At 52.0% G+C, this 57,671-nt stretch carries 49 protein-coding genes (1 of these 49 running past the window's edge); 34 read left to right on the plus strand and 15 right to left on the minus strand.

The window, feature by feature from the left end; translation table 11 throughout:
• Nucleotides 1–96 precede the first annotated feature (96 nt).
• The 4 genes from ACTOY7_RS13875 to ACTOY7_RS13890 all read right to left on the minus strand — a co-directional run bounded on the left by ACTOY7_RS13875 (nt 97) and on the right by ACTOY7_RS13890 (nt 2,928).
• A complete protein-coding gene (locus ACTOY7_RS13875; RefSeq protein WP_482670657.1) occupies nt 97–564 on the minus strand; it encodes a hypothetical protein in 468 nt (155 codons plus the stop codon).
• A 20-nt stretch (nt 565–584) separates the two neighbouring features.
• Complete coding sequence (locus ACTOY7_RS13880) at nt 585–875, minus strand: type II toxin-antitoxin system YafQ family toxin (RefSeq protein ID WP_160281216.1); 291 nt, start codon at nt 873–875, stop codon at nt 585–587.
• A complete protein-coding gene (locus ACTOY7_RS13885) occupies nt 872–1,150 on the minus strand; it encodes a type II toxin-antitoxin system RelB/DinJ family antitoxin (protein ID WP_160281215.1) in 279 nt (92 codons plus the stop codon). The genes ACTOY7_RS13880 and ACTOY7_RS13885 overlap by 4 nt, the downstream gene beginning before the upstream one ends.
• A 188-nt stretch (nt 1,151–1,338) precedes the next feature.
• Nucleotides 1,339–2,928, minus strand: coding sequence for a GH39 family glycosyl hydrolase (locus tag ACTOY7_RS13890; protein WP_482670658.1), 1,590 nt, complete (start codon nt 2,926–2,928; stop codon nt 1,339–1,341).
• A gap of 42 nt (nt 2,929–2,970) precedes the next feature.
• Between ACTOY7_RS13890 and ACTOY7_RS13895 the strand changes: the two genes are divergently transcribed.
• The gene (locus ACTOY7_RS13895) at nt 2,971–3,756 is read left to right on the plus strand and encodes a sugar phosphate isomerase/epimerase family protein (RefSeq protein WP_482670659.1); all 786 of its coding nucleotides are present in this window, start codon (nt 2,971–2,973) and stop codon (nt 3,754–3,756) included.
• A 159-nt stretch (nt 3,757–3,915) separates the two neighbouring features.
• Here the strand turns inward: ACTOY7_RS13895 and ACTOY7_RS13900 are convergent, their stop codons facing one another.
• Together ACTOY7_RS13900 and ACTOY7_RS13905 are read right to left on the minus strand one after the other, a co-directional pair.
• Complete coding sequence (locus tag ACTOY7_RS13900; protein ID WP_482670660.1) at nt 3,916–5,505, minus strand: AAA-like domain-containing protein; 1,590 nt, start codon at nt 5,503–5,505, stop codon at nt 3,916–3,918.
• 57 nt (nt 5,506–5,562) lie between these two features.
• Entirely contained in the window at nt 5,563–6,072 is a 510-nt protein-coding gene (locus ACTOY7_RS13905; RefSeq protein ID WP_160281212.1) for a maltose acetyltransferase domain-containing protein, read from the minus strand.
• A 253-nt stretch (nt 6,073–6,325) separates the two neighbouring features.
• Here ACTOY7_RS13905 and ACTOY7_RS13910 point away from each other — a divergent pair, with 253 nt between their 5' ends.
• The 3 genes from ACTOY7_RS13910 (at nt 6,326) to hypB (ending at nt 10,295) form a co-directional block, all read left to right on the plus strand.
• Nucleotides 6,326–9,034: an FAD-dependent oxidoreductase gene (locus ACTOY7_RS13910; protein WP_482670661.1), complete on the plus strand. Its 2,709-nt coding sequence runs from the start codon at nt 6,326–6,328 to the stop codon at nt 9,032–9,034.
• A 139-nt stretch (nt 9,035–9,173) separates the two neighbouring features.
• Complete coding sequence (locus ACTOY7_RS13915; RefSeq protein WP_160281210.1) at nt 9,174–9,530, plus strand: hydrogenase maturation nickel metallochaperone HypA; 357 nt, start codon at nt 9,174–9,176, stop codon at nt 9,528–9,530.
• A gap of 96 nt (nt 9,531–9,626) precedes the next feature.
• Nucleotides 9,627–10,295: a hydrogenase nickel incorporation protein HypB gene (gene hypB, locus ACTOY7_RS13920; RefSeq protein ID WP_160281209.1), complete on the plus strand. Its 669-nt coding sequence runs from the start codon at nt 9,627–9,629 to the stop codon at nt 10,293–10,295.
• A gap of 120 nt (nt 10,296–10,415) precedes the next feature.
• Here the strand turns inward: hypB and ACTOY7_RS13925 are convergent, their stop codons facing one another.
• Nucleotides 10,416–10,763: a hypothetical protein gene (locus tag ACTOY7_RS13925; RefSeq protein WP_160281208.1), complete on the minus strand. Its 348-nt coding sequence runs from the start codon at nt 10,761–10,763 to the stop codon at nt 10,416–10,418.
• 599 nt (nt 10,764–11,362) lie between these two features.
• Here ACTOY7_RS13925 and ACTOY7_RS13930 point away from each other — a divergent pair.
• The 9 genes from ACTOY7_RS13930 (at nt 11,363) to ACTOY7_RS13970 (ending at nt 22,304) form a co-directional block, all read left to right on the plus strand.
• On the plus strand, nt 11,363–12,334 hold the full coding sequence (locus ACTOY7_RS13930; protein ID WP_160281207.1) for a sugar phosphate isomerase/epimerase family protein: 972 nt from the start codon (nt 11,363–11,365) through the stop codon (nt 12,332–12,334).
• A 54-nt stretch (nt 12,335–12,388) separates the two neighbouring features.
• Nucleotides 12,389–13,042, plus strand: a complete 654-nt coding sequence (locus ACTOY7_RS13935; protein WP_394682853.1) for a trimeric intracellular cation channel family protein — start codon at nt 12,389–12,391, stop codon at nt 13,040–13,042.
• 67 nt (nt 13,043–13,109) lie between these two features.
• On the plus strand, nt 13,110–13,262 hold the full coding sequence (locus tag ACTOY7_RS13940; RefSeq protein ID WP_300885369.1) for a hypothetical protein: 153 nt from the start codon (nt 13,110–13,112) through the stop codon (nt 13,260–13,262).
• Nucleotides 13,263–13,368: 106 nt separating this feature from the next.
• Nucleotides 13,369–16,302, plus strand: coding sequence for an FAD-dependent oxidoreductase (locus tag ACTOY7_RS13945; protein ID WP_300885370.1), 2,934 nt, complete (start codon nt 13,369–13,371; stop codon nt 16,300–16,302).
• 127 nt (nt 16,303–16,429) lie between these two features.
• Nucleotides 16,430–16,780, plus strand: coding sequence for a hydrogenase maturation nickel metallochaperone HypA (locus ACTOY7_RS13950; RefSeq protein WP_160281205.1), 351 nt, complete (start codon nt 16,430–16,432; stop codon nt 16,778–16,780).
• A 246-nt stretch (nt 16,781–17,026) separates the two neighbouring features.
• Nucleotides 17,027–18,193 (plus strand): glycoside hydrolase family 5 protein, encoded by a 1,167-nt coding sequence (locus ACTOY7_RS13955; protein WP_160281204.1) that lies wholly within the window; start codon nt 17,027–17,029, stop codon nt 18,191–18,193.
• A gap of 115 nt (nt 18,194–18,308) precedes the next feature.
• Nucleotides 18,309–19,196 carry an AraC family transcriptional regulator gene (locus tag ACTOY7_RS13960; protein WP_300885372.1) on the plus strand — a complete coding sequence of 296 codons (888 nt, stop codon included), beginning with the start codon at nt 18,309–18,311 and terminating at the stop codon, nt 19,194–19,196.
• A 153-nt stretch (nt 19,197–19,349) separates the two neighbouring features.
• Nucleotides 19,350–20,501 (plus strand): MFS transporter, encoded by a 1,152-nt coding sequence (locus ACTOY7_RS13965; protein WP_482670662.1) that lies wholly within the window; start codon nt 19,350–19,352, stop codon nt 20,499–20,501.
• Between the two features lie 156 nt (nt 20,502–20,657).
• Nucleotides 20,658–22,304 carry a glycoside hydrolase family 43 protein gene (locus ACTOY7_RS13970; protein ID WP_482670663.1) on the plus strand — a complete coding sequence of 549 codons (1,647 nt, stop codon included), beginning with the start codon at nt 20,658–20,660 and terminating at the stop codon, nt 22,302–22,304.
• 571 nt (nt 22,305–22,875) lie between these two features.
• Here the strand turns inward: ACTOY7_RS13970 and ACTOY7_RS13975 are convergent.
• Together ACTOY7_RS13975 and ACTOY7_RS13980 are read right to left on the minus strand one after the other, a co-directional pair.
• Nucleotides 22,876–23,139, minus strand: a complete 264-nt coding sequence (locus ACTOY7_RS13975; RefSeq protein ID WP_160281200.1) for a TfoX/Sxy family DNA transformation protein — start codon at nt 23,137–23,139, stop codon at nt 22,876–22,878.
• The gene (locus tag ACTOY7_RS13980) at nt 23,132–23,554 is read right to left on the minus strand and encodes a MerR family transcriptional regulator (protein ID WP_160281199.1); all 423 of its coding nucleotides are present in this window, start codon (nt 23,552–23,554) and stop codon (nt 23,132–23,134) included. The genes ACTOY7_RS13975 and ACTOY7_RS13980 overlap by 8 nt, the downstream gene beginning before the upstream one ends.
• A gap of 416 nt (nt 23,555–23,970) precedes the next feature.
• On the opposite strand from ACTOY7_RS13980, the gene ACTOY7_RS13985 reads away from it, so the two are divergent.
• Both ACTOY7_RS13985 and ACTOY7_RS13990 read left to right on the plus strand, forming a co-directional pair.
• Nucleotides 23,971–25,092, plus strand: a complete 1,122-nt coding sequence (locus ACTOY7_RS13985; RefSeq protein WP_160281198.1) for an aldo/keto reductase — start codon at nt 23,971–23,973, stop codon at nt 25,090–25,092.
• A 186-nt stretch (nt 25,093–25,278) separates the two neighbouring features.
• A complete protein-coding gene (locus ACTOY7_RS13990; RefSeq protein ID WP_482670664.1) occupies nt 25,279–25,944 on the plus strand; it encodes a hypothetical protein in 666 nt (221 codons plus the stop codon).
• A gap of 152 nt (nt 25,945–26,096) precedes the next feature.
• On the opposite strand, the gene ACTOY7_RS13995 is transcribed toward ACTOY7_RS13990, so the two are convergent.
• The gene (locus tag ACTOY7_RS13995; RefSeq protein WP_300886500.1) at nt 26,097–27,644 is read right to left on the minus strand and encodes a PucR family transcriptional regulator; all 1,548 of its coding nucleotides are present in this window, start codon (nt 27,642–27,644) and stop codon (nt 26,097–26,099) included.
• Nucleotides 27,645–28,269: 625 nt separating this feature from the next.
• Here ACTOY7_RS13995 and ACTOY7_RS14000 point away from each other — a divergent pair.
• The 6 genes from ACTOY7_RS14000 to ACTOY7_RS14025 all read left to right on the plus strand — a co-directional run bounded on the left by ACTOY7_RS14000 (nt 28,270) and on the right by ACTOY7_RS14025 (nt 33,321).
• Nucleotides 28,270–29,580: a thiolase family protein gene (locus ACTOY7_RS14000; protein WP_482670665.1), complete on the plus strand. Its 1,311-nt coding sequence runs from the start codon at nt 28,270–28,272 to the stop codon at nt 29,578–29,580.
• 69 nt (nt 29,581–29,649) lie between these two features.
• The gene (locus ACTOY7_RS14005; RefSeq protein WP_160281195.1) at nt 29,650–30,060 is read left to right on the plus strand and encodes a Zn-ribbon domain-containing OB-fold protein; all 411 of its coding nucleotides are present in this window, start codon (nt 29,650–29,652) and stop codon (nt 30,058–30,060) included.
• 158 nt (nt 30,061–30,218) lie between these two features.
• On the plus strand, nt 30,219–30,458 hold the full coding sequence (locus tag ACTOY7_RS14010; protein WP_302135479.1) for an acyl carrier protein: 240 nt from the start codon (nt 30,219–30,221) through the stop codon (nt 30,456–30,458).
• Nucleotides 30,459–30,461: 3 nt separating this feature from the next.
• Nucleotides 30,462–31,463, plus strand: coding sequence for a phosphate acyltransferase (locus tag ACTOY7_RS14015; RefSeq protein WP_482670666.1), 1,002 nt, complete (start codon nt 30,462–30,464; stop codon nt 31,461–31,463).
• A 114-nt stretch (nt 31,464–31,577) separates the two neighbouring features.
• A complete protein-coding gene (buk, locus tag ACTOY7_RS14020; RefSeq protein ID WP_160281192.1) occupies nt 31,578–32,690 on the plus strand; it encodes a butyrate kinase in 1,113 nt (370 codons plus the stop codon).
• A 115-nt stretch (nt 32,691–32,805) separates the two neighbouring features.
• Nucleotides 32,806–33,321, plus strand: a complete 516-nt coding sequence (locus tag ACTOY7_RS14025) for a DUF1097 domain-containing protein (protein WP_160281191.1) — start codon at nt 32,806–32,808, stop codon at nt 33,319–33,321.
• Nucleotides 33,322–33,503: 182 nt separating this feature from the next.
• Here the strand turns inward: ACTOY7_RS14025 and ACTOY7_RS14030 are convergent, their stop codons facing one another.
• From ACTOY7_RS14030 to ACTOY7_RS14045, 4 genes are all read right to left on the minus strand, one after another.
• Nucleotides 33,504–34,511, minus strand: coding sequence for a flavodoxin family protein (locus ACTOY7_RS14030; RefSeq protein ID WP_160281190.1), 1,008 nt, complete (start codon nt 34,509–34,511; stop codon nt 33,504–33,506).
• Nucleotides 34,512–34,733: 222 nt separating this feature from the next.
• Nucleotides 34,734–36,116 carry an MFS transporter gene (locus ACTOY7_RS14035; RefSeq protein WP_482670667.1) on the minus strand — a complete coding sequence of 461 codons (1,383 nt, stop codon included), beginning with the start codon at nt 36,114–36,116 and terminating at the stop codon, nt 34,734–34,736.
• A gap of 410 nt (nt 36,117–36,526) precedes the next feature.
• Nucleotides 36,527–38,182, minus strand: coding sequence for a glycoside hydrolase family 13 protein (locus ACTOY7_RS14040; RefSeq protein ID WP_482670668.1), 1,656 nt, complete (start codon nt 38,180–38,182; stop codon nt 36,527–36,529).
• Between the two features lie 212 nt (nt 38,183–38,394).
• Nucleotides 38,395–39,936, minus strand: coding sequence for an ATP-binding cassette domain-containing protein (locus ACTOY7_RS14045; protein WP_482670669.1), 1,542 nt, complete (start codon nt 39,934–39,936; stop codon nt 38,395–38,397).
• Between the two features lie 805 nt (nt 39,937–40,741).
• Between ACTOY7_RS14045 and ACTOY7_RS14050 the strand changes: the two genes are divergently transcribed.
• The 11 genes from ACTOY7_RS14050 (at nt 40,742) to ACTOY7_RS14100 (ending at nt 55,723) form a co-directional block, all read left to right on the plus strand.
• Nucleotides 40,742–42,790, plus strand: a complete 2,049-nt coding sequence (locus ACTOY7_RS14050; protein WP_482670670.1) for a MerR family transcriptional regulator — start codon at nt 40,742–40,744, stop codon at nt 42,788–42,790.
• 67 nt (nt 42,791–42,857) lie between these two features.
• Entirely contained in the window at nt 42,858–43,520 is a 663-nt protein-coding gene (locus tag ACTOY7_RS14055; RefSeq protein ID WP_160281185.1) for an ABC transporter ATP-binding protein, read from the plus strand.
• Between the two features lies 1 nt (nt 43,521).
• Nucleotides 43,522–45,369, plus strand: coding sequence for an FtsX-like permease family protein (locus ACTOY7_RS14060; protein ID WP_482670671.1), 1,848 nt, complete (start codon nt 43,522–43,524; stop codon nt 45,367–45,369).
• Nucleotides 45,370–45,614: 245 nt separating this feature from the next.
• Complete coding sequence (locus ACTOY7_RS14065; RefSeq protein ID WP_300885868.1) at nt 45,615–48,257, plus strand: DEAD/DEAH box helicase; 2,643 nt, start codon at nt 45,615–45,617, stop codon at nt 48,255–48,257.
• Nucleotides 48,258–48,352: 95 nt separating this feature from the next.
• Nucleotides 48,353–49,081, plus strand: a complete 729-nt coding sequence (locus ACTOY7_RS14070) for an SWIM zinc finger family protein (protein WP_482670672.1) — start codon at nt 48,353–48,355, stop codon at nt 49,079–49,081.
• Nucleotides 49,082–49,096: 15 nt separating this feature from the next.
• Nucleotides 49,097–49,963 carry a LysR family transcriptional regulator gene (locus ACTOY7_RS14075; RefSeq protein ID WP_482670673.1) on the plus strand — a complete coding sequence of 289 codons (867 nt, stop codon included), beginning with the start codon at nt 49,097–49,099 and terminating at the stop codon, nt 49,961–49,963.
• Between the two features lie 124 nt (nt 49,964–50,087).
• Nucleotides 50,088–52,034, plus strand: coding sequence for an FAD-dependent oxidoreductase (locus ACTOY7_RS14080; protein ID WP_482670674.1), 1,947 nt, complete (start codon nt 50,088–50,090; stop codon nt 52,032–52,034).
• A gap of 143 nt (nt 52,035–52,177) precedes the next feature.
• A complete protein-coding gene (locus tag ACTOY7_RS14085; protein ID WP_482670675.1) occupies nt 52,178–53,266 on the plus strand; it encodes a hypothetical protein in 1,089 nt (362 codons plus the stop codon).
• A 39-nt stretch (nt 53,267–53,305) separates the two neighbouring features.
• A complete protein-coding gene (locus ACTOY7_RS14090) occupies nt 53,306–53,578 on the plus strand; it encodes a DUF3237 domain-containing protein (protein ID WP_394683346.1) in 273 nt (90 codons plus the stop codon).
• A gap of 406 nt (nt 53,579–53,984) precedes the next feature.
• A complete protein-coding gene (locus ACTOY7_RS14095; protein WP_160281177.1) occupies nt 53,985–54,962 on the plus strand; it encodes a RelA/SpoT-related domain-containing protein in 978 nt (325 codons plus the stop codon).
• A gap of 200 nt (nt 54,963–55,162) precedes the next feature.
• Nucleotides 55,163–55,723: a hypothetical protein gene (locus tag ACTOY7_RS14100; RefSeq protein WP_160281176.1), complete on the plus strand. Its 561-nt coding sequence runs from the start codon at nt 55,163–55,165 to the stop codon at nt 55,721–55,723.
• A 105-nt stretch (nt 55,724–55,828) separates the two neighbouring features.
• Here the strand turns inward: ACTOY7_RS14100 and ACTOY7_RS14105 are convergent, their stop codons facing one another.
• Nucleotides 55,829–56,818 (minus strand): helix-turn-helix transcriptional regulator, encoded by a 990-nt coding sequence (locus ACTOY7_RS14105; protein ID WP_482670676.1) that lies wholly within the window; start codon nt 56,816–56,818, stop codon nt 55,829–55,831.
• A 72-nt stretch (nt 56,819–56,890) separates the two neighbouring features.
• On the opposite strand from ACTOY7_RS14105, the gene ACTOY7_RS14110 reads away from it, so the two are divergent.
• Nucleotides 56,891–57,481, plus strand: coding sequence for an alpha-L-rhamnosidase-related protein (locus ACTOY7_RS14110; RefSeq protein ID WP_160281174.1), 591 nt, complete (start codon nt 56,891–56,893; stop codon nt 57,479–57,481).
• Nucleotides 57,474–57,671, plus strand: partial view of a carboxylesterase/lipase family protein gene (locus tag ACTOY7_RS14115; protein ID WP_482670677.1) — the 5' end (the start) only. 1,107 nt of this gene lie beyond the right edge of the window; only the first 198 of its 1,305 coding nucleotides appear in the window; the start codon lies at nt 57,474–57,476; its stop codon lies beyond the right edge, outside the window. Before ACTOY7_RS14110 ends, ACTOY7_RS14115 begins: the two co-directional genes overlap by 8 nt.

The following is a 57,671-nucleotide window of genomic DNA, read 5'->3' on the forward strand; positions in this document are numbered from 1 at the left end:
TTATCCGTAAGTAACATGAACACATCCTCCAATATTTTTCTTTATTGTACTTGAAATTTGGAGGAAATGCAAAAAAACTTTTCCGGTTTATCCGGGTTAGGAATTATATCTTATGAAACGGCCGGATGGCCATTTCACATGAATCTCATCCAGGGAATAGGACTGGATCCAAACGGCAGGAATCTGATAGAGATGTTCGGTTTCATCCTGAAAAATGATACGGCACGTGAGGTGTTTGGGAAAGCGTTCGGTCTTATCCGGATAGATAACGGCGGAATGAGGAAAGCGCATGATAAGGATACCGGTTTCCGTATCCTCCGCGAGGGTATGCTGTATGGCGAAATGAAGATCATACGCGATCATGCGTATGACCATTTCCAGATCGTTCCGCATCTGGCATTCCAGGTGATAATAGTCTGTACCATTTACCAAAAGCGCAATGTCGGACAGGCGGGAGCTCGGCGGTGCATCCGGGTTCTCCCGATAGGTGGAGGATTCCGTGGCAAGCAGGGTGATGGGGGTTAAGGGGCTGTTATGTCCGAGATTTTTTGATCTCTGATGCAACAGCCCCGTGGCAGATAAAATCATTTTCCAAACAGATTGCTGTGTGATCCCGCGCGTGATAAGGTCAGTACCAGGACATCATCGTCAATGCGGTAGATAAGCAGCCAATCAGGCAGCACATGACATTCACGGTGTCCGGCCCAGTTCCCGGACAAGGCGTGGTCTTTGTTTTTCTCCGGGAGGGGCATTCCCATGGCAAGGTTGGCGATTACGCTCTCCAACAGCCCGATATCCAGGCCGCGCCTCATTGCCAGCTTGTAATCTTTTTTGAATTGTGTAGTAGGCTTGACTGTATATTTTGTGTTTCTCATGCTTTCAGGTCTGTGAACAGTTCATCCAGATCGGTATACCCTTTTACGGACGGATCTTTTGCAATCCTTTCTGCCTCCAGCATGGCGGCAACCGTTTCGCTGTTGGGCTGGTTGAGGGAAATGTCAAAAGGAATCCGTCCCTCACGAAGAGATTGGCGGACAAAAATGTTGAATGCCGTTGTCAGGTTCATGCCGAGTTCCCCGAACAGCCTCTCAGCCTGCGCTTTCAGGTCTGAATCCATGCGGATACTGATGTTTGTAGTAGAGCCAGCCATATAACCATCTCCTTTCCTGCTGATGATTACAGTATATGCTATCTGCACGAAAAAAGCAATGCTTTGCACGAAGAATTGACAGTAAATTTATTTCCTATGTTACAGGTCACACCTTGACCAGGCGTGCCCTGTAACTCAGGCCGTCATTTTAAATTGCCTACGGCAATGGACGGCCTGAATACCAGCTCTTATGTGCATCCTCCCGACCAATCAGCGTGGTGATTGGTCGGGGTGTGACATGTAAATTTCCTATGCCCAGCCCTGCCGAATTCAGCGGTGACATGAAGATGTACCGCCCCGGTTCCTTTGAACCGGTTCCGGTACTGAGCGCCCACGGATTTGCCCATGATTTCCGAGGTGTCGGCACCGCGGAGATGGCCTGGTCGCTGCGCCTGGGACTGCACTGCCAGGAGATCATCCAGGGGATCGGCGAGAGCGCCCGGACCGGGAGGTATTACCAGATGACGACCACCTGCGAGAGGCCAAAGCCTTTGCCGAAGGGCTGCAGGGGGCTGGCGGGATTTTCCGTTGAGGATATCATTGGTATAGTTGTGACGGGAAAACAGATCGGACCCCAGCCAGTATCCCAGAAGGGAGATACCGCCGAGATTGTCGATGATATTTTTCATCACATAAGCGCCCTGCCAGATACTGTCGTTCATCGGATTCCGATTGGAAACAGAGCCGTTCCATTCCGATACATGGATCTCCTTGACGTGAAATCCGATTCGGGCCAGCTTGTCCGTAATTGTCTCCACGGTCTTTTTCAGATAGCCGGTATCCTGAGACCGCCTCCGGTCAATGGCCCGTCCCGCGCTGCCCGTGTAATAAGGATAGGAATAAATGCTCAGGAAGTCGGGATTCACGATCCGCTGCTTCCAATGGGAGAGGAATTCCGCAAAAATGGGTTCGTCAAAGGTCATATGGATGCTCCCTCCGCCGATCCGGATATTGGGTGAGATTTCCTTTATAGCGTCATAACAGGCTTCAAATGCCGTAAAATAATCCTGGTAATCATGTTTTTTCAGAAGCCGGGGATCCTTCCACAGCTCGAAATACCACAGCTCGATCTCGGCGATGCCGTATCGGTTTGCGTAATGGGAGATCATGGAGTGAAAAAAATATTTGGCCTCCGCATAGGTTTTGAACAGGATTTCTTTGTGCTCGGCAACCAGATATTGATCCAGACGTTCGACCAGCATTTCCGGTTTAAACCCGATCTCGATATAAGGATGGATGCCGTGATGGATCAGAAAATCCATGACCCGGTCCATTTTTTCAAAATAATAGTCCCCGTTCCCGCCGATATTCAGCTCCAGCTCTTCGGAATAAATGTCCCTGAGGCGGATGTATTCGAAGTCCAGTTCATGTTTTAAAAGCAGGATATGGGACTGGATATCAGACTGGAACAGGTCGCTCATCCGGTTGATATTGATCATCCGCTTCCAGTATTTGGAATAGATCTTCTGGTTATGGGCATCGGCGATGAGATACTGCCGTGAGAGCGCCTGTTCAGGGGCGGAGGCGCTCCGGTTTTTCAGATAGTCCTCGGCCTTTTTCGCAATCTTGGCGCCCAGTGCCCCGGCCTGGCCTGCCTGCTTCTTTTCCTTTTCCCTTGCCCGAAATTCCGAGGGTGTCATATCATAAAGGAAGATCACCCGGTTCATATCCAGGTAATGCTGCAGCCGGATAAAATTGAGATGCAGGCAGACATAGAACACCGGAGCGTCCGACAAAAGCGCGTGCCGGGTATAGAAAAAAGCAATATTTTGTTTCAAACCAAAAAAGAATGTGTTAGAAAAAAAGGAGGAGAATCAAAGATGTATCAGGAAATGCATGAAGGCCCAAAACGGGGTGTTTCAATCTACAGTTATTCAGGGGAGTACGGGTGGTCCATGGATCTGGAGGACTGCTTTGCGGACATGTGCGACATGGGGGCGCATGGTCTGGAAATATTGGGAAATGCGCATATCGACGGTTATCCGAACCCGTCGGAGGCCTGGCTCGACCGCTGGTTTTATCTGCTGGACAAATACGAGATCATTCCGGTGGAATACGGACACTGGATCGACAGCCGCCCCTATGCCCATGATTATATGAAAAACGGGCGGGAGATCATCCGCAGGGCACTGCCCATGGCGGAGGAATACAATGTGCGCATGTGCCCGGAGCTGCATATCCCGACCAGGCTGAAAAGCGACTATGTGGATGAGTACATGGATTTTATCCTGCAGACCAATACAAAATATTTTGGATTCAATGTGGACTTCGGTGATGAGAATTTTGAAGAGACGACCATTCCATACAGGGAGATCATCCGGACTCTGAAAGACAACCACTGGGACGGTTACATGCTTTCCGAATATGAAGGACCCCATAAGGACGAGCCGGGTTTCGTTTCGGATCAGCTGCGCCGCCAGCATATCATGATGTGGAAGTCCGGTTCTGCAATATGGCGTCATACCTTCCGCCCCAGCTCCAGGAGCACATGGATCCGGACGAGGATCTTCCGGAGAGCGAGATCGTGTCAATCCCCGGAATCATCGAAGGGCAGGGGCGGTATCGGCGGCGTCTCCTGTTGGTATAGTGCGGGGACAAGGAGTTGATGAAAATAGGGTATGTCAGATCAAGGGTGTAAGTAAATTGTCTGAATACTTCCTTTAAACGGCTTGGCTATTCAAGACAAAACGCCGGAAACCAGCCAAGGCAGAAGATCCAGCCTTGACGGGTTTCCGGCGTTTGATAAAATTCATTATGGCAGTTCCTCAGACAACAGCTTCAATCAATACTTTATCGCCCAGAATGACCTTCCGGATGCCAACTTGCTTTTTCTTATTGAAATTAAAACTCACCATATATCCACGTTTTAGATGATAGGATTCCAGATAATCGGCCAGCTGCTCTTCGCCGCGTTCATTATATTCATTTCCGTGCCAAATTTTGAGTTCAACAATTTCCTGCCTGCCGCGAAAATCAATGATCAGATCCGTGCGCCGCTTTGTCCTTGTCCGCGACTCGATATAATAATTCCCAGTCCCGTTGATGATCGGCTTCACGTAAAGCAGGAAAAGGCACCGGCCGTTGTCCTCCAGAAACTTTTCGTTATGCTCCGCAAAAAGTTCCGTGTAATGACTGACAAATTTCTGGATTACCAAATCCATATCCAGTTGTCCATTTTCAATAAACTGATTCTTCTCATCCGCCGCAATCTGTGAGAGCTCCATATGGCGGGCGCTTTCCGCGAGAAACCCATTGTAAAGCCGCGTCTCAAAAATACGGTTGGAGACAGCCGCGGTTCCATGATCCAAAGTAATAAAGCCAAAGGTTACTGCCATCCGGATTCCGATATCTCCGGGTACATATTCAATCATTTTTCCTTTTAGCAGCAGATCCTCCAACATCTGTTTTAGTTCAGGATACTCGATCAGCTTATTGTCAAGAGATTCAAACAATGTGTTTTCTTCCATCAGCAGAATCCGGACTGCGGCAAGGAAGCCTTCTTTCGTCCAGGCAGCCTTTTTATCTGGAAATGCCTGGCTCCCGGCAATCTTTTCATCGATCAGCTTACAGAGTCTTGATACCAGGAAAGGATAGCCGGATGTATAATCATAAAGCAGTTCCGATATCTTGTGAACCGCCATCCCCGTATGATGGTCCGCCTCGTAATCCTCCAACATTCCGGCAATACCCTCTTTCTGTAAACTCATGTCCAAATCAAAATCTGCCGCAATATTCCACGGGCTATTCGTCTTATGCTCATCTCCTGTTCTGATTTTTGCCTTTAAGCTTTTGACATCATAGACACTGGCAAGAATTACGGAATGGAAAGTCGGTATCTCGTCACGATCAATATAATTCACTCTCAATAATGCCAGAAAATCCAGGAAAACCTGATTATTACTCGCATGATCAACCTCATCGATCATAAGGACGACTTTCTTTTCCGATACCCGGCACCATTGATTCAGACAGCCAAATAAAAGAGCCAGAACGGCATTTTTTATAGTTCCATCTGCAAATGCTTTCAGCTCGGCCTTTATTTCCTGCGGAACCTCCGACTTCCGGTCAGCCACTGCAACGATTTCACGTGCAAATGCCATAACAAATGATGCTTCATCTCGAAAATCAGAGGAACTTAACCTTTGGAAATCCAGACTCATCACCACATATTCTTTTGACAGAAATTTCGCTAACGCTTTCAAGGTTGTCGTCTTTCCATATTGTCTTGCCCGGTTCATCGTAAAATAATCGCCCCGGTCAATATATTCCTTAATTTTTAGAAGAAGTCCGTTGATATCTACCATATAATGAAGATTTGGCTTACAATCCGCACTGATATTAAATATTCTGCTCATCACATATTCTCCATATGAATCATGTATTCCTATTCGTTCGAGTGTAGTAGCCCTATTTTAACACAGATTCTTCTGGCGGACAATTAGTATTTGGACCACCCGCCGGCAGCTTCCGGCGCTGATCACAACATTGCTTCCGATCCAGACAAAATCTTCCATGACCACCTTTTTGCAATACATTTCTCCATGCGCGCGTGCCAGATAATGCAAGGGGTGATTGGTCGCGCTGATCGTTACATTCGGTGCGATCAGTACCCCATTGCCGATCAGCATCTCATGATCGTCAACCAACGTAAGATTCGAATTAATATAAGTGTCCTTCCCAATGGAAACCGTATTGCCCATGGCAAGTGTGAGCGGAGGCTTGATCCACACATTGCTGCCACAGGATGCAAACAGATCCTGCAAAATAGCGGCTCTTTTTTCTGCTTCATCGGGCCGTGTCCAGTTAAAATTCTGGCAAAGCCCTCTGGTATAGACCTGCCGTTTCATATTCTCCCTTGTATCCGTCCAAAGTAAACCCTCTGCCCTCCGCTTAGCCATGCATGTTATTTTAGTATGCTCCATATGCTCTTCCTTTTTCATATATGTAACCAATTTGCGCGGCAAATGAATTGCCTACTTACAACTCCTTATCCCATGATACCATAGTCTGTATTTTTAGGAATATCTTTCGCTCTGGTCAGACCAAAAAAGAGAAACACATTTTTTCCAGTTTACCTTCCCCTGACTCTGTGCTATAATCAACACAAGAGATTCAATCGTAAACAATAGCGTTACAGCATCCGGCCGTCCTGGTCGGAGCAGAGAGGAAGGGCATATGGAGAAACAAAAGTTAAGACCGAAGATCGTGAAATTATGTAAGGTAGTCGGCGGCCTGACCGGCGTGGTCAATAAGATCGACGAGAACGCGCCGGAGTATTACGCGCTGGCCTCCATCCTGACGGATGAGGAAGCGGACGTGGCGATCGCCGCCGGTCTGCGCAAGGAGCGTTCCCTGGATTACCTGGTGAAAAAGACGGGCATGCCGGAAAAGAGGGTCAAAGAGCTGGCGGACCACCTGGCATGGATCGGGGTGTTCCGTTTGACGACCAACCCGGAGACAAAGCAGGATCAGTATTTTATGCAGATCTTCGCGCCCGGCATTATGGAAATGCTGGTCAACAACCAGGAGCTTTTAAAGACCCACCCGGAGGTGGGGAGGGCATTCGAGGAATATACCCGGATCCGAATGGCCGACATGTCTCCCATGATGCCAAACGGCTATGGGCTGATGCGGGTCGTCCCTGTGGAAAGCGCGATCCAGGATATTCCCAAGGCACACGATTATGACAAGCTGAGCTATTACATCAACAAATACGAAAAATTTTCCGTATCCCCGTGCTCCTGCCGGGCATCCAGGCGCACCCTGAACGACGGCTGCGGGCATCTGGAGGAGGACATGTGCATCCAGATGGGAAAGGGCGCGGAGCACTATATCCGGACCGGACGGGCGCGGGAAATCTCCCGGGATGAGGTGTATGAGATCCTGAAACGGGCGGAGGACAACGGGCTGATGCATGACATGCCGAATATCGAGGAGGCCGGGGAGAGCGCGGCCATCTGCAACTGCTGCGCCTGTTCCTGCTTTGGGCTGCGGATCGGTCTGATGTACGGCGCAAGGGACATGATCCGCTCCAACTACGTGGCAAAGATCGACGAGGCGAAGTGCGTAGCCTGCGGCCAGTGCGTGGAAAATTGTCCGGGCAACGCGCTGAAGCTGGGCCAGAAGCTGTGTACCACCAAGCCCATTGTTCCGCCGGAGTACCGGAAGATGCGGGACAGTGTATGGACGAAAAAGGACTGGAACCCGGATTACCGTGAGAACCGGGAGGACGTGGTCCAGACCGGAACCGCGCCCTGCAAGACCGCCTGTCCGGCGCATATCGCGGTGCAGGGATATCTGCGGCTGGCGGCAGAGGGAAGATATCGGGACGCGTTGGCGCTCATCAAGAAGGAAAATCCGTTCCCGGCAGTCTGCGGACGGATCTGCAATCACCGCTGTGAGGACGAGTGCACGAGAGGAAATGTGGACGAGGCGGTAGCCATTGATGAGGTGAAGCGGTTCATCGCGGATCATGACCTGAAGGCGGAGACACGCTATATCCCGCCTATGGTGAACCAGATCGGAAAGCCCTATTCCCAGAAGATCGCGGTCATCGGGGCAGGCCCGGCAGGATTAAGCTGCGCCTTTTATCTGGCGGAAAAAGGCTATTCTCCGGTGGTATTTGACAAGGCTAAGCGTCCCGGCGGTATGCTGATGAACGGCATTCCTTCTTTCCGCCTGGAAAAGGACGTGGTGGAAGCGGAGATCGAGATCCTGAAGGAAATGGGCGTGGAATTTCGGTGCGGCGTGGAGGTCGGGAAGGACGTCACCATCAGCGGCCTCCGGGAAGAGGGATTCCAGGGCTTTTACCTTGCCATCGGCGCTCAGGGCGGACGGAAGGTCTATGTGCCCGGAGAGGATGCCCGGGGCGTGGTATCCGGTATCCAGTTTATCAAGGAAGTGAACCTGGGAAGCGAGACGAAGCTGTACGGAAAGACGGTGGTCGTGGGCGGCGGAAATGTGGCGGTGGACGTAGCAAGGACAGCCCTCCGTGTCGGTTCCGGAAATGTGGAGATGTACTGTCTGGAATCCCCCGAAGAAATGCCGGCGGCTTCCGATGAAGTGGAAGAGGCTGAAAAGGAAGGCATCACCGTGCGCCATTCATGGGGCCCAAAGGAGATCCTTGTAAAAGACGGAAAAGCGGCAGGTATCGTATTCAAGAAATGTACCTCAGTATTCGACGAAAACCACAGATTTGCTCCCCGGTATGATGAAGAAGACACGATCACGGTGGAATGTGAACATGTGCTGCTGTCCATTGGGCAGTCCATCGAGTGGGGAGCGCTTCTGGACGGAACCAGGGTGGAGCTGAACAAAAACGGCACTGTGAAGGCGGATCCGCTGACGTATCAGACCGGAGAGCCGGATATCTTTGCCGGCGGCGATGTGTACTCCGGACCGAAATTTGCCATTGACGCCATTGCGGCCGGGAAAGAGGCGGCGATCTCCCTTCACCGGTATGTACAGCCGGGACAGACTCTGACCATGGGGCGGGACCGCAGGAACTATCATGCGCTGGACAAGAGGCAGGCATTGGTTCCCATGGACTGTTTCGATGCGGACAGGCGCCAGATTCCGGGCTACAATGCGGCAAAGGCTAAGTCCTTCGGAGATACCAGGACCACATTTACGGAAGAGCAGGTGAAAAAAGAAACCGCAAGGTGCCTGGGCTGCGGGGCGACCAAGGTGGATGAATACCTGTGCGTAGGCTGCGGATTATGTACGACCAAGTGCGAATTTGACGCGATTCGGCTGGAGCTGCGGACAGACATGAAGCCTGTCCAGGCCGGAACCTTCGAGACCATGCCTATCAAGGTGGCCGGACACGTGGTGAAGAAGGTGGGCAAGATCGCGGTGAAGAACGGGAAGAAGCTGCGGAAATAATCCGCCGCATAGTATCACATGATGTACATAGCCGCGTGAGGAATGATGCCGCTTCGCGGCTGCGGCAGGCGTAATACTCACGGTAGATTTCATTGGCCGTGAACAGAACATCATGTGATTTCAGGAAAGGAGGGCCCGCATGCACGAACTGGGACTTTGCGATGCCATGCTGAAAATGATGGATCAGATATTGGAAAATGATGGCTCAGCTGCCTGCAGGGTCCGCCGGGTTGTACTGGAGATCGGTGAGCTTTCCGGTGTGGTTCCGCATTTTATGGAAGAAAGCTGGAAGGCGGTCACCGACCGAACCCATTATGCCGATGCCCTGCTGGAGATCAGCACGGTGCCGGGCTATGCCGACTGTCTGGACTGCGGAGCTCATCTCAGGCCCGCGCAGAGCGGTTTCAAATGCCCGGAATGCGGCGGGGGAAAATTAAAGCCCGTATCCGGGATCGACATGACGGTCCGGAGCATTGAGGTGTGGGACGAAGAATAATGGTACAGGTCACATCTTGAACACTTGCGCCGTGGCCTGATCTGTGCGGACATCCCACACAGCGAAATCATTTATCATATAGGAGTAGTAGAAAAAATGGAAAAATACAGGGTAATCGAGATCAAGCAAAGCATCTTTGCGGATAATGACAGGCAGGCGGATCTGCTTCGGGAAAAACTGAAGGAAAAGGGGGTATTCCTGCTCAACCTGATGTCCAGCCCGGGGGCCGGGAAGACGACCACCTTGAGCCGGACCATTGAGATGCTCAAAAGTGAAATGCAGATCGGAGTCATGGAGGCGGATATCGATTCCGATGTGGATGCGGCGACCATCGAGAATTACGGCGCCAGAGTCATCCAGCTCCATACCGGGGGCATGTGCCATCTGGATGCCGGGATGACCGGACAGGGGATTGAGGAATTCGGCGTGGACGGGCTGGATCTTCTCGTCCTGGAAAATGTGGGGAACCTGGTATGCCCGGCGGAATTTGACACCGGAGCCGTAAAAAATGCCATGATCCTTTCCGTCCCGGAGGGCCATGATAAGCCCCTCAAATATCCGCTCATGTTCCAGGTGTGCGATGTGGTGCTGGTGAACAAGATTGATGTGCTGCCCTATTTTGATTTCGATATGGAGAAATGTGTGGAATATGTACACATGCGAAATCCGGAAGCAAAGGTGATCCCCATCTGCGCGAAGACAGGAGAAGGGATGGACGCCTGGGCGGACTGGCTGCGGGGGCAGGTGGAGGAATGGAAGAAATGACTGACGGCTGTTCACGGCGCCTTGAAAGAGTTACAGGCAGGACTTGGATCCTGCCTGTATTGTGTATGGACTGTTGAAATAAAAATGTACAAAGGCTGCGGCAATGGAACGGAGTAAGGATCACTCTGCTGTCAGACCGAAATTTTTTAAGATGCGGTAGCTGTCGAGAAGTCCGGCCATATACGCAAGGGTAGTATGTTCCAGGTCCCGCTCATCTTTTCGGGCCAGGACGGTATCTACAAGGTCCCGCTGGGATTCTGTAAAGTCGGTCTTTTGGTAGCGCCTGTATGCCTGAAGGTAATTCAGCTGGCAGAGCTGGTATTCCCTGTCTTCGGAAAGAAGATTGTGCAGCGTGGTGCTTTTCAGGCTGTCCATGCATAATTTCAGGGTTTCTTTTATTTCTTCAATGGTGCTATCTTCTGTAATGATGGAAATGAGCTCCTGTGCGATTTGGTCTTTTTTAAGCATTTGTTCGCTTCCTTTCTGCTGTAGGCAAAGTAAAAAGAGACTGAATTAAAGTGACAGTATCCAATTCCGAGGCAAACAGGCAGAAAGCATGGACTGCTTCCTATGTATATGAGTAAAAGAGGGACAGCAGTGCTTCAACAGGCAGCTATCCCTCTCTTTAGAAGTATCATAATGCGATTGTACTTGTAGTGGCGGAAAATAATAAGAACCCAATTTTCTGAGCAAGCACTTACCTAAAGAGTGATCAAGGGGTAAATATAACTGCTTCTGTTTGGATGTATATTGACGGCCGTTCCGTCTTTTATCAACCTGTTCCCATAAGACTATTCTATCATGGGCATATGAAAAATAAAATCGAAATCTTTCAACAAATCTTTCCATATTTCGCCAAAATTCGCCAAATCGTGCAGCAAGTGCGCGACACCCTGTGAACAGTAACGCGCCCTGACCGGGTGTACACAGCATCAATAAATACCATTGAAACATCAACCCAAAGTTGCTATACTAACAGAAGGACTGAAGATCGGGATCTGCAGTAAAAGTATCAGCAGATACGATTTCCCCGACTTCAAAATCAGTAGAGAAAGGAATGTGAAGCAATGAAATTAGGCGTATTTAATCCAGTATTAAAAAATAAAACCTTTGAGGAGGCCTGCGCTTACCTGGAGGGCCTGGGCGTACAGATGATGGAGATCGGATGCGGAGGTTTCCCGGGCAAGGAGCACTGCAACCCGAAGGTGCTGCTTGGCGATGACGAAAAACGGAAAGAATTTCTGGACGTGCTGGCCCGGCATCATCTGGAGATCAGCGGTCTGAGCTGCCACGGCAACCCGGTTCATCCGGATCCGGAGAAAGCAAAGCAGTTCGACGATGACCTGACCGACGCGATCCTGCTCTGTGAAAAGCTGGGCGTATCAATCCTGAATACCTTTTCCGGTTGCCCCGGGGCGGACGACGGATCGAAGATGCCCAACTGGGTCACCTGTTCCTGGCCGGATGATTTCGGTGAGATCCTTGCGTGGCAGTGGGAGAAGGTTCTGATCCCATACTGGAAGCAAAAGGCGGCATTCGCGAAGGAGCACGGCGTGGACAAGATCGCGCTGGAATTGCATCCGGGCTTCTGTGTATACAACACAAGCTCGCTGCTCCGTCTCCGCCGTGAGGTGGGACCGGAGATCGGGGCGAACCTGGATCCCAGCCACCTGATCTGGCAGCAGATGGATCCGGCGGAGGTTATCCGGGTGCTGGGAGAAGAGAACGCAATCTTCCATTTCCATGCAAAGGACACTCAGATCAATCCCTACAACTGCCGGATTAACGGTGTTTTGGACACCGGGAATTATCATGATCTGCAGAAGCGCTCCTGGACCTTCCGTTCCATCGGCTATGGAAATGATCTGGGATATTGGAAAAATATCATCTCACAGCTGCGTCTCACGGGCTATGACCATGTGATCAGCATTGAACACGAGGACGGGCTGATGAGCCAGAACGAGGGGCTGACCAAGACAGTGGATGCGTTAAAGCAGATCATCATCTTTGACAAGCCGGGAGAAATGTACTGGGCGTAGGGACTGTAAAAGAGTTTCAAATCTATTCTGCAAAGCAGAAAATGGAGGTTTTGGGTGGACGATATTCAGACATTGATCGTATTTTGCATGGAGCTGATCGGAACCGTTGCATTTGCGGCATCTGGAGCCATGGTGGGGATCAACTGCGGGATGGATATTTTCGGAGTATGCGTGCTGGGCGTGGTCACGGCCGTAGGCGGAGGAATGACACGGGATATGATCCTGGGAAATGTGCCGGGGGCGCTGATCCGGCCGGTCTATGTGCTGGTCGCGGTCTTTACGGCCCTGGCGGTATTTCTGGCGCTTTACTTTAAGAGAAATGTGCTCCAGGGAAAGCCGGGAGAACTGTATGACAGGGCCATGCTGGTGATGGACTCTGTAGGGCTTGGGATATTTACCGTGGTGGGCGTGACCACCGGGATCAGCCAGGGCTATCTGGAAAATACATTCCTTCTGACATTTCTGGGGACTCTGACAGGAGTTGGCGGCGGACTTCTGCGCGACATAATGGCGGGCATGCCGCCTTATATCTTTGTAAAGCATATCTATGCCTGCGCGTCTGTGGCAGGTGCCCTGAGCTGTGTCTGGATCTACCGCGGCTTCGGACAGATTCCGGCCATGGTCGTATCCTCCGCGCTGGTGGTGGTGATCCGTTTTTTGGCGGCGCATTACCGCTGGAATCTGCCGAGGATGAAGCGGGAAGAGTGAATGATGCCGCTTTGCGGCTGCGATCTTCATGACCCTGCCGGATTTCCCGTACAGGGAGCTGGAAGGGATGGTGAAAAAATCCGAACAGATCACAAAAGCGATCGACCACATTTTTAAGAATCTGACGAAGGACTGCAAAGCCTGCAGTCTGAAACAGATCTGCGATGAAGTAGAAGGGATGAAGGAGCTGCGCTTTGGAACCGGAAATATCCGAAGCTGAAAGCCGCGGCGCCTGAGTGACAGGATGTGCCTGCAGGGTGCGGCCCAACGGAGATTCCCACCGGGGCGCGTGAAGGCTGTGAAAAGGAAAGAAAGGAGACGAAACGATGCCGGAAATGAGTAAAGCGGTCATCCCGCCGCATATGGGGGATAAGAGACCCAGTGAAAAGATCTTAAAGCTGGGGAAAAAGATTACGGACGTGGCAGCGCATAAGCTGAAGGGGGTCACGGTAAACGACCCGGAGTATTGGGGGCTGGCCGAGATCGTGACCGAGGAGATGGCAGATATTGCGCTGAAGATGAAGGTGCGCCGTCACTACAAGATCGAAGAGCTCTGGAAAATGAACAAGATTGAGGAGCATCAGAAGGCCCATTTCCAGAAGGTGCTGGATGAGATGAGCTACATCGGGCTTCTGGAATATGATTACGGCAACAATTATGACCACAACGGGGCCATACCGGGACCCACGGACCGCAGGTACTGCCTGCCCATGTTCGTGCCCGGCTCCGCGGAGCTCTTTAACATGGAAGAGACGCCGGAGGGGAACAAGCGTCTGAAAGAGCATCCGGCGCTGGCCAGCTTTTTCGAGCGTATGACCTTCATTCCGCTGGACGGTATTACCCACATGGTCCCGCCGGGAGGGGCCGGAATCGGGATGCATGTGATCCCGGTGGAAAAAGCGATCTCCATGGAAAACGGGACCATCGACCTGGAACACATTTCCTACTGGCTGAAAAAGTATGAGGGGCATATCGGCGTGGGCCAGTGCTCCTGCCGTGTCAGCCGGGAGGTGCTGGGGGAAGGCTGTGGGGATGATGAGATGAACTGGTGCATCGGCGTGGGGGATTTTGCGGACTACTGCCGGGAGACGGGAAAGGGCCATGACATCACCTACGAGGAGGCCATGGAGATCTTCCGGAAAGCGGAGGACAACGGATTTGTCCATCAGATCACGAATATTGACGGGGAGAATAAAATCTTTGGAATCTGCAACTGCAATGTGAATGTCTGCAACGCGCTTCGGACGTCCCAGCTTTTTAATACGCCCAACATGAGCCGCAGCGCGTTTACCGCCAGGGTGGAACGGGATAAATGCGTTGCCTGCGGAAAGTGCGTGGAATACTGTCCGGCAGGTGCGGTGAAGCTTGGGCAGAAACTTTGCGCGAAGGACGGGCGGGAGGTACAGTACCCGAAGCATGAGCTTCCCGACCGGCTGGTCTGGGGCCGGGACAAATACGACGAAGATTACCGGGACAACAACCGGATCAACTGCTACGAGACCGGCACATCGCCCTGCAAGGCGGCCTGTCCGGCCCACATCGCGGTCCAGGGCTATATCCGCAAGGCGAAGGAAGGAAAGTACCGGGAGGCGCTGGCGCTGATCAAGAAGGACAATCCATTCCCGGCAGTCTGCGGACGGGTCTGCAATCGGCGCTGCGAGATGGCCTGTACCCGGGGGAACGTGGATGAGGCAGTGGCGATCGATGATATCAAAAAATTTATTGCCGAGCAGGATCTTCATGAAGAGACCCGATATGTTCCGCCGGTGGTCATCGCGTCCAACCGCCTGACCCGGTGGGATCAGAAGATCGCGGTGATCGGGGCCGGGCCGGCAGGTCTGTCCTGCGCGTACTATCTGGCGGTGAAGGGCTATCGGCCGGTAGTATTTGAGAAGCATGCGCGCCCCGGCGGGATGATGACCTATGGGATCCCATCCTACAAGCTGGAGAAGGATGTGATCGAGGCGGAGATCCAGGTGCTCCGGGAGCTTGGCGTGGAGATCCGGTGCGGCGTGGAGGTCGGCCGTGATGTCACCATCGGGGAACTCCGGGAGCAGGGGTATCAGGCATTTTATCTGGCCATCGGATGCCAGGGCGGCAAGATTCCGGACATTCCGGGCAAAGACGCCAGGGGCATAGACATTGCCGTACGCTTCCTGCGCCATGCATCGGAGAACCACGGGCAGAAGCTCAACGGGCGCGTTGTCGTGGTGGGCGGCGGAAATGTGGCGGTGGACTGCGCAAGGACGGCTTCCCGCCTGGGTGGAAAGAATGTAGCCATGTTCTGCCTGGAATCCAGAGAGACCATGCCCGCTTCGGAGGAAGAGATCCGGGAGACGCTGGAGGAGGAAATCGCGATTCACAACGGCTGGGGTCCGAAGGAAATTCTCAAGGATGAAAATGGAAAGGCATGGGCCGTTGTATTTCAGAAATGTACGTCCGTATTTGACAAGGACGGAAGGTTCGATCCCCAGTATGCGGAGGACGAGTTGATGACCGTGGAGTGCGAGCATGTGATCTTTGCCGTGGGGCAGAGCATTGAATGGGGAAATCTGCTGGAAGGATCCCGGGTAGAGTTCTGGCACGGCAACTATCCGGTGGCGGATGCCCTCACTTATCAGACGAAGGAGCCGGATATCTTCGTAGGCGGAGACGTCTACAGCGGACCGAAGTTTGTGATCGATGCCATTGAGGCCGGCAAGAACGCGGCGGAATCCCTTCACCGTTACGTCCATCCGGGAACAAGCCTGACCATCGGCCGTAACCGGAGAAATTTCCGGGAGCTGGATAAGGACAACATCAGGCTGGACGGATATGATACCATCGGCCGCCAGGAGGCAGGCATGGACACCCAGATCGACCACAGGCATTCCTTCCGGGACGCAAGGAAGCTGCTGACAGAGGAGCAGGTGCATCTGGAAGCGGGCCGGTGTCTAAGCTGCGGCGCCTCGGTTGTGGATGAGAACAAATGTATCGGCTGCGGGATCTGTACGACCAAGTGTGAGTTCGATGCCATCAAGCTGCGCCGGGATCATCCGGAATGCTCCAAAATGTGCAGGTCTGAGGATAAGTTTAAAGAGATCGGGGCTTATGCCGCGGGGAAAGCATTGAAGTCTGTGTTTGCGAAAAAACCAGAGGGTAAGGGACCGGCGGCGAAGACATCGGCCGGGGCAAAGAAGCCGATCGTGAGAAAGCCGTCCGAGGTAACGGTAAAGAAAGTGAAGCGGGCCAGAACTTCCGGTAAAAACGGCAGAAAATAGAGAGAAAATTATATCAGTGCCGCGGCTTTCATTCAGGAACCGCGGGAAAATAAGATGTGCAGATCGCGCGGGATATTTTCCCGCGGTTCCTGAGTGACAGACGCGGCGCGGGAAGTGGGGAGAAGGAATGCATGAATTAGGGATCGTCTTTCACATTGTAAAAACTGTAGAGGAGATTGCTGCCGAAAACCAGGCGGACAGGGTGGGGAAGGTGGTGCTGCAGATCGGCGAGGTGTCCACCATCATCCCCTCCTACCTGGAGGACTGCTGGAAATGGAAATGCTCCAAGAGCCCTGTGATGGCAGGCTGCGAGCTGGTGATCGAGACGATCCCGGCCATTACCTTCTGCGAGGACTGCCGGGAAACCTACGCCACAGTGGAGCATGGGAAGACCTGCCCGTATTGCGGCGGCGGGAATACCTATCTGATACAGGGGAACGAGCATCAGATCAAGGAAATCGAAGTGGCAGAGATGTGAAACCATTGTTTTGGCTTCCCAGGCTCATCTTTTCCAACCGTACAGTTGGAATCTTTTTCATATCTGCGGCAGCAAATTCACTCCATGTTTTGTAAGGCGGAAAAGTCGGAATCGACCTGTTTTTCCGCGCAAAAGTATATAGCGGACATAGAAAAAAACTGTTAATATGTCCTTATATCATGAATGGCTTTTCTTAAGGAACAGCAGTTTTGTAAAGCCTGTAAAAAAGAAAGAGAGGAATGCGGCATGTATGTAAAAGGAGTGAATCTGGGAAACTGGCTGGTGCTGGAAAAGTGGATGAGCCCGGCTCTGTTTGAGGGGACGACGGCGGAGGATGAATACAATCTCCCGCGCCAATTGTCCCGGGAGGTCTATGAGGCAAGGATTCAGATCCATCGTTCGGAGTACATCACGGAACGGGATTTTGTGTCCATCAAAGCCATGGGGATGGAGGCCGTGCGTATCCCGGTCCCGTATTTCATTTTCGGGGACAGAGAACCGTTTATCGGCTGTATCCGGGAGCTGGATCAGGCATTTAATTGGGCGGAAAGGTACGGGCTGGAGATCCTGATCGATCTGCACACGGCGCCTCTGGGGCAGAACGGGTTTGACAACGGGGGGATCTGCGGCGTATGCAGATGGTCCCAGGAGCCAGAGGAGGTGGAGTTTGTCTTCTCTGTCCTGGAAAGGCTGGCGAAGCGTTACGGAACCAGGAAGGGGCTCTGGGGCATTGAGGTGCTGAATGAACCGATTACGGAAAATGCCTGGAAGCTGATGGATGTGCCCAGCCGTTACCCGGCGGCGGATCCGGAGATGGCAAAAGGGTCCGGACCCAACAGCCTGGAGTTTTTGAAGGAGTTTTACTGCAGGGCTTACGACCGGATCCGGCAATATTTACCAGAGGAAAAATATGTGGTGATCCACGATGGCTTCGAACTTCTGGCATGGAAGGATTTTATGCGGGAGGAAAAGTACGTCAATGTAGTATTGGATACCCATCAGTATCTGATGATGGCGGAGGCGGCAGGATGTGCCCAGGAGATGGAGGCATACAAGGATTATATTGAAGAGCATTTTAAAAAGGACATCCGGGAAATGCGGCAGTACTTTCCGGTGATCTGCGGGGAATGGTGTCTGTTCAACTCCCTGGCCTGCGGCTGCGATACGAAGGGCGGTCAGAGCGTGTTAAACGGTGTGGAAGGAAGCTGTGAGGAGAGAGTAGACGCAGAAGAGAAGAAACGGATCTACCGCGCTGTGGCCGAGGCGCAGCTGGACGCATGGAAAGAGGGAAGCGGATATTTTTACTGGAGCTATAAGCTGTTGACGGATACGGTCAATGACAGAGGCTGGATCGGCTGGGACAGCTGGGATCTGGGGAGATGCGTGGATTTTGGGTGGTTTGAAGGAAAGTAAAATGCAGTCGTTTTGACGGAAGGCGCGGTTTTTTCTGATACACTTTGAATCAGAGGAGTCCTGTGCCTTCTGTCTTGACGCAGGCAGTGTATCGTATGAACAGGAGGAAAACCATATGCGTCATGAGATCGTATCGGTGAATCCGGATATCGAAGCGAGGTTTTATCTTTCCATCGATCTGGGGAGCTACGTGCCGCCTCACTGGCATGACAGCCTGGAGCTGGTCTATATGATCGAGGGGAGCATGGCGGTGACCTTCGAGAACCGCCGGGAGGTGCTTCGCGCGGGAGAATTTAATATTGTCAATTCCAGGGTGATCCATTCCGTACTGAGTGAAAAAAATAAAGCGCTGGTGCTGCAGATCCCCAAGGAAATTTTGAGAAAATTCATTCCGAATATCGAATTGTATACATTTTTTGTGGATAAGGATCCGGCGGGCGAGGTGGAACGGACCAGGCTGGAGAAGGTGAAGAAGATCTTCATGGATATGCACGCGGTCTATGATATCCGGCCGGAGGGGTATCTCCTTCGGTTTAACAGCCTGTTGTATGAGCTGTTATTTACCCTGGTCCATTCCTATTCCCATAAGCTGGTGCGGAAGGAATTTGACAGAAATGAAGGCCAGCTGGAAAAGGTCAACCCGATTATGACCTATTTAAAGGAGCATTATCGGGAAAAATGTATCGTCTCGGAGCTGGCGGAGCATTTCGGGTATCATGAGGATTATCTGGCGAGGATCTTCAAAAAGCAGCTGGGAATGACGATCATGGAATATGTCTATGCGATCCGCGTTTCCAAAGTGTATATTGATCTGGTGAATACGGAGCGGACGGTGAATGAGATATTCGAGGATCATGGCTGTACCAACTATAAGGTCGCAATGCGGTATTTTAAAGAAACCTACGGCTGTACGCCCCGGGAGAAACGGGAGGCGGTGCGCAGCATGAGCTGGAAAGAAATGCAGATGCTGCCCTCGCCCTTCTACGAGCCTTTCGGAGAGTAGGAATGCTGCCGGTCATTGAATGTAATACATGAGAGCAATGCGCCCCTGTATCGCTGTCTGCGGACAGATAGGTCGGAATTGACCTGCTTTTTCTTCGTAAATGTATCTAACAAAAACGCGGAAATCTTGTTAGGATATCTATACAAAATAAAGTTGAGTGATACATGTTTCGGAAAAGCGCGTCCCTGGCTGCTTCGGATGTGTATCCCCTTTGCGGTATCCGGTGTCCTCTTGTTCTCTGTTCCGGCGGGAATGTCCGAGACGGCAAAGCTGGTCTACGTGTTTGTGACCTATAACCTGACATCCACGGTGATCTACACGGCCATCAACGTGCCGTACTCTTCGCTGAATGCATTGATGACACAGGATCCTTACGAGCGCTCTGTGCTCAGCATTTTCCGAAATGTACTGGCCACCTGCGGGACGCTTCTGATCAATCTGGTCACCCTGCCGCTGGTCAGGGCCTTCGGCGACAACGCGTCTGCGTGGACGAAGGCATTTGTGGTGCTTGGGCTTCTGGCGGTGGCGGCATTTCTGATCAACTTCGCGGGAACGAAGGAGCGGGTAAAACCGGCATCCGCAGGAGAAGGTGAGGCACAAAACGTCCCGGTAAAGGAAGGGATCCTGGCACTGTTCCAAAATAAATACTGGATCATGATGACCGGCGTCCTGGCATTGTTCTTCCTGTACTACGCCATCAACGGTGGAACTACGGTCTACTATGCGAAAGAAGTTCTGGGGGATGCGGATCTGGTCAGCACGATCAACGGCATTTACAACGCGATCCAGATCATCGGCATGTTCCTGATCGCAAAGCTGGTGAAAAAATACGGCAAGCGCAATGTATTTTCCATAGGACTGATCCTGGCGGCAGTGGGGATGCTGATCCTGGAATTCGGCGGCGGCTCCATGCCGGTCATTGTAGTGACCAGTCTGATTCGGGGCGTCGGAAATGCATGCGGCGGCGCGACGATGTGGGCTATGGTTTCCGATACCATCGATTACGGCGAGTGGAAGACCGGATACCGCACGGAGGGGCTTGTAAACAGTGCCTGCAGCTTCGGCTATAAGATTGGAAACGGCGTCGGCTCCGCGCTGCTGGGATTGATCCTGGAGATCGGCGGATATGTGGGGACAGCTTCGGTCCAGACGGCTTCCGCAGTCACCGCGATCCGTGTCTGCTTTGTGTGGATCCCAATCGGAGTATTTGCGGCCTGCTTTCTGATCCTTCGGTTCTATCATCTGGATGACGAATTTGAGGGGATCATTGATGACCTGAAGAAGCGGGCGGCCGATTCGAAATAAAGAAGGAACTGTGAACAGGCAACCAGTGTTCCGGACAGCAGATCCTCAACGGGACATCAGCTTATGATCAGGGAAGCTTCATCTGCTGTTCGGAAACTTTACATTTTCCAGGGCTGCTGGCTTGAGCGGCCACAATGAAAAAAGGAGTATCCTGCTATGATTCAAAATCCAATTTTTAAGGGGTTCAACCCGGATCCCTGTATCTGCAGAAAAAATGATGATTACTACGCGGCGGTGTCCTCTTTTGAGTGGTTTCCCGGGATCCCGGTGTATCACTCAAGGGATTTAAAAAACTGGGAGCTGTATACCCATGTGCTGACTGACGATAAGGAGGTAGAGCTTCGTAAACTCCCCAGCGCGAAAGGAATCTGGGCGCCCTGCCTGACGTACTGTGAAGCGGAAGATTTATTTTATGTGGTATATGGCGTGATGAATTCCATGAACGCCCGGTATTTCGACGTGGACAATTTTTTGATCACGGCGAAGGATATCCGGGGACCGTGGAGCAGACCGGTGTATCTGAATTCCGCAGGCTTCGATGCGTCCCTGTTCCACGATGACGATGGGAGAAAATATGTGGTATCGCTGGAGTGGGAGACCAGGGAAGGCTATGAGAAGCCGGGCGAGATCTGCATGGTGGAATACGACCCCGAAAAACAGGAGGTCATGGGCCATGTGAAACGGATCTGGCGCGGGGGCACGGACCGGGGCTGTATCGAGGCTCCCCATCTGACAAAGCGGGGGGAATACTATTATATCATGTGCGCGGAGGGCGGCACAGGCTACAACCATTGCGTCACCATGGGCCGCTCCAAAAATGTCTGGGGGCCCTATGAAAAGGATCCCATGAATCCGATCGTCACCAGCCAGCCGGCGGAGTCCTATGAGAGGCATGATCCGGATCATCTGAAGCCGAAATATTACAATCCGGATTCCATCCTCCAGAAGTCCGGCCACGGAAGCTATGTGGACCTGCCGAACGGGGAGACCTATCTGCTGCATCTCTGCGCCAGGCCGTTTGCGCCGGAGCTGAGCTGCACGCTGGGGCGGGAGACGAGTATCCAGAAAATGAAATGGACTGAGGACGGGTGGCTCCGCATGGCGGACGGGAGCAATCTGGCGAAAATAGACGTGGAAGAGCCGGCGCTTCCGGAAACTTTGATGCCTCAGATTCCGGACTTTGATGATTTTGATTCGGAGGAACTGGGACTTTGCTACTATGCGCCCAGGATCATGCCGGAGAGCTTTGTGGACTTGAAAGCCCGGCCGGGATATCTTCGGATGCGGGGACAGGAATCCAGAACCTCCCTGAACCGGGTCAGCATCCTGGCGCGGAAGCTGACCAGCGTCTATGCTACGGTCACTACGAAGATGGAATTTCAGCCGGAGGTCTATCAGCACAGCGCGGGCCTGATCCTTTACTATGACAATATGAATTATGTCAACCTGCGGAAATATTACAGCCAGACGCTGGGCGGAAGCGCTTTGTCCATCGTCCATCTGGAAAACGGCGAGAAGAACGAGATGGTGGATACCAGGATCGGCGTCCGGGATGTGCCGGTGTATCTTCGGATGAAGATAGAGGGGCGGAGGTTCCATTTCGAATGGGGCTATGACGGGGAAACGTATACCCCCATCGGCGGGGAGTTTGAGACCGCAAGATTCTCGGATGAATATTGCAGGTTCGGGGAATTTACCGGGACCTTCGTGGGAATGACCTGCGCGGACCGGGCCAGGCATCGGCATTACGCGGACTTTGATTTCTTTGAGTATATTGCGGATGAGACAAGAGATGTAGATTGAACGTAGAGGGGCTGCCGGAAAATGACGGTATGCCTGCAATATATGATTGCGAGTTGCTGTGTTTTACAACAATATATTGCAGACATACAGCATTCTCCGACAGCTCCCTTACAGTAAGATGTTACGGTTTTACAGAGTAAAGCACACAGAGTCCCATATGTACGATCATTGCGGCTATCCAGCCACCGGAATATGATATTCCCCCCCTCCGTCAGATACCTCTGTTCAAGCTCCTCTTTTAATATCATCATAGCCTTTTGCTCCTCTGCAGTCAGATCCCCTTTTTTTAATAATCTGGAAAATCCAAGGATCGAAACCATGGGGGGCTTAAACTCATGTGAAAAATTATTGATAAAATCAGAGCGCAGCATTTCGATTCCTGCAAGCTCTTCCGTCATCTGATTAAAGCAGCGGGACAATTCCCGAAATTCCTTCGGATGCTCCAGGTAGATTTTGGTCTGAAAATTCCCTTCGGATACAGAACGGTTCAGGATGAGTTGGAGAGGAAGCTGGAGGAGGTTACGAATCAGCTTGAGCATATCCTTTATTGAAAGTGCGGCAGGCAGATTCGTTATGATGCATTTTTCAAAAAATCACTGAATTCCTTCAATTCTTTTTTCTTCTCCTCCGAAAGCTGATTGAATTCAATATTTTGAATTGCACCCTCCAACGTATACAGGTGTACCAGGCAGACCTGGGGATAAGCCTCTTTCAGTTTTATAAAGGCCTGTCTGGAGCCGGTTTTTGCAAGCTTTTCGGAGGAATCAATGCCGACAGATGTCAGCTTTTTTGCCATTTCTTTTCCGATATTTTTCATAGACATTAATTCAGACATGTTTTTTCTCCTTATTGGTCCAGTTTCCGGGATTCGTATCATCCGGCACCAGCCCCGCCAGAATATCTTCATAATGCTTTACTTTACGGTCCATAAATTCTGCGGTTGCTTTCGCCTCCTCCGCTTTTTTGTGAGCCTGTCCGCACTGACGGAGGATGATCTGGTATCTTGCGCGCAGATTTTCCTCCGACTCCTCCAGACTGCATAACCGGCAGTATTCTTTGATGTCTTTGAGAGGAGTGCCGCAGCTTTTCAGATAAGTGATCCCCTGCATCCAGCTGACCGATTCGTCATCAAATACGCGGCGGTTCTGTTCATCCCTCCGGCAGGGCAGCAGGTTGATATCCGTATAATAGCGCACGGTGTGCTTTGTAGTGCCAAACATTTCCGCAAACTGTTTCATGGTGTAGTTCATAAAATCTTCTCCTGGTGCAATTTATTGTTACTATTCACAGTCATTTCACTCACATGCGCAAAAACAGCCGGCAAAGCCGTCTGCCGATGCTTCGCATCTTGATTTTTTGCTTATGTGGGTGAAGTGACTGATTCCAGTCAGATAAAAACTGTCAATCAGCTTCTTACAAGCTTCGCTTGACGAATCTGACTGCCATTTTTTATCCGGCTGTGAATAGTAACAATTTATTCTGCAAACTTGAAAAAAGGTATTGACTTCGAGTCACACGAAGCTGATATACTCATTATAATGCGAAGAAATGCTTCGCACAAGATTTATTTTCAGGTTCTGAACAGCAGCAATATGAAAAAACAGCTGTTCAGAGCAGGTACTCAAAACAGATAAAATATCAATCACAAGAAATGGAGAGATCAGACATGGGATATTTAGGAGAAGAGATCAGAAAGTTAGGATTTGGCCTGATGCGCCTGCCGCAGAAAGACGGCGTGATCGACGTGGAACAGGTCAAGGAAATGACAGACTTATTTATGGAGGCCGGATTTACATATTTTGACACGGCCTGGGCTTATGCGGGAAGCGAGGATGCCATCCGCCAGGCGCTGGTGGAGCGCTATCCACGGGACAGCTATCAGCTTGCCACAAAGAATGCGGCCTGGATCGACTGCAAGACAAAGGAGGAAGCGTATGCACAGTTTGACACCTCACTGGCGCAGACGGGAGCAGGATATTTTGATTTTTATCTGCTCCATAATCTGGGGGAAGCAAGATCCAGATATTTTGACGAATACGACATGTGGAACTGGGTAATGGAGAAAAAGAAAACGGGACTGATCAAGCACGTGGGATTTTCCTTCCATTCCACCCCGGAAGAACTGGAAGAGATTTTGAATGCGCATCCGGAGATGGAATTTGTCCAGCTCCAGATCAACTATGCGGACTGGGATAACCCGGCAGTGCAGTCAAGACGCTGCTACGAGGTGGCAAGAAAGCACGGGAAACCGGTTGTCATCATGGAACCGGTGAAGGGCGGCATGCTGGCGACCCCTCCCGAGTCCGTGCAGAACATCCTGAAATCAGCCGAGCCGGAAAGCTCCGTGGCGTCCTGGGCGGTCCGTTTTGCGGCGGATCTGGAAGGCGTGATCACCGTGCTGTCCGGAATGAGCAATGTGGAACAGATGAAGGATAACCTTTCCTATATGAAGACATTTGGCGGACTGACGGACAGCCAGAAGGAGACATTGAAGGAGGCCCAGGAAGAGCTGAAACGGATTCCGCTGATCCCCTGTACGACCTGTAATTACTGTGCGAAGGTGTGCCCCATGAATATCGGCATCTCTGGATCCTTCACGGCCATGAATTATCTGACTCTCTACGGCGATACCGCCCTGGCAAAGAATCAGGAGGGATGGCTTGTAGGCGGACATGGGCTGAAACGGGCGGACGAATGCATCAAGTGCGGAAAATGCGAGGAAGCCTGTCCCCAGCATATCGCCATCCGGGAGAACCTGGTAAAGGTGAGCGAAGCCCTGATCAAATGATCGTGCGGCTGAAACAGCCGGTCGGCGAACCTGCCCCTGATCCACAGTCAGATATAAACTAATTGAAGCAGAAAAACACTGCATTCACGCATAAGCTATTGTAATGGATCAAGATATGGGCTAGAATAAAATTAACAAATATCGTGAATCATTGCCGTTTATGTGAACGGCGGAAAGGAGGCCCATATGTTGAAGCAGAAAAGATACAGGAACTTGTTTGTGATCTCGTTGATCGGTCTTATGCTCATATCCTGCACAAGAGGATCGCCCTCTGACTCTGAGGCAGAAGAGATCATTCATGACTTCTGGGAGGGAGATTATGAGTACACCGTGTATAGTAAACACGGCGAAGGTTCGGAGCGGTTTCATGAAGAAGTGAAAGGAAAACTGATCTCCGACCCCTATCAGCAGTATGAGCAGGCGGTGGATGCGTCGGAGACGCAGGGAATCGTGGAGCAGTACTGGTATATGCAGGGCGAAAATGTGGTGTACAATATGAAAATGTCCGTATCCAACCGTCCGGACTACTGGACGACGTTTGAATCCGGAGCAAAAGGAAGCGACATGTACATCAAAGAGGATCTGGCATTTACCTTTGACCGGGAAGAAACGGTTTCCGGCCGGAAGGTCTGTGTATACCGCACGCAGTTCGAAGAGGAACATGTTGCGGATTATTCCCAACTGCCGGAGGAGGATGGAAAAGTTCCGGAAAAGTTTACGCTTCCCTTTACGATGGTCATGGAATACTACATTGATTTTACGGAAAAAGAGGTTGTCCGGATCCGGCTTGACGGCACCGATTCCGCCAGGGCAGCAGAGATTGCGAACCTGATGTATTCCGGAATGACCTAGGAAGAAGCAGAAGAGGAATTCCGGGAGAACGGATCAGAAGAAACTTATGAAGTCATATACGATATCAAAAATTTCAACGGGGCGGTTGAGATTGATCCTCCCGAGGATTTGAAAGAATTGTGATATCGGTATAGATGATCCGCCCTCTTTTTTTACATCATCCCCAAATACTTCAAGATCATCATGGACAGATTCATATTCATAAATTCCTCCCCCACCGCAAGCTCACACCCCATCAATTCCCGGATCTTCCCCAGCCGGTACAGCAGCGTATTCTTATGGATATGCAGGTTCTTCGCCACCAGGGCGGACTGGCCCGGCTGGTGCAGATATTCCTTCAAGGTAGCGATCAGCTCCGTCCCCTTTTCCTGGTCATACAGGTAAAGCCGCATCAATCCCGGATGTACCAGAAACCGGATATTGACCCCGTTTCGCTCCGCGGTCTCCAGCATTTTATACACATAATAATCACTGTAATAATACACCGGCGAAGGGTCTTTCAGCTTTAGACCCAGCTTCACCGCATCCACAGCCTGCTGATAGAAGGAAGGCATATCTTCCAGCTGCCGGAAAAAATTGCTGATCCCGGCCTTGAGCTGATTGGCCGAAAGATAATCCGCAAGCTGGCACATTTCGTATTCACTGAGATTCTGAAATAACTCCCTGCTGATAAAAAATACGATCGTATCCTCATAGATCACATAGATACTCCCCGAAAAAATCTGGATCAGCCGTTCCAGGATTACATTAAGCTGCAGATCGGAGGTGCTGTGTCCGGCAGGCGGGATGGCGACGATATAAAAAGCTTCTCTCAGATTGTAGCCCAAAAGCCGCAGCCGTTCCCGGATCCTGGACGCGTCCTGGCCCGGATTTTTCAGCAGGTCGGACAGGAAGTAGGAATACATCACGCCTTTATTTCTCGTATAGGCAGAATCCTTCTGCAGCTCCATGGAAACCAGGTTGGAAAACCGATGGAAGAAATCCGCGTCAAATTCCCGGAAGGGGTGTTCGGATTCCAGCATCATGATATGCCCCACCTCAATCCCCTGAATGCGGACCGCATCCACCAGCATGCCTTTCTGCACCAGTTCATTCACATAATAATATGCCGTATCTGCCTTGCGGACCTTTTCGTCCAGGCGGTTGGCGCGGATGGAGGCGATCCCCTGTTCGCTGATGTAACCGGACTGGCTCTCCGCGTTGAAAAATGCGTTGTCCGGGATCAGGCCGGCGGAGATGGCCAGATATTTATGCTGGAGGTCCACCACATAGATAGGATTGCCCAGGATCCGGGCGGCCGTGTCCACCAGATACTGCAGCCCATTTCCCGAAAACAGGGCATTGACCAGGAGATGCATCCCGGCGGTGATCTCCTGGAGCTGGGACAGATTTTCCAGGCAGTCGTTGAACAGCGCGGCTTCCGAGACGGACGGGCCGAAATAGGCCACGGTAAAGGCACTGCTGTCATAGCGGGAAAAATCTGCCCACTCCCCGCAGCAGAAAAAGGTAAATTCCGATGGAAGCTCCGGATCCGGCAGGCGGGAGGCAGAACCCAGATAAAGCGCGGCCGGGTCAAAAACAGTCTGGGCAGGATCCCAGAGCCGGGCAAACAGCAGATCCCGGGAGGCATCCTCCCTTCCAAATACCTGCGGCTTATAGCCTTTTTTTCTTAATTTTGAGAATAGTACGGAATATTCCATAGGCCCTCCTTCGTGTATGTATGTAGAAAAGCTGCCACCTGTACGGTTGGATGATCTAAAGATCATCCAACCTACGCATCCATTCGCAAAATCCGTGCTATCGCGCTCTTGCGTCTGCTAATGCAGCCGCATATTGCTCATTTATGCGTAGGTTGCTAATCCAAAATATCGGTTTTATTGCAATAAATTGCATAAAACTGATATTTCGGATTGCAACCGTACAGGTGGAAAAGCTGCCAGTGACAGGTTTTCTGTATTGTGCGTTCGTACAAAAAGAGTATCCCGCAAAACAGTAACATTGGGTACAAATACGATGAATTCAATACATTTATTATATATAATAAATGTACAATCGTAAAGAGAAAAACCTCTTTCGACAGGAAAAATTTCCACCTGTACGGTTGGATGATCTAAAGATCATCCAACCTGCGCATCCATTCGCAAAATCCGTGCTATCGCACTTTTGCGTCTGCTGACGCAGCCGCATTTTGCTCATTCATGCGTAGGTTGCTGATTCGAAATATTGGTTTTATTGCAATAAATTGCATAAAACCGATATTTCGAATCGCAACCGTACAGTTAGAAAACTTTTGGTGATCAAAAACACAGGGAAAGGAAGTTGATTATGACAACATTAGGAAAGTATGGAAGAAGCGTGTCGATCATTGGCGTCGGCTGTACCCCGTTTATGTACACGGTGGACAATCCCGAGACAGACGGGCTGACCGAAGGAGAAATGTTCGGTTACGCGGCGCTCAAAGCCATGGAAGACGCCGGGGTGAACCCGCAGGATGTAGACTTTTATTTTCACGGACAGGCCAGCCCCTTAAACGGCTCCAATTACCTGACCCCCAACATCCAGATCGGAAACTGGTTCGGGATGAAGGGAAAGGGCTCCATCCACCATTCGGAAGCATGCTGCACCGGCTATCTGGCGATCGAGCAGGCGGTCAACGCGGTTGCCTCCGGAAAATACAACTGCGTGCTGACCGGAGCCGTAGAGTTCGGCGACAGTACACCGTCTCCGGCGGACAGTGTGGAAACTCCGAAGCATCCCTACAAGAGGGATAAGATGACCATGGACAAATTTCTGAAAACCACCTCATGGCTGTACGACCGTACTTACACGCGGGGCCTGATGGCTGGGCAGGAGCTGATCTACGACGACGCGGCGGAATGGTATGTCAGGACCAGAGGGATCACGGCTGAGCAGATGAACAATACCCTGAACTGGATGTGCATTAACAACCGGAGAAATGCATCCGTGAATCCATTGGCGATCGAGAGAAAGACTTATGAATCTCTGGCAGAAGAGGCAGGCATGACTCTGGAGGAATACATGAATTCCCCGTACAATCCGCGCATGGGAGACTTCTTGCGTGCCGGCGGTGTAGAGCTGAAATGCGATGGCGCGGCGGCGGCCATCGTATGCGCCACCGAAATGATTCCGGAGATCGCGAAGAACTTAAAGCATAAGCCCATCGAAGTGATCGGTATCGGAAGCGTGGCCTGCGAAGCGACCACTCCTCATTTTGAGGTGCGCGCTACGGAAGAAGCAGTGCGGCAGGTATACGAGCTGACCGGATTGACCGGAGAAGACCTGGACCTGTTCTATGCCAATGATTTTATCATCACCTCCCACCTGGTATCTGCGGAGATCGCGGGATACCTTCCCTACGGCGAGGGCTGGAAATATATCTGCGACGGGCGGACCGCGTGGGACGGCGACAGGCCCATCAATACCAACGGCGGACGGACCTCCTTCGGGCACGCCCACGCGGCTTCCGGGCTTGCGGATGTATACGAGGCATGCAAGCAGATGTGGGGAGAGTGCGGAGACCATCAGGTGAAAAAGCTGCCCAAGACAACCATGCTCCGGGGATATGGCGGAGCGCAGAACGTTGCGGCGGTTGTAATTCGGACATTGGAGAAATAAAAGAGTGAGTGACTGGGGACACCCGGAGCGGGTGTGAACAGAAACCGTGATAATGCGAGGAGGCATAGCATGAGTATCAAATTAGAAAAAGTAGTGCAGAAATTTTATGAGGGCCTGGAAGAGGGCAAATTTCTCGGGAGGAAATGTCCGAAATGCGGAAATGTAGAATTTCCGCCGGTATATGCCTGCAATGCATGCGGCAGTTATGAGACGGAATGGTATGAGATCAGCGGAAAGGCAAAGCTGCATTCCATCGTCCTTCCGGCGGCCCTGTCATCAAAACCGGAATATAAGAAACTGGGAAAATACGCATACGGCGAGGTGGAGCTGGAAGAAGGGACACGGCTCAATGCGGTAGTCCGCGGCATCAGCAAGAAAAACAGAGCGGAAATGTCCGCGAAGCTTCCGCTGAACTGCCACGCATCCATCTTCGAGCGGGAAGGCGGATTCAAGACGGTTGTTTTTGACCTGGATGAATGATGGGAAAAGTTGAGGATGATACGGAACGCCGGACCGCACAGCCGCATGAGGAATTATGACGCTTTGCGGGTGCGGCCGGAGCGATATTCACGGCAGATTTCATCGGCCGTGGGTATGAAAACAAATAAATGCATTATAAAAAAAAGGAGACGAAAATCATGGAAAGAAAAGAATTAGAAGCACAGGTGATCAATATGGTAGCAACCTCTTACAAGCAGGATGCGGCATCCCTTTCCACAGAGACATTATTCAAGGAGGATTTGGGCGGGGCATCCATCCAGATGGTGGCTCTTGTATCCGAAATTGAAAACGAGCTGGATGTGGAGCTGATGCTTGCGGATGCCAGCGGCTGCGCGACCATCGGGGACCTGGTGGATCTGATTGAAGGAGAAATGTAAAAAATGAGTGTATTGGATCAGATTTATTTGAGAGCAAAAGAAAATCCAAGAAAAGTCGCATTTCCGGAAGCCATGAATGAAAAGATGATGCAGGCAGCGTACGAGACCGGGAAGGAGGGCTATATCATCCCGGTGCTGGTAGGCAGCGGCAGTGAGATCCGGGAGGCGGTCAGAGAAAGAGGCTATGAGGAAAGCGTATTTACCATTGTGGATATCAGCGAGGAAGAGTATAAGAAGACACTGATCGACAAATATGTGGCGCTTCCCCAGACCATTTTGAAGGAAAAGGCGCTGAACCGGAGAATGCAGAATCCGCTGTACTACGCCATGGTCATGCAGGCGGTGGAGGAAGCGGACGTGACCTTTGCGGGCATCGACAATACTACGGGGGATGTACTGCTGGCGGGGCAGATGATCATCGGATTGAAGGAAGGTATCAGCACCGTTTCCAGTATCGGCCTGTGTGATATTCCGGGCTTTTCGGGAAGCGAAGGGTCTCTCCTTGCTATCGGGGACAGCGCGGTCTGCACCAATCCGGACGCAAACCAGCTGGCGGATATCGCGATCTCTGCCTGCGATACGGTGAGGGCGCTTCTGGAATGGGAACCGCGCTGCGCCATGGTCAGCTATTCCACCCTGGGAAGCGGTCAGGGAGAGCTGATCGACAAGGTGGTGGAGGCGGTAAGGCTTGCCAATGAAAAGCGGCCGGACCTTGCCATCGACGGGGAATTTCAGTTCGACGCTGCCATTTCCCCGGCCGTAGCAGAGAAAAAGGTGAAGCGGGAGAGCAAGGTGGCAGGAAAAGCAAATGTCGTCATCTGGCCGGATCTGAATGTGGGAAATGTAGGAGTCAAGCTGATCCAGCAGTTCGGACATGCGGATGCCTACGGCCCCATGCTGCAGGGCTTCAACAAGGTGGTATGTGACTGCTCCAGAGGGGCGCCGGTATCCGAGATCAAGGGAAATATCGTGATCAGCGCGGTACGCGCGGCCGGGAGCAACTGATAGATGGAGACAAGCGGGGCACAGGTGTCCGGGAATAATTGAGAGATTGAGATCTTCTTGACACATGCAGCCCCAAGCAATTGAAAATGAACGACAGAAAGCAATGGTGTAAACATGAGTGAATATAAAATTTTAGCCATTAATCCCGGCTCCACGTCCACGAAGATCGCGTTATTCCAGGGAGAGGAATGCCTGTATTCCAAAAATGTATCTCACGACGCGGCGGAGCTGGACAAGTTTCGGAATCTGACGGAGCAGCTTCCCTACCGCCGGGATATGATCCTGAGCCTTTTGAAAGAGGCCGGGATCACACTGGACGATGTAGACGTATTCGTCGGACGCGGGGGCGGACTGCTGGCCATGGAAGGTGGCACCTACGAAGTGACGGAGCTTTTGCTGGATCATGCCAGGAACTTTGCCAACGGGGTCATCCATCCCGCCAGCTTGGGCTCCCAGCTTGCCAATGAATTTGCCGAAAAATACGGAGCGAAGGCTATGGTAGTCAACCCGCCGGATGTGGATGAGCTGCAGGACCTGGCCCGGATGACGGGCATCAAAGGGGTGAACCGGATCATCCACCTGCACGCGCTGAACTTAAAGGAAACCGCCATCCGTCACAGCAAGGCGGTGCTCCATAAAAAATACGAGGAATGCAATTATGTAGTCTGCCACATCGGCGGGGGAATCTCCGTTTCCGCCCACCGGCAGGGCAGAATGGTAGACGGCTATGACATCGTAGGCGGCGAAGGCCCTATGGCGCCGACCCGCTGCGGAAGCGTAGCAGTGGCCGACCTGCTGGCCTATATCCGGGAACAGGATCTGGACATCGCAGACGTGAAAAAGCTGTGTACCAGAAACGGCGGCTTTATCAGCCACACCGGAATCTCTGATGCGCTGGAGCTGACCGAGCGGGCAAAGAACGGAGACCGGTATGCGGAAATGCTCTGGAATACGATGATCTACCAGATCGAGAAATGCATCGGCTCCATGGCGGCCGTGCTCCACGGCAAGGTGGACGGCATCCTGCTGGGCGGCGGTATGGTACATAACAAGGATCTGGTGGAACAGATCACAGAGACCTGTTCCTTCATCGCTCCGGTCACGGCATATCCGGGCGAATTTGAGATGGAGGCCATGGCAGCAGGCGCCGTCCGAGTACTGGACGGGGAAGAGGAATTGAAGCAGTATACCGGAAAAAAAGTCTGGGAGAAATTTGATTTCGAGTAAGGAACCCTTGCAAGGGAGAGGACATCTTTTGCCGGCAGTAAGGAACTGTAGGAAAATAACTTGCGCAGATTGCGCAGGATATTTCCATACTCGACAACAGAACAGGAGTCAGGACATGGAAGAGAAGAGGGAAAAAAGAATCCGTATGCTCACACTGGCCTTCGGGATCGCTCTGATGCCGCCGATCTGGGCGGTGCTGAGTCCCTACATGGGAATCAGCACCGGCGCGGTGGCGCTGATCTGCGCGGGGTTGTATGTGGCAAATGGAAATCAGAGAAAAGACGCATTAAAAATCACGGTTGGCTTTCTGTGCGGGGATGTGTGGGCAGTCCTGGCAGTCTGGATCATGGAAGCAATGCCCTTTCATCCCAATGTGGAATTGTATTGCACCCTGTTTGTGCTGGGCGGCCTTGCGGTCATCATCGGAGAGACATACTCCAGATTCATCTTCGTGCCGTCCTGGCTGTGCGGCTGGGCCATCGGTCTGACCATCTTAGGGCCGATGAAGGTGCAGGAGTTCGGGACGCTTCCCATCCAGATCGGCGCGGCCATGATCGCAGGGGTCGTGTATGTGGGGATCGGGGTGGATGCGTTCCAGAGGATGCTGCTGAAAAAATTCGGGATATCATAATGAATAAGAAAATCTTGTTGTCTGACCGAACAATAGAATATTCTGATTGCTTTAATGAGGAAAACGAGCAAATGACTTAGATTACAGAATAATGCGCTTAAATCATGAGCAAAAGGAACAGCCCGCCAGACAAGCAATCTCCGGCGGGCTGCTCCCGTTGATCTGAAAAAAGAGGATTTATTTTATTCTTTCGCTACATTCCCAAACGCATTTTCATCCGTCTCAAACACCCCTGGATTGAATGCCGCATACGGCGCCTTCAACTCCTTCAGATTCTTGATCGTACCGGAAGGCTGTGCCTGGGTCTTGATCTCTGTGGAATGCTCCAGCTTTCCGCCCCATTTCAAGCGGGAACGCTCCAGCTCCTTGGGGGTATAGTGCATTTTTATCACGCCGTTTTCGATGGAGACGGTGCCGTGGGTTCCGCATACGACGCAGTCTGCCGTCTTTCCGTCATGGGAGATCTGGAGCAGCCGTGTATGGCAGATGGGGCACATGCCTTCCTCCGTGCCTCTCCACCGGATCCGTTCCTCCTCGGTCTCTGCTTCCAGAGAAGCAACGATGTTCTGTCCCACCGTGGTCATGCGGTCCATCATCTCTTGATTCCCCAGTACAGATTCATGAGCCATTGCCCCATAATATTCCACTGTGTCGATCACGTCGATGGCCATCGGGAAGGTAAATTCGTACATCATCGGCAGAGTCAGCGCGATCCAGTTTTCCGTCATGGCGCCGCCCACTGAGATCAATGCCGCCTGCCGTTTCTTAAAGGATCTCTTATCCGGCAGCGCTTCCTCCGGCTTTCCGGCAGCCACCCCTTCGTCCCACGCACCCTGCCGGAATGTAATGTCATGGCTTGGTCCGATCCTGTCGCAGATGGTCTTAAACCTTCCGGTTACGGATGTCTCATAGGTGGGACACGCCAGGATCACAGCATCCGACTGCATGACAGCTTCATCCAGGATATCAAAGTCATCATGACGTACGCAATACCCCCGTCCTCTTCCGGACATCATTCCGATCACACAGGCAATACAGCCGGTACAGTTGGAGATCTCCAGATCGTCCGCCCGGATAAATGCCGTCTCACAGCCCGCCTTTTCGCATTCCATCAAGGCGTGCTTCACCATGATATCGCAGTTGCTCATCTTTCTTCCAAATGAAATTCCCAATACTTTTTTCTTTTCCATAATCATTCTCCCTTCAATCTGTTTCATGATTTTTCTGATCTGCCAGTCCCATCACTGCATTTCCGGATGCCGTACAGTGAGTGCGCGGCGCTGTATGAACAGCGATGTTTTCCAGCTGTTTTTATATACCGCAACCCGGCCGATCATTGTACGGACCGGCCGGGGCGATGTTGCTGCACACACCCCGATCGGAGGCATACAACTTCTTAAAATCTATATATTTCACTTATCCCACGCATGCTTTCCTGCATCCAGGTCTGCCCGGATCTCAGAGACTCTCTTTGCATCCAGCTTGTAGAAGAGCATCGGGATCAGAGAAACAAGACCGATCACGAAGGGAAGCAGGTTGACAACCGCATTGATCCCCTGCCGCGCAGCCTCGGTCTGATCTGCGTTCGGAACATATCCGACTGCCGCCAGAAGAAGCACGCCTACGGAACCGCAGAGCGCAGTTGCCAGCTTCACGCCGAAGCTGAGCATGGAAGCCGCGACACCCTCCTGCCTTCTGCCAAGCTTCCAGTCGCCGTACTCGATGGAATCAGCAACCAGGCCGTAGCATACGGAAGAAGCCGAATTACAGAGCCCGCATACAAAGGATACCACAAGAAGGAACGGGATTCCGGCGCTCGGGAACAGGAACATGATCAGGAAACCAGCGTTCATCAGCATCTGAAGAAAGATCAGATAGCCCTTTTTGCCCAGCTTTTTCGTACCGATCGGAAGGAAGAGCGTACCGATCAGCTGCGCAATGGTCATGACCGTGAAAAATGTAGCAATATGCATGAAATCGCCGACCACGTAGATAATGTAAAAGGTAAGCAGTCCCATACGGCCGGATACACAGATCGTACCAAGTACCGTAGCCAGAACAACCATCAGAAGCTGGTCATTTTTTACAATTTCCCGGATCGCGCCGATAAAACCGAGCTTTTCCGAATTATCCTGGGGTTTGTGAAGCTGATCCGTGTATTTTTCCTTACAGATCGCCGCTGTAGCCCAGAATGCCGGGATCATCAATATAGATAGAACGATCGCAAACCGGAAGTATCCCTGTGCGTCCGCAACCTCTGCTCCCGGGCGGGAAAGTGCCAGCAGAGTCGGAGCCGCGACCATGGAAAGGATGATACCGATCACGGAAGAACCGATTCCGCGGGCGGTCGCCAGATTCATACGAACCTGAGAATCAATGGCGATGACATTCTGCAGCGCCTGATAAGCAATGGATGCGGCTGTGTATGCCATACCGGTGCCGATGTAGCAGACCAGACACGCAACTGCCTTTGCCGTGCCGGAGATCGGCCATACGGTAAATGTCAGGATATTAAAGATTGCCAGTACCGGCGGCGCAAAATACAGATATGGACGGAAACGTCCCCATTTCGTATTTGTGCGGTCCGCAATGCTTCCCATCATCGGATCGTTGATCGCGTCCCATACACGCGCGATCAGCATGATCAGAGAAATGGCGGATGCGGTCAGGCCTACGATATCTGTGTAGAACAATGTCAGATAATTGTTGACCATGTACCAGGACATTTGACAGCCGACTTCCCCCAGACTATAGCCGAATGCCAATTTTGGGTTTGTTTTTTCTTGAGTATTCATAGCTTCCTCCTTTAGATATGTTTTATATTATCCGTATTCTACCATGCGGATTTTCCCGGTACTATTTTTCTTTATCCCAAATACCGGCTGATTTTTGTCCCTTTTTCGGCATTTTTTTCTCTTCGGCATTTTATGGATAATTTTCAGGCGTTCATTTTTGTCATCCGGAGGGTTCCGCCGTGGACAGGACCTGTTTCCAAAAGAGAGATCGAGGTGTTCAGGCGCGTTTATTTTCAGTATCACTGAAAAACCCCTGCGGCAAAAGCAGCAGGGGCTTGATATCTTTAGGCACTTACGAACAATTTCTTGAGCAAAATGACAAAATTCTCGTATCATGCTTTTCTGGTTTATCCAGATTAGGAAAAAGATTAACAATATGTAACAATTCGGAACGGCAGACCATAGATCCATCAATCCTTCCGCATCCGGAACATCACCGACTCATAAGGCCGGAGCAAAGGTCCCCGGTAACCGCCTTCCCGGTCATAGGAGGACAGCAGGACCTCGTCGGCGCCTTCCAGCAGGGAGGCCGGGATCTCCTGCTCCTCCCGGGAGAAGTTGTGGAATGCCAGCATCGTTTCCTCTGCCGCGCTTCTGGTCAGTGCGATCAGCTTCGGATGTCCTGTTTCCAGGAAGGTCAGATCCCCCCGGGACAGCGCGGAGGATTGTTTGCGCAGCGCAATCAGCTTCCGGTAGCACTGATAGACCGAGTGGGGATCCTGACGCTGGGCTTCTACATTGATATCCCGGGTATTGGGATTGGTCTTCAGCCAGGGGGTGCCGGAGGTAAAGCCGCCGTTTTCGGAGCCGTCCCACTGCATGGGAGTGCGGGCATTGTCGCGGCTTTCCAGCTGGGCCTGAGCCAGGGCAGCCTCCGGATCCATACCGGAAAGCAGGTACTGCTGGTATTGGTCTCTGGTGCTGGGATCGTCATAATCCTCAATGGACGGCAGCTTCACATTGGTCATCCCGATCTCCTCGCCCTGGTATACATAAGGAGTGCCCGGCAGACTGTGGAGGAACATGGCCAGAAACTTGGCGGAAACCTCCCAGTACTCGCCGTCGTCGCCGTAGAGGGACACCTGCCGGGGCTTATCGTGGTTGCTGAAAAATCTGGCCCACCAGCCGTCCTCCTTCATAGCCTGGTAGCTTTCCTCAATCTCCTTCTTAAGCCGCTCCGGCGACCAGGTGTCGATCTCGGTCTTGGGCAGCACGAAGGGGATGGCCATGTCAAATTCCTCCCGGTCCGTTTTTACATAGTTGCCAAGCTCCTCCACGGTGGGCGCTGCCACCTCCCCCACAGTCAGGAGATTGCGGGGAGCGAAGACACGCCGGTTCATTTCCCGGATATAGGCATGGGTCCCCGGACGGCAGATGAGGCAGTCCGGGAAGGAGTAGCCGTCAGGCCGGGGCGGCAGGGCGGAATCGGGGAAATCACGGGGCTTGTCCAGGTAGCTGATGGCGTCCACACGGAAGCCCTCGACCCCTTTGTCCGCCCACCAGTTCATCATCTCGATCACCGAATCCCGAAGCTCCTGACAGGCCCAGTTCAGGTCGGGCTGTTTTTTGGAAAAATAGTGGAAATAGTACTGGCCCCGCTCAGGTACATATTCCCAGGCGCTTCCGCCGAAGGCCGAACCCCAGTTGTTGGGCTCATGTCCGTCCACCGGGTCCCGCCAGATGTAATAATCGGATCTGGGATTCTCACGGGATGACCGAGACTCCAGAAACCAGGGATGCTCGTCCGAGGAATGGTTCACAACCAGATCCATGATCATGCGGATGCCCTTTTTCCGGCAGGCGTCCCGCAGGCGATCCCAGTCCTCCATGGTGCCGAACTCTTCCATGATCTCCTGATAGCCGGAGATATCATAGCCGTTGTCGTCGTTGGGCGAGCGGTAGACCGGGGAAAGCCACAGGGCGTTGATGCCAAGCTCCTCCAGGTAGTCCAGCTTCTGTAAAATACCGGGCAGATCCCCGATGCCGTCCCCGTTGGAATCATAGAAGCTGCGGGGATAGATCTGATAAATGACCAGGTCCTTGATCCAATCTTTCTGTTCTGTCATAAAACATCCTCCTTATTGCTGTGCAGCAGGGCGCCGGCTTCCCAGCGGCCTGCAATGTGTTTCTTCTATTATACAACATTTAATGAAGATATCGACAAGAAAGTTTTTCGCTTTTTATCCGCGCGGTTAGCGGTACCGCTGTGAGTTTATTCCATTTCCCGTCTCCAGATAAATTCCTTCGGCGGAACCCCATACATTTTGAAAATGAAATATCATTCCATTGCTTTCAGCCCGTCGGCCGTCAGCCTGTACACCCGGCTGCAGACTTCCGCGATATACTTCCGGTCATGGGAAATGCTGATCACCGCCCCGGGAAATTCCTTCACCATCTGCCGGATCACCGGCCCGGACAGGGGCGAAAAGTTCCGGGTGGGCTCGTCCAGGATCAGCACATTGGCTCCGCTCAAGCTCATTTTCAGCAGAAAGATCTTTGCCTTCTGGCCTCCGGAGAGCTGGCTGATCCGGTGCTCCATCTCATCCGCGGTATATTTTAACGCGCCCAGGTACGTGCGGATTCGGGTCCGTTCTTCCTTGTCTCCGGTCTGCGCCAGATAATCCACGGGCGTCATGGAAAGCTCCAGCAGCTCTTCATAATTCTGGGGCATATACTCCGCATGGATATCCTTTCTGCCCAGCAGTTCTTCCGCGATCCTGCCCAGCAGCGTGCTCTTTCCGGAACCGTTTGCCCCGATGACGCAGACCTTTTCAGAGCCATGGATCCGCAGGCGGATCTGCCTGGCAAGCGTCCGCTTTTCGTCCGGCGTGTCCAGCCGTTCCAGTTCCAGATCCAGGACCGTTTTTCCAGAAGGGATTTTCGCGGTCTCGTCTCCCAGTTTGAAGAAGATGGCAGTCTCTTCCTCCGGTATTTCTGTCATGTGCTCATCCTCCCGGGCAAACCGCCGCTCCATGGATTTCACCGCATGCATCTTCTTTTTCAGCAGCCGCCCCTTGGATGGGTTCTGCCTGGTAATACTGTTCTGGGCGTGTTCCACGCTTTGATAGACCCGAAGGAATTTTTCCTCCCGCAACTTCTTCTCCCGCCGTTCATTCTTCGCTTTCCGCTCCTGGCTCTCGAATCTGGCGAGCCGTTCCTGCCGGTACTGGGGATAGGACATGCGGACGATCGTATATCGGGACCTGGTTTTGCGGCGGATCTGTTCGATGTGGATGACCATGTTGGCTGTATGCTCGATCAGGGTCTCATCATGAGAGATGAACAGCGCGATCCCCTTCCAGCTCAGGATCAGCCTTTCCACCCATTCCAGGGTTTCCAGGTCAATGTCATTGGAGGGCTCATCCAGGAGCAGGACGTCCGGCCCGGCGATCAGGAGGCGCAGCATCTGGGCCTTCACCTTTTCCCCGCCGGAGAGCGTTCCCATGGACTGCTCCCGGTAGAAAAAATCAACGGGCAGGCTGAACTCTCCTGCCATCCGGTTCAGGTCTTTCGGCGTCTGCTCCAGAAACATGGGCTCCTCCATAAAAAATTCGTAAACCGATAAGCGGGCGTCCCGGGCCGGCAGCTCCTGGGGCAGATATCCAATCCTGTGCCCCCGGACGATCCGTTCCCCGCTGGCTTCACAGTAATCCCCGATCCTGTCCGGGGAAGCGATCCATTGGAGAAGGGTGGATTTTCCGTTGCCCTCCTCACCGATGATCACGGCTTTGTCCCCGTCATTCCATACACAGCTGAAATCCTCCAGGATCACTCTTGCGTCTTCTTTGTGTGTGATGGTTACATTCTTTATCTGTATCATAAAACCTCCTGCGGTTTGACTGCTGACAGGCTTTTTTCATCAATCAAAACTTCCGGCGTCTGTGGTCTGCCGTTTTGAACCGTCATCAATATGGAATAAAAAAAGCCCGTCTTCGTATCCGAAAACAGACTCACGCAAAGAAACCCTCTATTTAGAATCCATCCGATCAAAGGCTTAAGAAATCAAAACAAACCTTCGACGAATGGGACTTCATACCGCCACATTCAGAAATGGCACTTCTGTGAACGGTCATACAAAGCGGGCAGATCACGCAGATAATCTAAATCGGTATACGCAAACGAATATAAGCCTGTTGACACAGGCAGATACAACTTCTTGCGGCATCCAAATCAAATTATCGAATAATCATGTCCTCACCCTGCACATCCATCAGTCAGTCTGCGCGGCAGACGAACCTCACACGTGCCCTTTCTTTTTGATTCAGTGATATTATACATGGGAGAGAGGAGGAATGCAAGTATTATTTTTTATTCCTTGTCTTTCTCTCCAGGAGCACTACCAAAAAATCAGTTACATAGCCCGCTATGCGCCTGATTTTTTGGTAGCACTCCCGAAGAGAAATCCTGCGGACTATTGGTAAGTAATTTTGTGCCAGTTCCTAACTTCCGATATTGTTTGAATGCTACATGGCTGTGTGAGATAGAGGAAAAAGTGTTTTTCGATAAAAAAGTGGATATCTTTCACAAAATACTTGACTGTATACCTGCTATATACTTTAAAATAAGCACGTAAAGCTGGAAAACGTATAGGATTAAGTGCCCAATGGACACAGGGGGGTGTATGCTTGAACACAAAACAGATGGAAGAACTGACCGGGATCACCAGACAGAACATCCGCTACTATGAACGGCAGGGGCTGCTGGAACCGGCCAGGGACGCCGGCAATGCCTATCGTGATTATTCCGATGAGGATGTCCGGCGGCTGAAGCTGATCAAAATGCTCCGCATGCTGGACATGCCGTTAAAGGAGATCAAGGAGGTGCTGGACGGAACGCTTCCTCTAAAAGAGGCCGCCGCGAAGCAGCAGGAAGCGCTCCTGCGGCAGCAGAAGCAGATTCAGGCGGCGGTGGAGGTCTGCGCCAATATCCGAAAAGAAAAGTCAGAGTCCATAGACGTGGACAGCTACCTGGACCGGATGGAGCATATGGCGAAAAGCGGGAGCGTATTCGCGCGGATCGTGGATGATTACAAGCAGGTAGCGGAAGAGGAGCGTCAGCGACAGTTCTCCTTTTACACGGACCAGCCGGTGAATACGGCGGGGCGGTTCGAGGAGGAGCTGAGGAAATGGGCCGGGGAAGAACGGAGGAAGTTCCGGATGGTCCGTCCGGGAAGGTATCCGGAGTTTACGCTGGACGGCGTCTCCTATACGGCGGCATGTACGGTGGAGCAGGATCAGGAGACGAAGGAACCGCGGACACGGATCGTCTGCGGCAGGGAGGATGATGAGAAGGTGAAAAAAGAAGTCCAAAAGAACAGAAGGGCTGTATTCCAGGGGATATATTCCATAGGGGTCAATATCCGGCGGCATCGTTTCAAGAGCATTCTGAATGGAATGATCAGTATGATGACGGTGGTGGTGCTGGTATTTTATCTGGGAAATCTGGTCAGCGCCAGAGGGCAGTTTGAGGAGCTGCCGGAGGCGATCCCCGTGCGGGCCACGGTGATGAACGCGGCGGGAACCCTGAACAGCGGGCTGTTTATCCGGCAGCAGGTGCTGGATATGGTCTATACGTCCCCGCATATCTGGAAGATCCGGGAGACTGCGGAGCTGGTCGGACATATGACGCAGGCCGACGAAGGAGCCGGAACGGAGGAACTGACGCAGGCGGACGAAGGAGCCGGAATGGAAGAACCGATGCAGCCTGGGGAACAGATCGAAGCCGAAGACAGCGCACAGCCCGATGAGGATAACGGAAGCTTGTCAGGAGACATCCCCCAGGCAGACGAGTTCCGGATCCTGGGCATCAACGATCTGGGATCCGTCTACGAGGATTGTGAACAGGATCTCACCTGGGCGGACGGCTGGAGCTGGGAAAGCTTTCAAAAGAGCAGGGATGTGTGCGTCGCGGGAACCGCGTTTCTGGTGGGACACGGCCTGGAGCCGGGAGACCATCTGTCCTGTTCTCTGGAGCATTATATCCGGGCAGAGATCGGCCTGGGGCTGGAGCGGGAAGAACTGAAGCCTTTGGAAATGGAGATCGTCGGGGCAATTGAGGATTCGGAAGCCGGGGAATCCATGGCAGCGGAGGTGATGCTTCCCATCGGGGCGGTACGGCAGCTCTATGAAGAAAATGACAAGGTCTATTTTGCTTCGTCCCTGCGGTTTACCGTGAAGGATCCGATGAAGCTCAACGAACTGAAGCAGGATCTTAGGGAGCCCGGGCTGACTCCTGTGGTTCCAGGCTCGCCGGAAAATTACGCGGGCTCCGCGCTGCGGATGGAGGACGATGTGTTCATCCAGGCGGCTCTGGGGCTGGAAAAAAGCATCTCTCTGCTGGAGGGATTTCTGCCCTTTGTATTGCTGATCGTCGTGCTCTCAGGGTATATCGTGCCTCATTTGCTGTTCCAGGGCAGGAAGGGCGAGTACGCCATCATGCGAGCGCTGGGAACCAGCAAAAGACGTTGTACCCTGGTATTCTTTGCGGAGCATATGCTGCTGGCGGCGTGCGGCGGCGCGGCAGGCGCGGTGATCGGCGCGATGTTCGGAACCGCGGATATCCTGACGGCGTGGATGGTCTGGGGGATCTTTTTGTGCTGCTATACGCTGGGAGCGGCGGCAGCCCTGTGGATGTTTGGAAGAATGAGTATCGCGGCTGTGCTGACACACCAATAGACGGTAACAGGGCGCCCCTGGTCAAGAAGGTGTGACCTGTAATTCTATATGATTGAGAGGGACGTAAATGGAAAAGATCAGAGTAGAAAATGTGAGTTATTCTTATCAGAATCAATATCAGAAGATTGAGGCAGTGAAAGAGGTGAGCTGTTCCTTCGAGGCCGGGAACATGTATGCCATCACAGGTGAATCCGGCTCCGGAAAGAGCACCTTCCTCTCTCTCCTGGCGGGCCTGGACCGCCCGGAATCCGGCACGATCCTGGTGGAAGGGGAAAATCTCCTGGAAATGGACCGGGATGCTTACCGGAGAAAACAGATTTCCGTGGTCTATCAGGCATTTCACCTGTTTCCTCTTCTGAATGCGGTGGAAAATGTTATGTATCCCATGGAACTGCAGGGAATCTCCCGCCGGGAAGCACGGAAGCAGGCGGAGGACTGTCTGCGGGAGGTAGGGCTGGGGGAGAAGATCTTCCACCAGTATCCCAAAATGATGAGCGGCGGGGAGCAGCAGCGGGTGGCTATCGCCCGGGCTATGGCAGCCCAGGGGCGGATCCTGCTGGCGGATGAGCCCACCGGCAACCTGGACTCAGAAAATGAAGAGCACATTGTAGAACTACTTGGGAAGCTGGCACATGAACGGGATTATCTGGTGATCGTAGTGACCCACAACCCGGAGGTGGCGCGGCGGGCGGATGTGTGCTTGAAAATGAAGGACGGAAGGATGGTTTAGGATGACAGTTTATTATAGTATGAAACAGATCCTGCGGAGCCCCTTAAAAAGCATCCTCTTCCTTCTGCTGGCCGGGGTTTCGGCATTTCTGCTGGCGCTGGGAGGCAGCCTCTGGGAGATCAACCGGGCCATGCTGGAGGAATTTGAGGATATCTTCATGACGGTGGGGACAGTGGAGCAAAAGACCGACCACGTAGAGAACGGGAGGCACTGGGACGCGAAAGACGGATATTATTATACCCAGTGGGGAGCATATGGGGAAAGGATTCCCAGCTCGGTGCTGGATTTTGAAGGGGCCGGCTATATCCTGGAAGCGAAGCAGCGGCCCAATTTCGGAGCGCTGGTGGATCAGAAGGCGGCAAGCAGTCCCTATATGTTTACGGTGGTAGAGGCCACCCCCTTAGAGTCGGGCCGGGCGGATGAGTCATTTCCCATGCGGGCGGAAAGAGTTCTCGCAGGCGATGAATTTGAACTGAAAGAGGGAGATATTTTTTATATCTGCGATCACTATCTGGAGGAAGCCAGGAGCTTTGAGGCGGGAACGACATACATCATGATGCTGAACAGCAGTGTCGGCTGGGTTCATGGATCAAGGGTGGAACACATTGCCCCGGAGGATTATGTACAGGAATTTTTCCCAATGAACAGTGTAGCCTCGCATCAGTATACCATGGAGGGCGAACGGGTCTATGATGCCGTAGCTGAAGCGGAAGACGAGTATGACATGGATATTGTAACAGAGGATTTTTATGAGACGGAGCGGGGAAAACGCTGGCTGGAAATCGCAAAAACACGGGATTATCTGTTTCACACGGTTCCCGTGATTCCTGTGGACAGGACAGAGCTTCTGATGCCCTTTTATTGGAAGGATGCGCAGATCACAAAGGGAAGAGATATTACGGAGGAGGAGTACGCCCAAGGAAAGCCGGTCTGCCTGATCTCCTCCGGCCTGGCCATGCTTCTGCGGAAGGAGGCAGGGGACAGGCTTACGCTCCCGCTCTATTGCGCGGACTATACCCCAACGTTGTTTGAAAGGGGGATGTGGGTGGAGTCGATTTTAAACGCCGAAGGAAAGGCATATCCGATCTTTGATGAGCAGGAGTATGAGATCGTCGGGATCTATACCACCACGTCGGTCATAAATAATGGGTATGAATTGTGTGACAATCAGGCGATCATTCCCTGGAATGCCATACCTGAAAATTCCTGGGCGGATCATATCACGGGAATCTGGTATATGACCGGCGCCAACACCTCCTTCCAGATTCCCAACGGAACCATCGAGGATTTCATGGCCGCATGGGAGAAGCAGGGCGTGGAAGGGCTGGAACTCCGTTTCTATGATAACGGATACAGCAATCTGAAAAACGGGATCGAGAGCCGGAAGCTCATGTCTGTGATCTTCCTGGCAAGCGGCTGCGTACTGGCGGTGATGATCCTCTGCTTCTTTGCCAACCTGTTCATCACAGGCCAGCGCCAGCGGATCGCGGTGGAACGTCTGCTTGGGCGGACGAAACGGCAGTGCGCCGTCTCCCTCCTGACCGGGTTTTTGCTGCTCGCAGTATTGGGCGCGGGAGCCGGGAGCGCGGCGGGCTGGATGGCTACGGACCGGGCGGTGAAGGCAACGGAAGAGACCACGGAATTCGACACCTCATTCAGCAATGCGGTGATCGCCCAGGCGGATCCGGATGAGGCCGATCTCTCCGCGGCAGAGCAGAACCACGGCCCGGAGATGGCGGCTGCGGCGGGAATCGGTATCTTCCTGGCGGCGGCGCTGATCAGCTTTGGGTTCCTGCGGCAGGAGCTGAGAAAGGAGCCGCTGCGGATCCTGGGGGAACTGGAGGAGTAGAAATATGGCCGGAAAATGCCGCGCGGTCTGCAAAGAGTCAGAACAGCAGAAATAAAAACAGAATCAGGGATTGAAAGCCGCAGACTTTATCAGGTAAAAAAAGTCTGCGGCTTTTTACAAAAAACCTCGATCACTTCTTGCGCTCTGCTCCGCTTTTCCCTATAATGGAATCAGTCATTCCTGCCGCGGAGTGTAAATTCCCGTGGGCAGGGATTAAAATATCATACAAGAACAGGATGAAGATTATGAATGCAGCACAGGTAAATAAGAACAATCAGCCCCAGGGGAATAAGGGCCTTGTTCCGCTTCAGTTCCTTTTCACAGAGGACGGCTTCTGCCCTGATGGGCGTCCGGAGCAGCTCTCCCCTGCGGATCAGAAGCTTCTGGGGCAGTTTGAACAGGACCGTTACGGAGCGCTGTACCACATGGGACTTGCGGAAAAATCGCCGTATCTCAGTCCGTCAGCGGCATTTTTATACCAGGTGTCGGATGCGTTTTTTAAAACCCTGACCAGCCTGCCGGAGCTGGAGATCTCCAGGGGGGAGACCCGGGCAGAGCCGTCGGAGGAGGCAGCGGACCGGTTGATCCGTGCGGTTCCATTTGTGATCGGTGCGGAGTATATTACGGAAAAGTGGATCAGGGGGATATTCCGGAAGCTGAATGAGATCTTTTCCAGAGAGATCGGAGACTACGACGGCACCGTGGAAATGTATCTGACAGAGAAGAATCAGCATCTCCATGTCCCGGAGAGGATCTTTTTCCACCTGGTAGAGAATAAGGACGACGACTTTCCCTTTGCGTTTCTGGCAACCTACGCTACCAGAGGAGAGGACGGAAAGGTCCGCCATGTCCCGCTGAAATATGCTTTGACAGAGTATAAAAATGAACGGGAAAAGCTGCTGGCTCTGCTGGCCTGCCTGAACCGCGCGGCTGAGGTTTCCAATCTGATCTCCGGATTCGTGGAAAACGGGGAGATGTTCCATCCGCTGCGGCTGACGTCCGAGGAGGCGTATATATTTTTAAAGCAGATCGAAGATATTGAAAGCACCGGCATTCTTTGCAGGATCCCCAACTGGTGGAAGAGAAAAGCGGCGCAGGTGTCCATGTCTGTGAGTATGGGGGAAGAGAAGCCGTCCATGCTGGGCTTTGATACGCTGGTCAGCATGCGTCCGGAGCTGACGGTAGACGGAGTGCCGCTGAGCCGGGAGGATATCGAGCTTCTTTTGGCCCAGACAGACGGACTGGCATTTTTGAAAGGAAAGTGGATCGAGGTGGATCATGAGCGGCTGAAAAAGCTGCTTGAGGAAATGGAAGAGGTTCCGGAGGATCTGACGCTGATGGACGCTCTGCGGCTGGAGCTCGGTACGGGAAAAGCCTCCGCGGACGTGGGGCAGCTTGTCACCAACGGAGCATGGCTTTCGTCTCTTCTGATGAATCTGAGAAAACCGGAATCCATCCGGAAAGCCGTGCTGCCCAAATCCTTCCGCGCGACGCTGCGTCCCTATCAGAGCAGCGGCTTCACCTGGCTCAATTATATGGACAAGCTGGGCTTCGGCGCCTGCCTTGCGGACGATATGGGACTGGGAAAGACCGTGCAGGTCCTTGCATACCTGGAAAAGCTGCGCAAGACAAATCAGCGTGCGCAGGCGCTTCTGGTGGTGCCGGCATCGCTGATCGGAAACTGGCAGAAGGAGGCGGAAAAGTTTGCTCCGTCACTGGATTTTCAGGTCCTGCATGGAAAGACGGCGCCGAAGCTGGGCGAGGAGTTCCGGGGAAGCAGTACATTTCTCACGATCACAACCTACGGAATGGTCACACGGATCAAGGAGCTGCAGGAGGTACAATGGGAGTGCGTGATCCTGGATGAAGCTCAGGCGATCAAGAACCCGCTGACCCGGCAGACAAAGGAGATCAAAAAGTTATCCTCCCGGATGCGGATCGCCATGACAGGGACACCCATCGAAAATGAACTGGCCAATCTGTGGTCATTATTTGATTTCCTGAACAAAGGGCTTTTGGGAACCTCGGCGGAATTCAACGAATTCTGCAAAGGGCTGGGCGATCATCCGGAAGGGTATGTCCGCCTGAAAACGATGGTGGCGCCCTTTATGCTCCGACGGGTCAAGACCGATAAAAGCATCATCGCGGACCTGCCGGAAAAGCTGGAGACCATCGACTACGCAAATCTGGCAAAGAAGCAGATCGTCCTCTACCGGAAGGCGGTCTCAGATCTGGAGAAACGGCTGGAGGAAGCGGACGGAATCGAGCGCAGAGGACTGGTCATGGCTGCGATCATCCGGCTGAAGCAGATCTGCAACCATCCCGACCAATATCTGGGGCAGCAGACATTTTCCATGGAGGAAAGCGGGAAGTTCGCCATGCTGAAGGAAATCTGTACAACCATTTACGAAAAACGCGAACGTGTGCTTGTGTTTACGCAGTTCAAGGAGATCACGGAATACCTGGCGGCATTTTTGACAGAGATCTTCCAGACAGAGGGATTTGTGCTCCACGGAGGGACCCCGGTCGCTAAGCGCAGCCAGATCGTGGAAGCATTTCAGGGAGAAAAGTACGTGCCCTTTATTGTTCTTTCCGTAAAAGCCGGGGGAACCGGGCTGAATCTGACAAAGGCAAACCATGTGATCCATTTTGACCGCTGGTGGAATCCGGCTGTGGAAAACCAGGCCACGGATCGGGCGTTCCGGATTGGACAGACGAAGAATGTGATGGTGCACAAGCTGGTCTGCAAAGGCACGATCGAAGAGAAGATTGATGAAATGATCGAGGCGAAAAAGGAACTGGCGGAGAATGTGATCGGTTCCGGCGGTGAGAAGTGGATCACCGAACTCAGCAATGACGAGCTGATGTCGATGATGCGGTTAGGATAAGGCGAAAAATAACTGATACAGATTGCGCAGGATGTGTCAGTTATTTTCCGACAGATCCTAAGGATAAGGAATATGAGAAAAACAGGAGATGCGATATGAGTAAATATTGGGACAGTTCTACCCGATACAGCCAGCCGACGGCTTCGGAGATCCGGAAGAAATCCGCGGCCAGCCGGAAAAAAGAGCAGGCGAAGGGAAAGGTTCTGGAGCCGGTGAGTGTACAGGGCAGGACGATCGTAAAAAGCTGGTGGGGACAGGCATGGTGCGAGAACCTGGAGCGGTATGCGGATTATGAAAGCCGTCTGGACAGGGGAAAGCGTTATATCCGCACAGGGGCTGTCATTGACCTGAAGATCCAGAAAGGGAAAATATTGGCCCGGGTGCAGGGGATGCGCAAGACGCCATACAAAGTGGAGATCCGCATCAGCCCGCTTTCCGAGGAAAAGTGTCAGTCGATCATCAGCAGATGCGGCAAAAAGATTGAAAACCTGGAAGAACTGCTTGCCGGGAATTTCCCGGAGGAGATGAAGGAACTGTTTCAGGGAAAGGACGGCCTGTTCCCGACTCCCATCGAGATCAGTTTTACCTGCAGTTGCCCGGACTGGGCCCTTTTGTGCAAGCATGTGGCGGCAGCCCTTTACGGCGTGGGGGTCAGGCTGGATGAACAGCCGCTCTTATTCTTCGAGCTCCGGGGAATCGACGTGGGCCGTTTTATTGACGTGACGCTGGCAAATAAGGTAGAAGCAATGCTTTCAAACGCGGAAAAGCCAAGCAGCAGGATCATGGAAGAGGACGAGGTAAAGGGGCTGTTCGGGGTGCTTTAAGAGGAAGAGAGAAAAATGGACACAAAGGATCTGAGATTTTTCCGGCAGGTATACGAGGAACGGAGCATCCATAAGGCGTCAAAGCTGCTTTTTATCACCTCCCAGGGCTTAAGCAAGATCATCCGCCATCTGGAGGAGGAACTGGGAACCTGCCTGTTTGAACGTCTGGCAAACGGGATGGTTCCCACAGAAAGCGGGACCTATCTCTATGAGAACAGCACGCCGCTCCTGGAGCAGTTTGATGAGATCATGATCGGGCTCCGGCAGATCCAGGACCGGGACCAGAAGCTGAAGATCGGTTTTTCCTGCGGCGTGCTCAATGTGTTTCCGCTTCAAAAGCTGGAGGAGTATCAAAAGCAGTACAGCCATATCCGTCTGCAATGGGAGGAGGCGGCGAACCAGGAGATCATCCGGCAGGTCCGGCAGGGAAGCATGGATATCGGATTTGTGATCGGACAGATGGCAGATCCCAAACTGTGGTCCCGGGAAATGTTCTGCAGGAAAATGAACGTGGTTGTCTACGAGGGGCATCCGTTTTATGAAAGGGAATCTGTTTCTGTGGAGGAGCTGCGGGACGAACCGCTGATCACCCTGAATGAAGCATACTACAGCTATCACAGCCTTCTGCAGCGCTGCCGGGACTTCGGCTTTACGCCGTGCATTGCGGCAAAGACCATGGAAAGCCGGATCATTTACCATTTATGCCGGCAGAGGATTGGGCTGGGGATTGACGCGGATATCCATCAGGACAAGCCGATGCCGGACGGACTGCGGATGATCGAACTGCGGGATTCGATTCCATGGAAGATTTCCATGATCATCCGGAGCGACCGGACAAAGGAAAAGGCGGTGCGGGGGATGGCGGAATTATTTGTGGAATAAAAATTTTCAACCGTATAGGTGGAAAAATTTTGTTGACAGGTGCTCCGATCTGGTTGATAGATGGGAGCATTTTTCTGTGTTAATATGAAAAGAAAAAAGCCATTACCACAGGAGGAAGCACATTATGGTCAGAAAATTTCCACATCTTTCCAGCCCGATCACCATCGGCAGAGTCACATTCCGCAACCGTATGTTTTCTGCGCCCATGGGTGGGACGGATATCACGAATGACGGCTGCATCGGCCCCAAGTCCACCGCATTTTATGAGCTGAGGGGAAAAGGCGGCGCATGCGCTGTGACGGTCAGCGAATGCATGGTCCATCCCAAAACGGACGGGTCACACGCATACCATCTGGATACATCCATTTTAAATTCACTGGCTTCCGCGGCCTACACGGCGGATGCCATCCGCAGGCACGGCGCCATCCCCAGCATCGAGCTGTCCCATTCCGGCATGTATGCGGGAACCTATATGACGGACAAGAGCAGGCAGCATGACATGAACCAGTGGGGACCCAGCGATACGGTCCGTCCGGACGGCGTCCCGGTGAAGGCGCTGACAAAAGAAATGCTTGCGGAGATCACGGCGGCTTACGGCAATGTGGCCGGACTGGCGAAGCGCGCCGGCTTCGAGATGCTGATGATCCACGGCGGCCACGGGTGGCTGTTAAACCAGTTCTTTTCCCCGTATTTTAACAAGCGGACGGACGAATACGGAGGAAGCCTGGAGAACCGCTGCCGCCTGGCCGTTGAGGTGCTCAAGGCAGTAAGGGAAGCTGTGGGACCGGGATTCCCGATCGAGTTCCGTCTCAGCGGTTCGGAATTATTTGACGGGGGCTATGACCTGGAAGAAGGCGTCCGGATCGCGCAGCAGATTGAGCCTTATATTGATTTGCTCCATGTGTCTGCGGGTACATACCAGAGAGGCTTCGGCGACACCCACCCGTCCATGTTCAAGGAACACGGCTGCAACGTGTACCTGGCGGCGGAGATCAAAAAGCATGTGTCTGTTCCCGTGGCCACCATCGGCGGACTCAACGACCCGCGGCAGATGGAGAAGATCATTGCCGATGGGAAAGCAGATATTGTCTACATGGCGCGGGCGCTCCTGGCAGATCCGTTCCTGCCCAGGAAGGTGATGGCAAACAAGGACGAGGACATTGTGAAATGCCTCCGCTGCTTTACCTGTATGGCGGAGCGGGCGGCAACCTCTACAAGGCGCTGTACCGTGAATCCGATCATCGGGCGTGAACTGGAAGGCTGTGAAGTACCGAAAGCGCCGGAGTCCAAAAAGGTCGTGGTCGTGGGCGGCGGCCCCGGAGGATTAAAGGCGGCGCATACGGCGGCGCTGCGGGGACATCAGGTGATCCTGATGGAGAAAGAATCGGAGCTTGGGGGCATTTTGAAGAGTGAGCAGGCCCTGCCCTTTAAGCGGGAAATGTATGAGTTTTCGTTGACATTTGCAAAGCAATGCCGGGAGGCAGGGGTGGAGATCCGGCTGAATACGGAGGCCACAAAGGAGTTGGTAGAAAGCGAGTCTCCGGACGCGGTCATCATCGCCGCAGGCTCCAGGCCGCTGGTGCTCCCAATCCCGGGAATCGACAGGGAAAATGTGACCATCGTAAACAACTACTATCTGGAAAAGGAAAAAGTGGGCGATGAAGTCGTGGTGCTGGGCGGCGGACTGGCAGGCTGCGAAGCGGCCATCCACCTGGCCCAGGAAGGAAAGAAGGTCACCATCGTGGAGATGCGGGACGAGCTGGCTCCGGATGCCAATGTAAGGCATCGCCCGCTTTTGCTGAAGCAGATCGAAGGTCTTGCAGAGGTGCGCGCCGGACTGAAAGGAATGGAAGTGACAGCCCAGGGCGTGGTCTGTGAGGACCGGGAAGGACAGCGGCATCTGGTGAAAGGGAGCTCTGTCATTTGCGCGCTGGGGCAGAGGGCGCGGACGGATGTGGCGGAAGCACTCAGGGATACCGCGCCTTATGTGGCGGTGATCGGAGACTGCGCGAAGGTGTCCACCATCACCAATGCGGTTTATCAGGGGTATCATGCGGCGCTGGATATCTGATCATCATCGGATACAGGAAATAACATTTTTCATAACGATGTGGGATGAAAGATATTCTTGTATTATTGCATTAAATATAACAGGCAGAGTTATGCGAAGTCTGCTGAGAGCAGGCTCGTTCCAGCTAAAAAAGGGAGGAAGGCATGGATACGTTTCTATTAAAAAATCTGTCCGATCTGCTTCAAACGGGCATTTTTTATGTGGAAAAAAGTGGATTGGATGACAGCTGGAAAACAGATGAAATGAACCCCTTATGTCAGGACGACGCTTTACCGGACATGCTGCCCCACGCAGCCGACAGGCAGGAGGCCCCCTACCTGTTCCAGGATGAGTTCCAGGTGTATTTCGGCTGTGTGGCGGCGGAGAACGGGCACTGTCTGATCGGCCCCATGAGCGTAGATTTTTTCGACAGGCTCAAACGCCACAGGTTCTGCAGGCACTACGGGATCCCGGAGCACGCGGAAAAGAACCTGCGCCGGTTTACGCTTATGGAGGTGCTACAGATCATGTGCATTGCGGCAAAAATCGTGACCGGCAGAGAGTACACGGATCAGGAGGCTGTGGATGCCAATCGTATGGCTGTGGTGACGAAGGAGCAGGAGGTAAAGGATCAGATCCGATTTCATATCCAATCCGAGGAAGAGGACATTTTTCGGCACTCTTATCAGGAAGAGCGGGAGATCCTGGATATGGTGAGGGTGGGAAATGTGACGGAAGCTGTGCGTCTGACGAAGAAGATCGATGTGGAAATCGGCCAGATGGGCCGGTCGGAGCTGGCACATTTGCGGAATCTTCTGACCGTCGGGATCTCATTGCGCGCCAGGGCTGCGATCGAAGGCGGGGTGAGCCCTTATGCCGCATATCGCATCAGCGGATTCTATATCAATAAAGGTGCGGAGTGTACAGACACCACGCAGATTCTGGTATATCGGAATCATGCGGTGGAGGAGCTGACGAAACGTGTGCATGAGATGAAAGAAAAGCAGAACACTTCCAGCTATACCAGGCGGTGTATGGATTATGTGGCAAAGCATTTCCGGGAGAAGATCTATCTGGAGGATATCGCGGAGGGCTGCAGGCAGAGGACGGGGCATGCGGTTCCGAAGCGGGATCTGACCGAGGGAAGCCTCTACCGTCAGACGCTGGACATGATCATCCTGGCAAAATATGATCTGGAAGATAAGATGCAGGAGATGATCGCAGAGAATGACAAGAAGGCAGCAGGCAAATAAAATCGCGGTCTTTAAAAGAAAAATTGCCCTGACAAGTATATGGAAAGCCCCCAGGGGTGCGTGACATTTGTCCCCTTTACGGCAAAGGTGGAGTCGGAGTTGTTTACCGGGGAGACGCTCCCGGGGGCGGTGGATGTGCAGGTGGAAACACCGGATCACGTCCGCAATATGTGTGCGAAATACATGTTCCAGGGAAAGGATTCGAAAGGCAATGACTGTAAGCTGTATGTGGAAAATAACGGGTATCTGCAGCCGGTGAACCGGCAGGATCCCCATTTTAATGCCGTGCCTAGTACAACGAATAATAAATAACTAGCCATATCACTTGTCTGATTTTCCAGCTACTGCGTTAGATTTTCTAGCCGTAGCCACCGCTACGCCGTCGAAAATCTGCCTTGTATCTGAAAAATCATCCTGCGCGATATAGCCAGATACTTATTATTCGTTGTACTAGGTTTCTGACAGACAGCCCTGTGCTTGGCGCGTACCTCTGCCAGCAGAGGTTTCGCTCCGAGGTGCAGGGGATGGACTGGGGTGTAGAGATCCGGATCTTTGATGTGCTGGCATGAAAATATAGAAAATAAACGTGCGAACGCTTCTTTTTTGTACATACGTTTATTCTGAGAAAATGCAATGTTGGTGTTGACGCTCTTTTAGCGAATATGCTATAATTTTCAGTAATTTACATGGCGCTACAAAAGAATCCGGAGAGAAAAACATGGAGTGGGAAAAATACTGGAATTGGCTTTTGTCTGAAAAGAAATTTACCTTGCTGGTCAGGGAAATGGATGAAGCAGATGAAAGTATCGGCAATAAAGAGACGATTAAAGAGATCTGCCATCAGATTTATTTGGATTATGAGAAATGGCGGAATCATTTGATCGGAATAAAAGATGATTTTTTGCATATTATTGAAGAATTGCAGGGAGTTCATCTGCAGACCAGCCGGATTAAGACGTTAGACAGTCTGATTGGAAAGGTTATCACAAAGCGGCATGAAAATTATGCGAACAGAAAAAGCGGTTACTCGAGAATCAATGCCGGAAATTATAAGAGTATTATTACGGATTTGATCGGCATGCGCCTGATCATTAATTACCGGGGAAAATGGAATGATATACATGGGGAGATCATAAAGGCATTTCCTTATACGGATTTGAAATTGTATGATCAATGGGATATTCTGCCGCATCCTGAAAATGGGGAAAGTATTTTAGTGGAAATCCCAAAGGTATACTATGCGGAGGGGGATGATATTGAAAGATATGAACATTATAAGCTCATTCCAAAGCTGCATCCAATGGGATATCGCAGCATACATTATACGGTCAGCTATCAGGGGGTATATATAGAAATTCAGGTAAGAACGATTTACGATGAAGCATGGAGTGACTGCGACCACAATTATGTATATAAGCAGGACGAGAATAAGAGCCATACGGCATTGGAACAGATGTCATTTCTTTTATGTCAGCTTACGAATTTTTCCAATGATTTTGGGGAATGCATGAGGGATATATTTGAAAATGAAGCAATGGAAGAGACAGATCAAAACCAATGGATCGCATCAGAAGAGATTTATGATGTGATGGAAGATTCTTTGATTCGAATAAAGGATATCTATACTCAAATGGAAGCGTTTCAGAATAGATTAGTAAAAGAAAGCGCAGGTGGGAAACATGGCTCTGAGGTGTAGTGAAAAAGCAAAATTGAATAGCGAGAGATTGATCCAACAGTTGCAAAGCGGAGAATTCAAGAAGAACTGCAGACCGAATCATGCGCCTGATTTTTCGGGTGGAGCTGAGGAGCTTTACAGATACAGATTTAACAAATATCTGGGATCCTGCAGTTGTTTTCTGATGGATAAGCGGTTAAAAGACAGAGGAACACTATATCATGGTTGAATTTGTGGAAGATATTCAAAAATCAGGATATCAATATCTTGTAGAAAAATTTGGAAAAGAGAAAATAAAAAAAAGATATCAATGGCTTTATAATCAGATGCTAGATTTTATTGAAGCAAAAGACCTGGAAGAAAAGGTTCTTATTTCAGATGATATTCTGTGCCATGTGATCGTAGATTATTTTGTGGATATTGACCGCTTAAAGGAATTTCAGGAAATCGAGAAAACACAGCCGTCCAAGATTTACGCTTATACAGTATTCTGGCTGCTCAGACATAAGCCGATGCAGATCACTATAATGGAGAATGCGCCGGAATTGACCTTTGTGAACGAAGAATTTGCTTCGTATCTCATAAGAGAGCTGCTGTTTTCAGAACCGGATGCTGCTCCGATCATGGAGAATCAAAGGGAGAAAGTGGACAATTTTGTAGATACGATGCTGTACTATTTTCAATACCGTGATTTTTCAGCAAAAAATATTGAATTGATGATCCTGGCATTTGAGGCAGGAAGAGGATATCAATATTCTGTAGATTATAGAAAGAGTCATTGATTTTCATTGTATAGTTTAGGAGCTGCAGAAAAATAACTGATGCAGAATGCGCAGGATATTTTTCTGCAGCTCCTTACTGTCAGATTCTGATCACTGTCGATGCAGTCAGCAAAAGCTGCTGTTCTGATATTTTTCCCGGTACTGTCCGGGAGACATCCCCATATACTTCTTAAAGGTATTGCCAAAATAACTCTGAGACGGAAATCCAACATAATCCCCGATCCCGGCAATGGATTCGTTCGAGTATTTTAAGAGGTTTGCCGCCCGCTCCACGCGGAACCGGGCAATGTATTCCTGCAGCCGGATCTTCATTTCTCTGGAAAAAATCCTGGAAAGATAGGTGGGACTGATATGGAGGTCGGCCGCGATATCCTCCAGAAGGATCTTTTCCCGGTAATGCTGATAGATATATTCGCAGCATTGCTGGACATAGGAGCTGCATTTCCTGTGTTCCTTCTGCGCCGCCATCCGTTCGCAAAAATCCCGAACCGCCTGATTGCGGCAGGCGATGAGCGCCGGCACATCCATGCACGCGTCGCTTTTCTGCAAATAGTAATCACTGAGCTTATAGGCTTCTTCGGGAGAGGCCCCTCCGTCAATGGCGGCCCTGGAAGCAAGCGCGACGGCAACCGTCATAAGCTTTCTCCACTGCATGATCTGGTTCTGAGACATCCGGCCAAGCTGCTGGTCGAGACGCATATTCAGATGCAGCGCCTCCTCTGCGTTGCCTTCCCGGACATAATTCAGCAATGCCTGCTCTTCGGAATATGTGTGATGGGCACTTTCTTCCTCCTCCTGCTCCAGAGAAAACTGGACCTGATCTGCGGGCAGACCGGCGCTGATCCCGGCGTCCAGATGATTTTCACGGATGATCTCTTCCTCGTCTGTCCGTTTGCCGAGCGCCATGGCCGCAATCTGGATCATGCTGAGGAACCGTGCGAAAGAAAGTACGGGCGGATGTTTTTCCGTGACGGAACTGTTGGCGTAAGTACGGTAATACTGATGCAGTTCCAGTGCATCCATCGAGTGCAGTGCCGCGGGCCCGATCAAAAACCATGCCGGCGATCCGGTATCTTTTTGTTCCTCTTCTGTCAAAACACGGTGGAACCCTGCTTCCGAATCATAGACGGAATCGTCGTCCCAAAGGATGGCAGAGAAAAGTACGTCATGTGCATCCCGGATCAGGGCAGGAAGCTGGTCATCAGCACATTTTCACTTCACTATATTTTTATGCTGCTGGAGTATTATAAACGTACCGGAGATGCCGGCCTGCTGAAACAATACCGTTCCGATGTGGACGCGATATTGGAATACTATGACAGACATATGGGGGCACAGGGACTTGTAGAAAATCTGGGTTATTGGGATTTCGTGGACTGGCAGGAAAGCTGGCATGACACCCAGGGGCGCCCCGGGGCCGCGGCCTGCGGCCCATCGACGATCCTCAACCTGATGTACGGGAAAGCGCTTCTGGACGGCGCGGAGATCTATGAGAATACCGGAAGGCCGGGGACGGCGGAGGAATACCGGGAACGGCAGAAGCATATCACAGACCGGATTCAGGCTTTGTGCTGGGACGAGGGCAGGAACATGTATCGGGAGGGGCCCTCCTATCCGGAATTTACACAGCATGCCCAAAGCTGGGCGGTCTTGAACGGCATGATATCCGGCAGGGAAGCGCTATGTCTGCCCTCTTCTGGAACTGCCGAAACCAAACGGGGAATTGAACGTCCCCCACAGGTACTGGGTGATGAATGAGGACTGCCAGAATCTGAATGTATGGACTCCCGCCTGCGACGGGGAAAAGCGTCCGGTCCTGGTGTGGCTGCACGGCGGCGGATTCGAGTCTGGTTCCGCGATCGAGCATATTGCATATGAGGGAGAAAATATGTGCCGGATCGGGCAGGTGGTCGTGGTGTCCATCAATCACCGGCTGAATATCCTGGGA

The sequence above is a fragment of the Schaedlerella sp. genome (assembly GCF_056796775.1).

Coding starts and splice junctions, on each gene's coding strand:
- ACTOY7_RS13940 (WP_300885369.1), top strand. CDS start 13,110: ATGGTGAAAAAATCCGAACAGATCACAAAAGCGATCGACCACATTTTT.
- hypB (WP_160281209.1), top strand. CDS start 9,627: ATGGAAAAATACAGGGTAATCGAGATCAAGCAAAGCATCTTTGCGGAT.
- ACTOY7_RS14035 (WP_482670667.1), bottom strand. CDS start 36,116: ATGAATACTCAAGAAAAAACAAACCCAAAATTGGCATTCGGCTATAGT.
- ACTOY7_RS14040 (WP_482670668.1), bottom strand. CDS start 38,182: ATGACAGAACAGAAAGATTGGATCAAGGACCTGGTCATTTATCAGATC.
- ACTOY7_RS14090 (WP_394683346.1), top strand. CDS start 53,306: ATGGAAAGCCCCCAGGGGTGCGTGACATTTGTCCCCTTTACGGCAAAG.
- buk (WP_160281192.1), top strand. CDS start 31,578: ATGAGTGAATATAAAATTTTAGCCATTAATCCCGGCTCCACGTCCACG.
- ACTOY7_RS14080 (WP_482670674.1), top strand. CDS start 50,088: ATGGTCAGAAAATTTCCACATCTTTCCAGCCCGATCACCATCGGCAGA.
- ACTOY7_RS13980 (WP_160281199.1), bottom strand. CDS start 23,554: ATGAACTACACCATGAAACAGTTTGCGGAAATGTTTGGCACTACAAAG.
- ACTOY7_RS14030 (WP_160281190.1), bottom strand. CDS start 34,511: ATGGAAAAGAAAAAAGTATTGGGAATTTCATTTGGAAGAAAGATGAGC.
- ACTOY7_RS14070 (WP_482670672.1), top strand. CDS start 48,353: ATGAGTAAATATTGGGACAGTTCTACCCGATACAGCCAGCCGACGGCT.
- ACTOY7_RS14055 (WP_160281185.1), top strand. CDS start 42,858: ATGGAAAAGATCAGAGTAGAAAATGTGAGTTATTCTTATCAGAATCAA.
- ACTOY7_RS13910 (WP_482670661.1), top strand. CDS start 6,326: ATGGAGAAACAAAAGTTAAGACCGAAGATCGTGAAATTATGTAAGGTA.
- ACTOY7_RS13930 (WP_160281207.1), top strand. CDS start 11,363: ATGAAATTAGGCGTATTTAATCCAGTATTAAAAAATAAAACCTTTGAG.
- ACTOY7_RS13925 (WP_160281208.1), bottom strand. CDS start 10,763: ATGCTTAAAAAAGACCAAATCGCACAGGAGCTCATTTCCATCATTACA.
- ACTOY7_RS13975 (WP_160281200.1), bottom strand. CDS start 23,139: ATGTCTGAATTAATGTCTATGAAAAATATCGGAAAAGAAATGGCAAAA.
- ACTOY7_RS14060 (WP_482670671.1), top strand. CDS start 43,522: ATGACAGTTTATTATAGTATGAAACAGATCCTGCGGAGCCCCTTAAAA.
- ACTOY7_RS14005 (WP_160281195.1), top strand. CDS start 29,650: ATGAGTATCAAATTAGAAAAAGTAGTGCAGAAATTTTATGAGGGCCTG.
- ACTOY7_RS14095 (WP_160281177.1), top strand. CDS start 53,985: ATGGAGTGGGAAAAATACTGGAATTGGCTTTTGTCTGAAAAGAAATTT.
- ACTOY7_RS13905 (WP_160281212.1), bottom strand. CDS start 6,072: ATGGAGCATACTAAAATAACATGCATGGCTAAGCGGAGGGCAGAGGGT.
- ACTOY7_RS14045 (WP_482670669.1), bottom strand. CDS start 39,936: ATGATACAGATAAAGAATGTAACCATCACACACAAAGAAGACGCAAGA.
- ACTOY7_RS13895 (WP_482670659.1), top strand. CDS start 2,971: ATGTATCAGGAAATGCATGAAGGCCCAAAACGGGGTGTTTCAATCTAC.
- ACTOY7_RS14085 (WP_482670675.1), top strand. CDS start 52,178: ATGGATACGTTTCTATTAAAAAATCTGTCCGATCTGCTTCAAACGGGC.
- ACTOY7_RS14075 (WP_482670673.1), top strand. CDS start 49,097: ATGGACACAAAGGATCTGAGATTTTTCCGGCAGGTATACGAGGAACGG.
- ACTOY7_RS13880 (WP_160281216.1), bottom strand. CDS start 875: ATGAGAAACACAAAATATACAGTCAAGCCTACTACACAATTCAAAAAA.
- ACTOY7_RS13985 (WP_160281198.1), top strand. CDS start 23,971: ATGGGATATTTAGGAGAAGAGATCAGAAAGTTAGGATTTGGCCTGATG.
- ACTOY7_RS13885 (WP_160281215.1), bottom strand. CDS start 1,150: ATGGCTGGCTCTACTACAAACATCAGTATCCGCATGGATTCAGACCTG.
- ACTOY7_RS14010 (WP_302135479.1), top strand. CDS start 30,219: ATGGAAAGAAAAGAATTAGAAGCACAGGTGATCAATATGGTAGCAACC.
- ACTOY7_RS14000 (WP_482670665.1), top strand. CDS start 28,270: ATGACAACATTAGGAAAGTATGGAAGAAGCGTGTCGATCATTGGCGTC.
- ACTOY7_RS13995 (WP_300886500.1), bottom strand. CDS start 27,644: ATGGAATATTCCGTACTATTCTCAAAATTAAGAAAAAAAGGCTATAAG.
- ACTOY7_RS14025 (WP_160281191.1), top strand. CDS start 32,806: ATGGAAGAGAAGAGGGAAAAAAGAATCCGTATGCTCACACTGGCCTTC.
- ACTOY7_RS14110 (WP_160281174.1), top strand. CDS start 56,891: ATGTGCATCCCGGATCAGGGCAGGAAGCTGGTCATCAGCACATTTTCA.
- ACTOY7_RS13990 (WP_482670664.1), top strand. CDS start 25,279: ATGTTGAAGCAGAAAAGATACAGGAACTTGTTTGTGATCTCGTTGATC.
- ACTOY7_RS14100 (WP_160281176.1), top strand. CDS start 55,163: ATGGTTGAATTTGTGGAAGATATTCAAAAATCAGGATATCAATATCTT.
- ACTOY7_RS14065 (WP_300885868.1), top strand. CDS start 45,615: ATGAATGCAGCACAGGTAAATAAGAACAATCAGCCCCAGGGGAATAAG.
- ACTOY7_RS13960 (WP_300885372.1), top strand. CDS start 18,309: ATGCGTCATGAGATCGTATCGGTGAATCCGGATATCGAAGCGAGGTTT.
- ACTOY7_RS13915 (WP_160281210.1), top strand. CDS start 9,174: ATGCACGAACTGGGACTTTGCGATGCCATGCTGAAAATGATGGATCAG.
- ACTOY7_RS13900 (WP_482670660.1), bottom strand. CDS start 5,505: ATGAGCAGAATATTTAATATCAGTGCGGATTGTAAGCCAAATCTTCAT.
- ACTOY7_RS14015 (WP_482670666.1), top strand. CDS start 30,462: ATGAGTGTATTGGATCAGATTTATTTGAGAGCAAAAGAAAATCCAAGA.
- ACTOY7_RS13955 (WP_160281204.1), top strand. CDS start 17,027: ATGTATGTAAAAGGAGTGAATCTGGGAAACTGGCTGGTGCTGGAAAAG.
- ACTOY7_RS13950 (WP_160281205.1), top strand. CDS start 16,430: ATGCATGAATTAGGGATCGTCTTTCACATTGTAAAAACTGTAGAGGAG.
- ACTOY7_RS13945 (WP_300885370.1), top strand. CDS start 13,369: ATGCCGGAAATGAGTAAAGCGGTCATCCCGCCGCATATGGGGGATAAG.
- ACTOY7_RS13970 (WP_482670663.1), top strand. CDS start 20,658: ATGATTCAAAATCCAATTTTTAAGGGGTTCAACCCGGATCCCTGTATC.